We start from the raw sequence: 57,671 nt of genomic DNA, 5'->3' as shown, positions 1-57,671 counted from the left end.
GGTGGCTTGGGAGGAACGAGCAAGACATTATGCCGTAGTCTTTTGGCTCGCCAAGCTATCCCGAACTACCTTGATTTTCTTTTTATTATTTCTCGTTTAAATGCTTATTAAAAATATAAAATCCAATCCGTCCATAGCATCTGCAATGCAATACCCGCTATATTCTGCCAATTAAAGCCACGAAGTGCCACAATAGGGAATGTATAAGCCTAATGAATACCTTCTGTCGCAAAATCAGGAATTATGAAAAAAAGAAACGCAAAAAAAGAAGTTCAGGAAAAAAGGAAAGAAATAAAAAAAACAAAACAAACAGAAAAAAGGCCGTTTATGCAGGTAGATAAAAGCGGAGATGTGATTTCCAATTTTCTGTCGAATTTCCTGAGACAGCTCAAAAATCCGACCAGATCGGGATTGGGAAAACTCTTGGGCAGGCTATTGTTTATAAGAATCAAGGAAAATCAAAAAGAACCTCAAAAACCTTCGAATCTGATTGGCCCGGTTAAAACGGTTTTTCGTCGTGTAAATAATCCTGAGGGTGCTGTTGAGAGTCCCAGCCAAAACAAATCGCTAAGCCAGCACACAAGCCAGTACAACAACACTGCAGTCAAACAATCGCAGGATAAGGAACAGGAAATAAGCAAACCAAGAAAAACCAAGTTAGAGATGTAATGCAAGATTGAAAGCGTCCCGCCTGTCCGAAGTACTATATCCAGTGATACGGTTTGTCCTTACGGTTAAGGTAGCAGTACATATCTTCCTTTTTTAGTTCGGGAAAGAATTTAAGTGCATCTTCAATTGCATAGTTGGGCAGAAAGGAAATCTCTTCACGGACTGCCTTGATTACTTTTTCACGTCCGTAAAAACGGACGATTTCGTCAACTTGATCCTGACCTCCACGCTCCACAATGCGGGCAATAACCATTTTATATGCTCCTTCCCAATCAATGCTGTCGAATCTAAAATCCCAGAAGAATTTAGGATGGAGATTGGGTATGTTTTTAGGCAGTTTTTCCATTGTTTCTTTAATAATGGTTAGTATCAAATATAAGCAATTTCTGCTGAATTACCTGCGAAAACCTCTCTTTTTATTGGGGTTAATTGGTAAATCCTGGCTTTCTGATTTAAATTTATATAAAGGATTTTTTACTGCCAGTTCCAAACGCTTTTGGATGTTTTTCCAATTCTGCTCTTTTTCTTTCAGCATATCTACACCGTCAAATGTGTCAATCTTGTCATAAGTATTCAGGCCTCTGCAAGCCCAGTACGGATCTTTGCCATATTTTCTCTGATAGGCTTGCAGATAAAATTTAAGAGGTTCTTTCTCCAGCATAAAGTACATGTCGACAAAATCCTTGTATCGGGTGCCGTTCTGATGGATTGCATGGAGTTTCATTGCCCCAATATCTTCATTGGAAATCATGCGGACTCCTTCGGTTGTTTCCACAGAATTCAGAATAGGATAATTGTGCGTTACAATATCAACTTTTATATTATCGATGTACGTAAGAACTGTGTTATTGTAGAGTCGGCTTTCCCTTTCATCCACACCGTAAGTAGCATGCAGGTATTTGAGCATCGTCTGCGGATCAAAATTTTTTGTTGTAAAAAGATCTATGTCTACCGATAAGCGGTGTCCTAATCTTAAGGCCAGCGCCGTACCGCCAACCAATATATGGTCTTTCAAATTTTCATCTTTCATAAGTCTTTGGAGAAGTTCCCACATCTCCGAAGTAACAGTTTCTTTACAGAGCATAATTTTATATTTTCAGAAAATTAAGTCTGAAAAAGCCCTGCTCTTTTGAAGTGTCCTCTAATGGCTTTATTTGGCAGAGGATGTCCAATCTAAAAGATTTAAGTGTCTTTGGAATAAATAAGCCAAATGCTTCTAAGCGCTTCCAAGTACATCCACATTATGTCAACAATACTGAATATAAAATATATTAGTTGCAATTAACAACAGCAATTAAAGTCATGGAAAATGAAGAGAAAAAGAACCCGCGTAAAGGAGGAAGGCCACCAAAAATAGATCCCGCTTTGCATCGCTATTCCATCAGTTTTACCGCAGAAGAAAATGCACGTTTCCTGTCTCTTTTTGAAGCATCTGGAATGCGTGTAATGGCGCACTTTATTACAGCGTGTGTTTTTCAAAAGGGAGTCAAAATAGTCAAGATTGATAAAGCGACGATGGATTATTATATGAGACTGACCTCTTTCTACAGCCAGTTTAGGTCGGTCGGGGTAAATTACAATCAGGTTGTCAAGATTCTATATCAAAGATTTTCCGAAAAGAAAGCTTCGGCATATCTGTACAAACTGGAAAAGCAGACCGCAGAATTTGCTGTTTTATGCCAAAAGATCATACAGCTCACCGAGGAATTTGAAGAAAAGCACATTAAAAAAGCTTAGCACAAAAGCGAAAGTTTAGGAAAAACTATGTCGATAATGATGTTTGATATAACTCTTATGTATGATACATGATTTATCTTGTAGCCTATATAAATAATTGATAGGATACATTATTTTGTTTTTATTAATTGCTGGTTAGTGCAAATTGCATCCTAGATGTAGTTGCAAAATTGGAAGTGGAGATTTTAGAATCTCCATTTTATAAAAAATTGTACAGCTTACGGAGGAATTTGAAGAACATAATCTTTTATAGTGTTTAAAGCCAAAAGAAGCCACGTCATTCCAATAAAAGCAAAATTATTAAAACTGCAAAATTGTAATTTAAATTAGTTTTGATGCCGTGAGACACATGGCATCTTAATTGAATTTAACGATGTTTGGCATGGAAAATTTAAAAGATGAACAGTTTGAAAATAATGATATTGTATCAAAAAATCATGAGGATTTAGAAAGAGAAAAAGAACAGAAATTAGTAAATCTAATGATTGAAATTATTGTTTCATTAACATTGAAAGAATTATATGAAGAGAGCGATTAGATATTTAAGATTTAGCCAGTTGGGGCAGAGCAATGGCTCGATTGAAAGACAGGAATTATACACTGACCAGTACCTGCAATATAACAACATACAGCTGGTGGATTCTTTCATTGACAGGGGGAAAAGTGCCAAGACTTTTGACCGTCCTGATTTTATAAAATTGCAGGCATTTATAGCCAAGCATTATAAATCCGTTGATTATCTGCTTGTAGACCAGCTTGACCGCTTTAGCAGAGATGCTGGCGAAGCTATGAACATGGTCAAGCAGTTCCAAAAAAAATATAGTATTCAGATTATCAGTGTGACAGAAGGGATAGTCTTTGATTATGATACCCCGGGAAGCTTTTTCAGGGCAGGCTTACAATTACTGCTTGCCGAAGAAGATAATATAAACAGGAGTATTAAAGTGCGTGGCGGACTCTACACTGCCCGTGCTAAAGAAGGTCGTTTTCTTACCAGAGAAAAACCTTTTGGCTACAGCAAGGTTGGTGAAGGAAAACAGCGACATCTTGAAGTAAACGAGATGGAAGCTAAAATTGTCCGATTAATTTATGATATGTTCCTTCGTAATGTGCCTTTATATAAAATAAAAGAAATGGCGTACCAGTCTGGTTTTGACAGAAAAGGCAATATGGCTATTGACCGCGTGCTGGCAAATCCTGTTTATGCAGGACTGGTAAAGGTTGAGCCGTTCAAGGATCTGCCGGGCGGTCTTTTCCCAGCTATTCACGAGCCAATAGTGGATAAGATAACATGGACAATGGTTCAGTCCAAAATGAAAAAGGAAGATAAAGTAAAGGTAACCGTTGATGATGAGATACCATTAAGGGGCGTTGTAAAATGTCATTGCGGTACACCCCTTACAGGTGCTCCTTCCCGTGGCAAATCTGGAAAATATTTCTACTATTATAAATGCAAGCATTCCAAGCACAATAACATAAGTGCTGTAAAAGCACATGAGCAGTTCTTAAACGCCTGCGAACTAATGAGTGTTTCAGAAAAACTGATTAAGGAGATAAGAGATGGGAGTTATGCTTCCATTGAGCAGGAATTAAAAACAAACAAGAAAAAAGCAGTAGACAAAAAGCATAAACTTGAAGAGATACAGCAGAGATTAAATGCCGTGGAAGAAAAATGGTTCAGGGACGAAATAAATAAAGATACTTACGATAGATGGTATTCTACATACAGCGATCATATCCTGACCCTTACAGCATCGATAGAAAGACTAAACACAAACCAAGGTAAAGCTTTTGAAATTTTAGAAAGTAATCTCGATTTATTGGGAGATATACGATATGTTTACAGCAGAGCAAATACTTTGCAGAAACGTGCCTTTGTGAACATGGTGTTCGATGGCAACTTGTACTATCAAGAGGGTATATATCGAACACCTACAATGATGGATATATTTTCTCATAATGCCAGTAAAATGGAGGAAAAAGGGTATCTTATATACAAAAAAAAGAGGGATAACATTTCTGTTATCCCTCAAAGTGGGCGATGAGGGGTTCGAACCCCCGACCCCCTCGGTGTAAACGAGGTGCTCTGAACCAGCTGAGCTAATCGCCCTATTTTATTAGGCTGCTATCATTTTGTGATTGCGAGTGCAAATATACAGCTAGAATTTGTATTTGCAAGCATATTTAGAAAAAAAATGAAATATTTTTTACTATTATTATTTAGTACTCTATTTTTCAGCTCCTTAAAATGGCGATTAAATTTTACTTTTTCTAAAATTTAGTTAAAAAACAAAATCCCAAACGGTAATCTCGAATAATCTTTTGTAGTGCGATGCTATAATCATACATTTGCATACCTTAATAGTATACTAAAATGCCACGATTCCAGGAAAACGATTTACCGAAAGCTAAATTAAACTCTAATTCACTTCAAAAAGCACTTCAAATTTTTAAATATGGTAAAAGCCACAAGTGGAAATTTTTCCTCGGTTTGGTTTTTCTTTTACTGACCAGTGCCACTGCCCTCGCCTTCCCTAAACTAATGGGAATGTTAGTCGATTGTGTAACCAAAAAAGACCTGAGCAGGGCTAATGAAATTGCTATTGGACTTATGGGAATCCTGACACTACAGGCTATTTTCTCTTTTTTCAGGATTTCGCTTTTTGTAAATTTTACAGAGAACTCCCTGTCAAATATCCGTTTTGCCTTGTATGAGAATCTGGTTAAACTCCCAATGTCTTTTTATGCCCAAAAGCGTGTTGGTGAACTCAACAGCCGCATCAGTGCCGATATTTCGCAGTTACAGGATACTTTTACCACGACCATTGCTGAATTTTTACGTCAGTTAATCTTAATCATTGGTGGTTTTGTTATTTTAGGAAGCATCAGTCCGAAATTAACGTTAATGATGCTGGCTATTGTCCCTATTGTCGCCGTTGCAGCTGTAATTTTCGGAAGATTTATTCGTAAGTACGGAAAGAAAACACAGGATAAAGTAGCCGAAAGCCAGGTTATCGTCGAAGAAACCCTTCAGGGAATCAGCAATGTAAAGGCTTTTGCTAATGAATGGTACGAAATTCAGCGTTATAAAAACAAAATAAAAGAGATTGTAAAAATCGCTATTAAAGGCGGTCAGTACAGAGGTTATTTCGCGTCCTTTATTATTCTTTGTCTTTTTGGCTGCGTAGTGGCTGTCGTTTGGTATGGAATTACTTTAACGATCAAAGGCGAAGTTGAAGGTGTGGGTGATTTGATTTCATTTGTACTTTATACCACATTTATCGGGGCCTCTTTTGGAGGAATCGCCGAAATGTATGCACAAATCCAGAAAGCAGTTGGTGCTACGGAACGTGTGTTCGAATTACTGGAAGAAACCCCGGAAGAAATCAATGCAAAAAGAGCAACTACACCGATCGAAAAAATAAAAGGAAATGTTTCCTTCAAAAATGTAGCCTTCAGCTATCCTTCCCGAAAAGAAGTCGAAGTGCTAAAAGATGTCAATTTTACGGCAGAATTTGGTCAGAAAATTGCGATTGTGGGACCGAGTGGTGCCGGTAAATCGACTATTTCTTCCTTATTGCTTCGTTTCTACGATATCACCTCAGGAGAAATCACCGTTGACGGAAAAAATATCTATGATTATGATTTAGAAAACCTTCGTGGAAACATGAGTATCGTTCCGCAGGATGTAATTTTATTCGGAGGAAGCATCAAGGAAAACATCGCATACGGAAAACCCGAGGCTTCCGATGAAGAAATCATCCAAGCGGCCAAACAAGCCAACGCATTCAACTTTGTAGACGGTTTCCCGGAGAAATTCGAAACTTTGGTAGGAGAACGAGGCGTAAAATTATCAGGCGGCCAGCGGCAGCGTATCGCTATTGCAAGGGCATTGCTTAAAAATCCAAGTATCTTAATCTTAGATGAAGCGACTTCCTCTTTAGACAGTGAAAGCGAAAAATTAGTTCAGGAAGCATTAGAAGTACTGATGGAAGGAAGAACAAGCATCATTATCGCGCACCGTCTGTCTACCATCAGAAATGCCGATAAAATTCTGGTCTTAGACAACGGAAAAATATCAGAAGAAGGAACACACCAGGAATTGATAAACCTTGAAAACGGGATTTACAAAAATTTAAGTAATCTGCAGTTTAGTAACTCGTAAGAATTGAAATTCCAAATTTTTTAAATTCCAAATTCCAATGATAAACTTTAAACAAACCCGACAGGTTTTAAAAACCTGTCGGGTTTAAGAATAAAAAAACTCCATTTGCATAGCAAATGGAGTTTTTTTATAAAATCTAAAAATCTAAAAATCTAAAAATCTAAAAATCTAAAAATCTAAAAATCTAAAAATCTAAAAATCTAAAAATCTAAAAATCTAAACTGAGACTGAAAACTACTTCCCCTTCCTGCGTTTACGCTCCGCCTTAATCATCGATAATTCACGGCTGGTCTGCCCTGCTACAGAAGTGTTTTCTTCAGCACGACGGATTAGGTACGGCATCACATCTTTTACAGGTCCAAACGGAAGGTATTTAGCAACGTTATAACCGTTTTCGGCTAAGTTGTAGCTGATATTATCACTCATTCCGTACAATTGACCGAACCAGATTCTGTTATCATTTTTCGCAATTCCTTTTTGCTGCATCATTTCCATCAATTTATAAGAGCTCAATTCGTTGTGAGTTCCTGCAAAAATGGACATGGTATCTAAATGATCCAGCATATAGTGTACAGCTGAATCGTAATTATCATCTGTTGCTTCTTTAGAAACACAAATTGGGGAAACGTAATTCTTTTCTTCGGCTCTTTTGTTTTCTTTTTCCATGTAAGCACCGCGAACGAGTTTCATTCCAATAAAGAAACCTTCTGTTTTGGCAACCGCATGCAGCCTTTTCAAATAATCCAAACGATCCCAACGGTACATTTGTAATGTATTAAAAACAATTGCTTTCTCTTTATTGTATTTGCGCATCATATCGGTAACCAAATCGTCAGCGGCATCCTGCATCCAGCTTTCTTCACCATCAATCAGTAAAGAAACATCTTTGGCGTGAGCCTCACTGCAAACCTTGTCAAAACGGGCCACTACTCTGTCCCATTCTGCCTGTTCTGCCGGAGACAAAGTTTGTTTTTCGCCTAATTTCTCATACAATTCAAAACGGCCTAAACCGGTTGGTTTAAAAACCGCAAACGGAATCGCCAGACGTTCTTTGGCAAATTCTATTGTTTTTAAAGTCATTTCCAAAGCAGCGTCAAACTGCTCTTCCTCTTCTTTTCCTTCAACTGAATAATCTAAAACAGATGAAACGCCTTTTGTAAACATTTTGTCTACTACAGTAATACAATCGTCTTCGTTGATACCACCACAAAAATGGTCAAAAACGGTTGCACGGATTAATCCTTCTACTGGCAAATGTGCTTTAATAGCAAAATTGGTAACAGCAGTTCCTATCCTCACCAAGGGTTCGCTGTCGATCATTTTAAAAAGAAAATAAGCTCTGTCAAGTTCCGTATCGCTTTTTAACGAAAATGCAACCTGAGTATTGTCGAATATTTTTTCCATTTAGGTTATTTTTTTGTGCAAATATAGACAGAGTTTCAATATTATTTAGTTAAAAATGCCTTATTTTGCGGATTCAATTAACCAAAAAAATATGCAATCCATTCAGGCCAATAATTATCTGGTGCATTTCAACCAAAATGCATACGAAGCTTTAAATACACATTTAAAAGAAAATAAATACTCTAATTTGTTTATTATAGTTGATAATGAAACAAATGAGCATTGTTTACCTAAATTTTTGCCCTTACTTGAAACTGATTTAACCATCGAAATAATCGAATTTGAATCCGGTGAAATCAATAAAAATATCGAAACCTGTATCGAAATCTGGAAGGTTTTAACAGAGCTTGGTGCCGACAGAAAATCGCTTGTTATTAACCTTGGTGGCGGTGTGGTGACTGATTTAGGCGGATTTGTAGCCTCGACTTTCAAACGCGGCGTAGATTTTATCAATATCCCAACTACCCTATTGTCTATGGTCGATGCTTCTGTTGGAGGAAAAACCGGAGTAGACTTAGGGAACCTGAAAAATCAGATTGGGGTCATTAATGTACCTCAGATGGTATTAATTGATACACAATACCTTGAAACCTTATCACAAAGCGAAATGCGTTCAGGACTGGCGGAAATGCTAAAACACGGACTGATTTATGATGCAGCCTACTGGCAACAGTTTTTAGACTTAAAATCAATTGATTATGCTGATTTTGACGAACTTATTTATCGTTCTGTTGAAATTAAAAATGAAATTGTTATTCAGGATCCAACAGAAAAAAACATCCGTAAGGCGCTGAATTTCGGTCATACCTTAGGGCACGCTATCGAAAGTTACTTTTTGGAAAGCGAAACGAAACAGACTTTGTTACACGGTGAGGCCATTGCAATCGGGATGATCCTGGAAAGTTATATTTCACTCCATAAAAACTTAATTACTGCAGCAGAATATGCAGAAATTAAAATCGCAATTCAAAGCATTTATGACAATGTGACTATTGAAGAAAATGACATCGAACCGATCCTCGAATTGCTGATTCACGACAAAAAAAATGAGTACGGATTAATTCAATTTGCATTGATTGAAGGAATCGGAAAAATAAAAATTAATCAATCCGTTGAAAATAAATTAATTCTGGACGCGTTTGAAGATTATAAATCTTAAACTTTTTTTAATCAAAACCATTGCTTTTGGTATATTTTATTTTTTACATTTGCCACGATGAAAACAAACAGTAAACAAAGACATTTTAGTTCTTATAGAAACCGGCTCAATAGTTCCTTGCTAAGGATGTTGAATCGTTTTTATAATAGTAAAAGTCCGTTTTGTTTTGATGTTTTCCAATGCTCAAAAGCAGAACACGAAAAACTGCAGATTATATTTGCCAATATTAGGGTTTGAATTTAAGATTTAGCACCGTTTTCCTAAATTAATAATACAATCTTAAATATTGAAAAATAAATGAATACAAAATATTCGGACTTAATAAATCAGACATACTACTTTCCACAAGAAGAATTTAAATTAAATAAAGACAACCTGCAATTTCACAATATCGATTTGATGAAATTGGTGGAACAGTACGGTACTCCGTTAAAATTTACTTATCTGCCTCAAATTTCTGAAAACATCAACAAGGCAAAGGCCTGGTTCAGAAAATCGATGGAAAAAAACAAATACGAGGCAAAATATTACTATTGTTATTGTACAAAAAGCTCTCATTTTGAGTATATCATGAATGAGGCTTTCAAGAATAACATTCATGTTGAAACTTCCTCTGCATTTGATATTAATATCGTTGAGAATTTATTGGAAAACGGTAAGATCAACAAAAGTACTTATGTAATCTGTAATGGTTTCAAAAGGGACGAATACATCAGCAATATTGCAAGATTAATCAATAACGGACATAAAAATACTATTCCGATTATTGATAACTATGAAGAACTTGATTTGCTTCAGGCAGAAATTAAAGGAAAATTCAAAATCGGGATCCGTATTGCTGCTGAGGAAGAGCCTAAATTTGAGTTTTATACGTCAAGATTAGGTATCGGATACAAAAACATCGTTTCCTTTTACAAAAAACAAATCCAGGAAAATGACAAATTAGAGCTGAAAATGCTTCACTTTTTCATTAATACCGGAATAAACGATACGGCCTATTACTGGAATGAACTGGTAAAATGTATCAAAGTATACATCGCGCTTAAAAAGGAATGCCCTACTCTTGACGGACTGAACATTGGAGGTGGTTTCCCGATTAAAAATTCACTGGCTTTTGAATACGATTACCAGTACATGATTGATGAAATTATCAATCAGATTAAAATTGCCTGTGATGAAGCCGAAGTGGATGTTCCGAATATCTTTACGGAATTTGGATCCTTTACAGTAGGTGAAAGCGGTGGCGCCATCTACCAGATTTTGTATCAGAAACAACAAAATGACAGAGAGAAATGGAATATGATCGATTCTTCTTTCATTACTACTCTTCCGGATACCTGGGCGATAAACAAACGTTTTATCATGCTGGCGGTAAACCGCTGGAATGATACCTATGAGCGGGTTTTGCTGGGCGGACTGACCTGTGATAGTGATGATTATTACAATTCCGAACAGAATATGAACGCCATTTACCTGCCTAAATACAACAAGGAAAAACCGCTGTATATTGGTTTCTTTAATACTGGTGCGTATCAGGAAACTATTGGAGGTTACGGAGGTTTACACCACTGTCTGATTCCCCAGCCTAAGCATATCCTTATCGATCGTGACGAAAACGGAATTTTAGCTACTGAAGTTTTCTCAGAACAGCAGACTTCTGACGATGTATTAAAGATTTTAGGCTATACCAAAAAAGTATAAAAAAAAACTGCTAAATAAAAGTTAATAACCATAAAATTATTAATTTGCAGTGTCATCCAAAAGGTTACACTTTTAATTCAAAAAAAAACAAAAAAACAAAAAAAAATGAAAGGACCAATCAGTCAGTTTATTGAAAAACATTATTTACACTTTAATTCCGCTTCTTTAGTAGATGCTGCAAAAGCATACGAACAACAATTGGCAAATGGAGCTAAAATGATGGTGAGTATGGCTGGCGCTATGAGTACAGCAGAAATTGGTAAAATTTTTGCCGAAATAATCAGACAGGATAAAGTACAGATTATTTCATGTACCGGAGCCAATCTGGAAGAAGACATCATGAATTTAGTAGCTCACTCTCATTACGAAAGAGTTCCTAACTACCGTGACTTAACACCGGAAGATGAATGGGCTTTGCTTGAAAGAGGATTAAACCGTGTTACTGACACTTGTATTCCTGAGCATGAAGCATTTCGTCGTTTACAAAAACACATTTACAAAATCTGGAAAGATGCTGATGACAAGGGAGAACGTTATTTCCCGCATGAATTCATGTATAAAATGTTGTTATCAGGTGTTTTGGAAGAATATTATGAAATAGATTTAAAAGATAGCTGGATGTATGCGGCAGCTGAGAAAAATTTACCTATTATTGTTCCGGGTTGGGAAGATAGTACTATGGGGAATATTTTTGCTTCATACGTGATCAAAGGTGACCTGAAAGCTTCTACGATGAAATCAGGAATTGAATATATGGTATTCCTAGCAGACTGGTATCCAAAAAACAGCACTAACGGAATTGGATTTTTCCAGATTGGTGGTGGTATTGCAGGAGATTTTCCTATTTGCGTGGTACCAATGTTGTATCAGGATATGGAAATGCATGATATTCCGTTTTGGAGTTATTTCTGCCAGATTTCAGATTCAACAACCAGTTACGGTTCTTATTCAGGAGCAGTTCCGAATGAGAAAATCACCTGGGGTAAATTAGATATCAAAACCCCTAAATTTATTATTGAGTCGGATGCGACAATTGTTGCTCCGTTAATTTTTGCATATTTATTAGATTTATAGGATAATTTTATGAAAAGAGTTATAGTAGACTACGCTAAACTTACCAACGAAATTTTAAACCTTTTGGTTGAAAAATTTCCTGATGGTTATGATGATTCGGATGTTATCCGTTTTAGAAATGCTAAAAACGAATTGATCGAAGCTGTTGAAGTTCGTACTGAAGACACTATTTATTTAGTAAAAATTAGTACTAAACTGGCTGATAGAATTGAAAATTACGATGAAGATGATGATATTGACGTAGATGTTGATGTAATCGAGCCAGTGAAAGGTCTTGATCTTGATGATGATATTGACGATGATGATGATGACGATACGCTGGACAAACCGGATGTTGACGATGACGACGACGATAAAGACAAAGATGATATTGCTGACGATGATGACGAAGATGATGATGAAGATTAATTTATCACTTTCTAAATAAACAAAAGGAACTCTTAATCGGGTTCCTTTTTTTATTCGTTCCGATAAATTAATTTAATTATAGGAAAAATACTATATTTGTTCCTGTTAAGAAAATATCAGCCAGATGAATTCAGAAATATTACATGCCAAATTAAAAGAAAATTTTGGGTTTGAAAAATTCAGACCCAATCAGGAGACCATCATCAATACGATACTCTCCGGTCAGGATACTTTGGCAATCATGCCAACCGGAGGAGGAAAATCAATCTGTTTTCAGTTACCGGCTTTGGTTTTGCCGGGAATTACAATTGTTATTTCGCCTTTGATTGCTTTAATGAAAGATCAGGTGGACAGCCTAAAGACCAACGGTATTCAGGCTTGCTACATTAACAGCAGCCAATCTGCGGAAGAACAGCAGTACTTTATAGATAATTTAAAATCCAATACTTTTAAACTGGTTTATATCGCACCGGAAAGTTTATCGTATCTGGATGTTGTTTTTAGCGAACTGACAATCAGTCTGATCGCCATAGATGAGGCGCATTGTATTTCGTCCTGGGGACACGATTTCCGTCCGGCATATACCAATTTGGGGTATTTAAAAAGCCGCTTCCCTTCTACTCCAGTGCTGGCACTTACAGCCACAGCCGATAAAGCAACGCGTACCGATATTACCAAACAATTAAAATTAAGAAACCCGAAAACCTTTGTAGCATCTTTTGACAGGAAAAACCTAAGTCTGGAAGTTCGTCCGGCTTTAGATCGTGTCAAACAGATCATTGATTTTGTAGACGGAAAACCCAACGAATCCGGGATTATCTATTGCCTGAGCAGAAAAACCACTGAGGAGCTGGCTGATAAACTGAAAAAAAACGGAATTGCAGCTAAAGCCTATCATGCCGGATTAGATAATAAAATACGTTCTAAAACACAGGACGAATTCATCAATGATGATTGTCAGGTCGTTTGCGCCACAATTGCTTTCGGAATGGGAATTGACAAATCGAATGTTCGATGGGTGATTCATTACAATTTACCCAAAAATATTGAAGGATACTATCAGGAGATTGGCCGTGCTGGCCGTGACGGATTACCGGCGGAAACAATTTTGTTTGAAAGTTACGCAGATGTCATTCAGCTTCAGAAATTTGCTTCGGAAGGACTTAATGCTGATGTGCAACTGGCAAAGCTGGAAAGAATGAAGCAATATGCCGATGCCTTAAGCTGCAGGCGAAAAATTCTGCTTTCCTACTTTGGTGAACTGGTGAAAGAGAATTGCGGTAACTGCGATATTTGCAAAAATCCGCCAACTTTTTTCGATGGCACGATTCTCGCGCAAAAAGCATTGTCGGCCATTAGCCGTTTACAGGAATCGGAACCTCTCGCTGTAATTGTAGATTTTTTAAGAGGCTCGAAAAACGCGTATATCTACGAAAAAAATTATCAAACGCTAAAAACCTACGGAATTGGCGATGATATCTCCTGGTACGACTGGAATCAGTACCTTATTCAGCTGATCAATCTGGGCTATTGTGAAATTGCCTTTCATCAGCATAATAAAATCCTGCTTACTCCTTTCGCCAGAAAAGTTTTATTTGAAGGTGAAAAAGTAAAATTGAATACCGTCGTTAAAAAAGTAATTGATAAAAACGAAATCAAAGAAACAAAAGCTAAAACGGCTAAAAATTCCCTTTTTGAAATACTGCGAAAACTACGCTATGAAATTGCCAGTGATGAAGATGTTCCTGCTTACGTAATTTTTAGTGATGCTGCTCTAAGACAAATGGAAACTTTAAAACCCATGACCGACGAGGAATTCCTTGCGATTGATGGTGTCGGAAAAGCAAAACTCGAAAAATACGGCTCCGAATTTATAGATGCCATTATTTATTATGAAAAGGTAAAAAAAGCAAATGCGAAACCCAAAAAAGAGAGCAATACCTATAAAGCAACTTTAGAATTATTTCAAAATGGTGCTACTGTTGAAGAAATTGCCGCACAGCGAAATTTAGGCCGTACTACTATTATTTCACATTTGGCCAAATTATATGTTGATGGAAATGATATTGATTTAACTTCTTTTGTGACTGATGAAGAAGTTAAATTACTCCATAAAGCGCAGGTAGAATTAGAATACCCAACAGCCTTAAAACCTTACTATGATTATTTTGAAGAAAAAATGCCGTATGATAAGATTAGGTTTGGACTTGCAGTTGTGGAGCGGAATAAGTAGTTAAAAGATTTTTTTGTCATTTCGACCGAAGGGAGACTCGAGCGATAGCGAACAGACGAAGTAAATCACATGAGTTAAATCCGCACAGGATGTTACGCTCTTGATGCGATTTCTCCCTTCGGTCGAAATGACACACTTATGCAAACAAAAAATCCCGTGAATTCAATTCACGGGATTTTTTTATGATCAGAAAAAAAGAAAAGTTACAAGTATCTTTCTTCAAAAACTTTCTGATGGTGTTTTTGGTGACCAATGATAACAAATCCTAAAGCACCCGCTGACATCTGGTACGTTGAAGCGGTACCCACTCTTTTAAGCTGTTCCTCAGATAAGCTTTTGTAAAATAATAAAGTTGAATGTCTTACGGCAGAAAGTTCGGTTAATAAATCCTGAATACCTCGTCTGTTTGCATCTGTATTTGTTACATAATCATTTTCCTCAAATCCGGGCAATGCTGTTTTGTCATTTCTGGAAAAACGCAAAGCACGGTACCCAAAAATACGCTCGCAATCAATCAGATGCTGAATGATATCTTTAATCGTCCACTTTCCTTCGGCATAGCGGTAATCAAATTTATCCAATGGAATATTTTGTACAAACCTTATAAAATCATGAAGGGAAATTTCTAACTCTTCAATTAAATTAACCTGCCCGGCTTCACGAACATAATTAGCGAAGGGACCGGAATATTCTGTTTCTAATAATTGATCTGAATTCATTTTTTATAATTTATACTATTCTGTAATTACTTTTTAAACCAAATTATGCAGAGTTTCTGCTGGCATTGGTATTTCCGAAAAGTGATCTGGTTACGATTTTTTCATATACTTTGATCAACTCTTCATTCAGTTCATTTTCTTTGTTTAATTCATTAATACGCAACAAAGCATATTGTTGTATCGTTAACAATGGCAGGACAATACGCTCTCTTACCTGAATAGAAGCTATACCATCAGGATAATTTTCCATCAGTGTTTTATGTCCTGCAATTTTCAGTAATAAACGTTTTGTTTCCTGGAATTCATCGTAAATAATCTGCCAGAATTCTCCAAATTCAGGATCTTTTCGCATATAGGCTGTCAGTGGTAAAAATGACTTTGCCAGTGACATCATACTGTTTTCAAGCAACGTTTTAAAAAATAGCGAATTGTGGTACAAATCATGGATTTTATCCCATTGATTCGTTTCCTCAAAATATTTTAAAGCAGTTCCCACTCCAAAAAATCCAGGGACATTTTGTTTCAGCTGACTCCACGATCCAACAAAAGGAATCGCTCTCAGGTCAGCAAAATCCAATGACTCTGATTTACTTCTTTTAGACGGACGGCTTCCGATATTTGTTTTGGAATAATATTTCAGCGTACTCATTTTTTCCAGATACGGAATGAATTTCGGGTGATTTTTGAAACTTAAATATTTATCATATCCCAAACCGGCTAACTGTGTCAAAATCGCAGTCTCATCGGCACTTAATTCATTTTTTTCTTTGCTGAATACCTGGTTCGTCACACCCGCAGTCAGTAAATTTTCAATATTATAGCGGCAGGAATCCAAAGTTCCGAAATTGGAACTGATAGTTTGCCCCTGAACTGTAATCTGAATTTCGTTATTTTCTATTTTTGGCCCCAGAGAAGCGTAAAATTTATGTGTTTTTCCGCCACCACGTGCAGGAGGGCCGCCACGACCATCAAAGAAAATAGCTTTTATACCATATTTTCTTGAAATCTCGGTAAGCGCAATTTTAGCCTGATAAATACTCCAGTTGGCCATTAAATATCCGCCATCTTTAGTCCCGTCAGAGAAACCTAACATGATCGTTTGTTTATTTCCTCTTGCTTTTAGGTGTTTTGAATATTCAGGATTAGTGTACAACTGCTCCATAATATGGTGTGCGCTTTGTAAATCATCAACCGATTCGAAAAGCGGTATAACATCAACCGTCGGATTTTCCCAATTATTCAGTCGAATCATTGCAAAAGTCTCCATAACGTTCAGTGCGCTTTCGTTATTGCTTATAATATAACGGTTTGCACCATATTCCCCATTTGCTTTCTGTATGCTTTTGATTGCCTGAACAGATTCCAGGGTTAATCTTGTAATTTCATCCTCAAAGTCTGCAGGATTTAAGTCGCCTTTTACTTTAGATAAAACAATTAATTTTTCATCTTCAGATAATTCAAAATAATTTGCCGGAAATATTTGAGAACCGGAATTCAGGTAATAATTCACAACATCCTTAAAAACCACATCATGAATTTTGCTGTTTTGACGAATGTCTAAAGTTGCAAAGTGAAAACCAAAAAGATTTATTTTTACTAAAAAGGCTTCCAGTTCATCTAAATAAAGAGACTGGTGTTTTTCAATAATAATATCACGAATAAGGTTCAGCTGTGTTAATAATTCTTCTAAAGTAATGTAAATCTCACCTTTCGAATAAAAAACAGAACGATAAAGTTTTTGTTCAAGTTCAGACACCAATGTATCTACTCCTGAGAATGTTAGCTTACGTTTTAGATTTCTCATTTCAACATAATAACATTTCAAAATGGAGGTACGCAAACGTTCTGCCACTTTCAAAGTTATTTCGGTGGTAACGAAAGGATTTCCATCACGATCTCCTCCCGGCCAGAAACCAAGTTTTATTAATTTATTCTGAATAGCTTTTCCCTGTAGTATATTCTTTTGTAAATAATGAACGATCTCTCCCGAAGTCGCATAAAACACATTCTCCAGATACCAGATCAGCGAAACCGCTTCATCATAAGGATTTGGTTTTTCATTTTGGATAAAAGGAGTTTTTCCCAACTGGGCTAATAGTTCCTTAATTTTTAACAAATCATTTAAACGGATTGCATCAGTCAAATCGTTGATAATTCCTAAAACAGGCCCGGGATAAAATTGGGTCGGGTGCGCTGTTAATACAGTTCGTACATTAAAGTTTTCCAGGAATTCGATCAATTCATCGTCTTTTTCCTTGGCATCTGATTTTTCTTTAATATCACGCAAAGATCCACGGCCTTCCATGTTATTCACTTCCGGAAATGCAGCGTCTTCAATAGCATCAAATAATACAATCTGACGTTCTGTGTACTGAATAAATCGGAACATCAAATCGATTTTTTCCGTTTCGGAAGCGTTGTTTAAATATCGTTCAGAAAAGAAATCAAAAATTTCTTTAGGTGTTTCCTGTTTTTTGAATCCTGTCTCGCATGTTTCTGTAAATAAAGGAAGCAGTGCTCCTGTATTATCTATAGAATCAAAAGGTAATGTTATAAAAACACTGTTGTAAATGTGGTATTTTGAGAGAACATCTTGATTAAAACGCTCAATTTTGGGTAACGTATACATAATCGTGTTATAGTTGGTTGGTTAATTGGTCATAAAAAAACCCCAAGAATAAACTTGAGGTTATATTTTAATATAGCATTCAAGAAAATATTACATATTTTTAAAAATAGTATGCATCAAACGCTTCTTATCGTTTATACTTTCTTCTAGTGAAATCATAGTTTCAGTTCTGTAAACTCCCTCGATATCATCGATCATGAAGATTACCTCTTTTGCATGCTTAGTATCTTTTGCTCTGATTTTGCAAAAAATATTAAATTTTCCTGTAGTAACAGATGCAACTGTTACGAACGGTATTTGATTGATTCGCTCTAATACAAATTTAGTCTGAGATGTATTATTCAAAAATACTCCCACGTAAGCAATAAATGAATACCCTAATTTATCGTAATCTAAGGCTAGTGAAGATCCCATTATTATCCCTGCGTCTTCCATTTTTTTTACTCTAACATGTACTGTTCCAGCAGATATCAATAGCTTTTTTGCAATGTCAGTAAACGGAACTCTCGTATTGTCTATTAACATATCTAAAATCTGGTGATCTACTTCATCTAAACGAAATTTACTCATAATTCTTTAATTAATATTACTAATTGCTATAACAAAGTATAAAAATATATATAAAAAATAACAAATTCACATAAAAATTAACTTTTTATCAATCCGTTAACAAATTTAATATTTTTATTTAAATAAAAATCTGCTTTTTGATTCAAATTCGGAAAACTACCCAAGTCATCTGAATAACTCGCTCCTTTAGCGTCATATTCGTAATGTCCAAAATAATTTTCCAGCTCACCTACTTCAACTATGTAGGCATTGAAGTGAATCTTATTTTCAATCAATTCTTCTCTGTATTGTGCGACAAAATTCGTAATAATTTCGATACCATCATAATTTATTTTGATATTTTTATACATAAAATCATAAAAAACGACTTTATTTTGTGAAATATTCAAATAATCATAAAATCTGTTATCAACTAAATCGTTTTCGGAAAGTATTTTGAAAGACGAAATAAGTGAGAAAAAGATGAACTTTCTGGTAATTTCACGGCTGTAGTCGTTTGTGTAGTGGCCTGCCTCAAATAAAATTGTCGGAACGCCTAAAAACTGAAACGTATCCCCTATACAATTGATATTAAACGAATCATCAAAACGCCCCACCTGTCCGGGAATATATTCCTGCAGCACATCATTTATACCTGCAATTAAGTTAATCGCTTTTAATCGGTTATCGTTTACGTCCCTTTCTTCATTATAAGAAGGAGCTAAAAATGAAACGGTAGCAGGTTTTCCGGTGTCTCCAGCACCAAAAATAGTACGCTGATCGTGAAGGTTAAAACAGTAATGCGGTTTAAATGATTCAAAAACATTCCTTAGTACATTACTTTCCGGCTGGGTAAGATTCTGAGAATCACGGTTCAGGTCTATCTTATTGGCATTTTCACGCGTATAAAGCGCTGCCCCGTCAGGATTTAATATCGGAATACAATAAAAAGTAAAGTTCTTAAGCATTGCATTCCCAAATTCAGATCCGCTGTTTAACACATTGATAAAGTCAAAAAGTGCTTTTGTGGTGGTACTTTCATTTCCATGCATTTGAGACCATAAATAAATACGTGTTGCTCCTGTACCAATCTCGTAACTATATATAGGTTTGTCTAAAACCGATTTCCCTATAAGCTGAACCTGATTATTGGTATTTAATTTGTCTAATAGAGGCTGAATGTGATCTAAAGTCAGGTAACGTCCTTCTATGGATTGTTCTTTGTATTGGTTAAATAATTCTTCTAAATTCATTGTATTTCGATTAGTTTACAAAAGTAAACATCTTTATTTTTACATTTGTAAACAAGTAAAAAGAATCAGAATTTAGATTTGTAAACAGTAAATGAGTCTTTAATCTGTTGTTTTACAGTCGTAGTATTGACAATTGTTAATCGTGTTAATGAAATATAGTATAGTCATGTATATCAATAAGTTAAGATACTCTACTTATAGTAAAAACGTGCCATTATTTAATTTAAAGTGCTAATTTACAAGTGTAAAATAGGTTATACGGTTTCTTTTAATTACATTTGTAAACACACTAATTAATTATAATAATTTACAATGGTAAACATCGATGATTTTGTAAAAAGACTGGAAGTTATCCTCGATTATTATGGATTAAATGCCTCTGCGTTCGCAGATAAGATTGGTGTGCAACGTTCCAGCATGTCTCATCTCCTCTCCGGAAGAAACAAACCGAGTCTTGATTTCGTATTAAAAATTCTGGATGTTTTTCCGGACGTAGACTTATATTGGATCTTAAACGGTAAAGGAAGTTTCCCTAAAAAAGAAGATGAACCGAAAAATGATGCATCGGCAGTTATTGGTGAAAATGAAAAAGTAAGCCCTCCTATTTCATTAAGTGACAATTTTAACTCAGCGGATCTATTTTCACAAATTGATACTGTCGAAGATATAAAGGAAGAAAAAAGAAATCTATTCGAAACAAAAAGTTCAAATGTTGTCTCAAATGAAGATGAAATTGAAAAAATTGTATTTTTCTATAAAAACGGAACATTTAAGATATATATACCGTAATTTGAAAATAACGGATATTTGAAAAAAAAATAAAATAATTTTCATCTAAGGGATTCTTATGGGATTTGATAATACAATAAAAAACGGCCTGAATCCAGATTTGAATTTAGGCCGTTCCAGTTATAAAATAAAGAATAGTTATTTTCTCACTATAAATATCGAAGTTACTCCTGCTTCAGCCCTTACATTTACCGGAGCAAAATCACCCGTCATTGTCGGATTGTTAAAAGTCAACACTTGTCCGCCTGCATTAAGTCTCTCGGCTACATAAATCTTTTTGGTAACAGAATCATAAGCAACATCTACAGGATTCCCCAGTGTTGAATTGGGTCCATAAACTCTAATCTGATTCATTAAAGCAATTGTTCCGCCGGACATTGTAGCACTAAAAACAGTTGAAAAGTTTTTTATTACAATCAATCCCCCGTCTGTTCCTGATGCTGCGCTTGCTACGTCTGTTAAAATCATTACATCATCTGATGCTGAATAAGTTATACCATGCGAACGTGTTAAACCTGCAATTGAAACTCTTTTGGTTGCGGTAATTGCTCCCGAAGCATTACTCATATAATCTTTAAAGTAAACCAAATCCCCTGTTAAATCAGCAACAGCATATAAATCATTTCCATTAATGTGAATGCCCCACAATTTAAAATCTGTGGTAAATGTTTTCAACAAAGAAAAATTTGCAGCAGTTTTTTTATAAACAAAGAACTTATTTAGCATTCCGTTGGAAGCAAGCTGATCCTGAGCCACTACAACTATGTCTCCTGAAACAGCAGTTTCGCGGGCGTTGGTAAATTCACCGGTCAAACTACTCAGGGAAACCGTCAAATTCTCTGTACCTGCTTTCGCAGCACTTTTGATTCCGCTATAGGTTTCTAATTTATTATTTGTTCGTGAAGCTACTATAACAGCATCTGTTGTACTGTCATATGAGATTCCTTCAGCATCCAGTGATGCTATGTTAAAAGATTTTACCATTGGTGCAGTTGCCAATAAATCTGTGTAAGTAATTTTCCCAGAAGTATTACTCGAAGTAACCAATGTTAATTCAGGTACTTGTGTACTATCGTTGTTATCAGAGTCGTTACTATCGCAAGATGCAAAAAGTAAAACCAAAAATGCAGATGTAATAAATAGATTTTTCATAATTATAATTTTAGAAAGTTACTTATACTTACGATAAAATTATAATTATGGTTTTTATCTTGTTAATATTATTATTGTTTTGTTAAAAGTGATAAACTCTTTCAGGAATTTTACCTGCAATGCCGTCGTAATGTTTTTTTAATATTTGTAAATCGGCTTCATAATTTCCGGTTGGAAAAAAAGGTTTTCCGAAGTTCACTTCCTTTTTGCCCCAGTCAAAAGCTACAGGCACTATGGGAACATTCGCTTTAAGTGCTATATAATAAAAACCGCTTTTTATTTCAGCAACTTTTGTACGCGTTCCTTCCGGAGCAACAGCTAAGCGGAAAACTTCCTTGCGCTCAAAAATAGCCGCTATGGAATCTACTTTATTCAATCCTCCCGAACGGTCTAACGGTTCACCTCCCACGCTTCTGAAATAATAGCCGAACGGAAACTTAAATAATTCTTTCTTTCCAACCCAATTCATTTCTAATCCGGAAATTCCTCTCGTGAAAATTCCCAAATAAAAATCATGATTGCTGGTATGAGGCATTACCATCAGGATACATTTTTTTACTTCCGCATTTTCAATCCCCACTATCTTCCAGCCCATTAGCTTAAAAAAGATAAATTTATACAACTGTTTCTTCATTAAAATTTATTTTTTCAGGCAAAATAAAAGATTTAAATGGTATTTTTGGGTAAAACGAGGACAAAATGATTCAAAAAATATTCAGCTATCTGATTCCTATAAAAATATTTAAAAAAAAATCAGCCAGAAGCAAGGTCATTGAAGTAACCTGGGCCAATGGAGAATTAGTACTGGATTCTGAAAACACCAATTATTCTTACGGAAGCCTGCAGCGTATATTAAGGTATGGGCTCAGAACTATCGGCTATAAAAATATTCTGGAAATGGATCATATTCTTTTGCTTGGGGTTGCCGGTGGAAGTGTTATTAAAACCCTGGTCGATGAAATTGAATATAAACGTAAAATAACAGGTGTTGAAATTGATCCGGATATCATTCAGATTGCGAACCAGTATTTTAATCTCGACCAGATCAAACAGCTGGAGATTATTATTGACGATGCGTTTGAATTTGTCTTAAAAACAAAAGAGCAATACAATTTAATTATCATTGATGTTTTTGAAGACATAAAAATGCCTAATTTTCTATTTGAAAAGTTTTTTAGCGAGCGGGTCTGTTCTCTTCTGAAAAACCGGGGTTTCATCCTTTTTAATACCATGATTCTCGATGAAGCACATAATGTAAGAAACAGGAAGTACATTTCAGAAATAAATCCTAAATTGTTTACGTCAAAAATGTTGCCCCGAATAGAAGATCATAACGAATTAATAATCATTGAAAAAGTAGCCTAATTTACCCTTATGAAAACTCTTGTCTCCATTTTAAAAGCCTTGCCTGCTACAAAAGTAATTGACTCCAGTATTAATTTTTCAAAATACATTCCATTAGACTTATCGGTCACTAACAAGGAATTAGTTAAAAACAAACCTGTAAGCGCTGCCGAATTTGAAGTTTTTATTTCAAATTATTTAGAAAGAAATAATGCTGAAATTGCATTTGGCGGGTATATCGAAGGGCGGAATCTTTATCAGAGAAGCAGCATTTTTAAAGACGGATCACGGCCGGAGCGCAACATTCACATTGGATTGGATTTATGGGGAAAAGTAGAAACAAAAATTATAGCACCGCTTGATGGAAGAATCCATAGTTTTAAAAACAATATTGGTTTGGGAGATTATGGCCCTACTATCATTATGGAACATGAAGTGGAAAATGAAAAATTTTATACTTTATACGGACATTTGTCGTTAGAAAGTATAGAAAACCTTACGGTTGGTGACATTTTCAAAAAAGGGGAAAGTTTTGCGACTTTCGGAAATTCAACAGTTAACGGGGATTATGCCCCCCATTTGCATTTTCAGATTATCAATAGTATTGAAAATTACAATGGCGATTATCCGGGAGTCTGCAATATAAATGACCTGAATTTTTATATAGAAAATTGTCCCGACCCTAACTTATTATTAAAAATAACATAAATAGTTATGAAGAAAGCAATATTGATTATATGTTTGTCCTTATTAGTGGGATGTAAATCAAAAACAGTCAGCAGAGATACTGAGGACCTGAAAATTACAAAAATTGAACCGTCCGAAATTAATTCCAATCAGCAGAAAAAAGCGTATGATTTAGGGAGGAGGGTTCTGGAAACCTGTAATACCTCTAAGTTCAAACCGTTTAATGAAACTGAAGTGACACAATCGGTTATGGAAAATACCACCGAGGAGCGCCTGACAAAAACATGCCAGCGGTTCAGACAGTATTACGGAAGTTTTATTGATTTGAAATTAGACGGTGTTTACAAAACCAAACGGGAAACAATTTACCGTTATCATGCCTCTTATACCAAAAAGGTAGCCAACAAAGAGCTTCGTGTTTTTGTGAACGAAGAAAATTTAATTTCAGCCATAAAATCAATGGACTGGGAAGAGAATTTCGAAACTAAATTAAAAGAATAAAAAATATGACTTTAAAATTCCCTCTTTTTGTGTTGTTGTTCATTTCGACTCTGGCAAGTGCTCAGGAAACTATGACAGTAAACGGTTCAAAACCTTTTCCCGCTACACAGGAGTATACTTTTATCTGCGAAAAATATGCATACACCGGAGAAACAAAAGTTCAGGTGGCAAAAACAGAAAAAGGCGGAATTTTAAAATTATCAATTGCGACAGCCAGTGAGAAATCAAGGATTTCAGGTGGTGTTTATGTAGATTTAGCCAATGGCGATGTTATCGCTTGTGTAGATAAAAATGTTAAAGAGTCGGCTGATGGCAAAACAACTTCGTATTATTATTTTACGCCGGCAGAAATGGTTAAATTGAAAAAGACTGATATTAAAGGTATTAGGTTTATTATCGTCGGAGGCTCCAATACATTCGGAAATCAAACCGGATATTTTACGACAGTCAATAAGACAGACTATTTTTCCACAGCATTCGACACTTCCAAAAAATCATATGATACTGCAAAAGAAATTAGCGTTTTGTAAATAATTTTCAATACAATATGTCTTATATTTAGGATCTAATTATTAAAAAATGAATTCAAACGAAAATTTAATTGCTAAGTTCTATACGGCTTTTGGAAATGGGGACTATAAGACCATGAGCGAATGCTATCATCCAAAAATACATTTTATTGATCCTGCGTTTGGTTTGCTAAAGGAAGAACAAGTTTCTCAAATGTGGGAAATGTTGCTTTTAAGAAGCAAAGGGAATATAAAAATTGAATTTTCAAATGTGAAGGCCGATGAATTTTCGGGTTCTGCCAACTGGGTTGCCACCTATAATTTCAGCAGAACAAACAGAAATGTTGTAAACCGTATTTATGCCGAATTTGTTTTTCAGGATGGTTTGATCATTAAACATACCGATCATTTTGATATGTGGAAATGGTCCAAACAAGCTTTTGGCCTTAGCGGCCTCTTATTGGGCTGGACCGGTTTTTTTCAGGGGAAAATTCAGAAACAGGCGTTATTGTCGCTCAAAAAATTTCAGGAATCAAAATAGTTGAAATAAAAATAAACCCGACAGTTTTCAAATCTGTCGGGTTTATTTTTATTTAGAATCTTAAGAGTTAAACCAGCCTGCTACCAATTCGTCTTCAAATGAATTGGCATTTTTATGAATAAACTCGTTTGTGTTTTTATTATACGAATAATCCAAAGCCCACTCTTTATGATTTCCGGCAAGTTCTTTAATACTTTTACAGACAAAAGCAATTTCTTCGTCAGTGGTTGTTGGGTGAATAGACATTCGGATCCATCCCGGTTTTTTGATTAAATCACCAATGGTAATTTCATCGACCAATTTATTTGATGTTTCCTGATCTACATGCAATAAAAAATGCCCGTAAGTTCCGGCACAGCTGCATCCGCCGCGGGTTTGAATTCCAAATTTGTCATTCAGTAATTTTACACCTAAATTAAAATGAAGATCATCTATAAAAAAAGAAACAACCCCCAGACGGTTCTTATGCTGTCCTGCTAAAATTTTAATATTCGCTACAGCGTCCAGTTCATTAAAAACAAAATCAACAATTTCATGTTCACGCTGCAGGATATTTTCAATTCCCATTTCTTCTTTCAGCTCAATGGCCAAAGCCGTTTTTATAACCTGAAGAAATCCTGGAGTACCGCCATCTTCACGATCTTCAATATTATCAACATATTTATGTTCACCCCACGGATTTGTCCAGCTTACGGTTCCTCCTCCCGGACAGTCGGGAATCATATTATGGTATAATTTTTTATTGAAAATCAAAACACCTGAAGTTCCGGGGCCTCCTAAAAATTTATGCGGAGAGAAGAAAATAGCATCTAAGTACGATTCCGGATCTGCCGGATGCATATCAATTTCTACATAAGGTCCTGAGCAGGCAAAATCTACAAAACAAACGCCATTGTGCTGGTGCATCAGTTTGGCCGCTTCATGAAAAGGAGTTTTTAATCCCGTAACGTTCGAGCATGAAGTAATAGAGGCAATTTTTATGGTCCTGTCGCTATATTTTTTCAATAATTGTTCCAGATTATCCAGGCAAAAAAGTCCTTTTTCGCAGGAAGGAATAATTTCAACATCTGCAATCGTTTCCAGCCAGGAGGTTTGATTCGAATGATGCTCCATATGTGAAATAAAAACAATCGGTTTCTTTTCGGCAGGAACAATCGTGCAGTCTTTTAGATTTTCCGGTATTTTTAAACCCAAAATACGCTGAAATTTATTGACTACGCCCGTCATTCCGGTACCGTCGGTAATCAGAACATCGTCCTGACTGGCATTGGTATGACGCTTGATGATATTTCTGGCATGATGATATGCTTTTGTCATGGCAGTACCTGACACAGTAGTTTCAGTATGAGTATTGGCAACAAAAGGGCCAAATTCATTCAGAAGTTTCTCTTCTATCGGTCGATACAGCCTTCCACTGGCAGTCCAGTCGGTATAAATGATCTTTTTTTTGCCGTATGGAGACGTAAATTCCTGCTCTACGCCCACAATATTTTTTCTAAATTCCTGAAAATAGGTTTCTAAAGTGATGGTACTATTTTTGCTATTCATTGGGTGTGCCTGTATTTGATTGCAAATATATTGCTTTTTTATAGAATTGAGAATTTATCAATTATAAACTTCAAACATTAGATTACCTTTTGGTATCTTTAATTAAATAGTCTTTTTTATAAAAAATTATCATAATATTCTACCAGATTAATAGGGTAACAGAACTTAAACGACAACAATATGGTAAATTTATCAGTTGCAACTTTTGGTGGAGGATGTTTTTGGTGTATTGAAGCTGTGGTCCAGCATTTAAAGGGAATAGAGGCCTTAAAATCGGGATTTTCAGGTGGTTTCATCAAAAATCCGCCCTATCGTGAAGTTTGCACCGGAAGAACAGGGCATGCCGAAGTGATTCAGGTATCTTTTAATCCTGACATAATTTCATATCATGACCTGATTTTAATTTTTATGACAAGTCACGATCCCACGACTTTAAACCGTCAGGGAGGTGATAAAGGAACACAATACCGTTCGATTATTTTATATCATGATGACACTCAAAAAGAAATTGCAGAACAGGTATTTGAAGAAGTTACATCTTTATATGAAGATCCTCTTGTAACGGAACTAAAACCTTTTGAAGTCTTTTATAATGCCGAAGAAGACCATCAAAACTATTTTAATAACAATCAGGACACTCCTTACTGTGAAATCGTGATTGATCCTAAAATACAAAAATTAAAAAAAATGTACGCTGATAAATTAGCTTAACAACACAATGAAAAACTTAAAAATAAACAATAGATTTACGGTTGAATTGCCAGCAGACCCGAACGAAACCAATGAAATTCGTCAGGTTTCAAATGCCCTATTCTCTTACGTAAATCCAACAAAACCCGCTGATCCTAAACTCATTCATGCCTCTGAATCTGTAGCGGAGCTGGTGGGGATTTCTAAGGATGAAATTCAGTCGGAATCGTTTCTAAATATCTTTTCCGGTAGAGAAATCCTTCCCGGAACACGTCCGTATGCAATGTGTTATGCCGGTCACCAATTTGGGAATTGGGCAGGACAATTGGGCGACGGACGTGCCATAAACTTAACGGAAGTCGAACATAATAATCAGTTTTTTACCCTTCAGTTAAAAGGCGCCGGAAAAACGCCGTACTCCAGAACTGCTGATGGTCTGGCAGTTTTACGTTCTTCGATCAGGGAATATTTATGTGCCGAAGCCATGTATTATTTAGGTGTGCCAACTACCCGATCGCTTTCTTTAATGCTTTCGGGTGATGAAGTTTTACGTGACATTTTGTATAATGGAAATCCTGCTTACGAGAAAGGTGCAATTGTTTGTCGTGTGGCGCCATCGTTCATTCGTTTTGGAAGTTTTGAAATGATTACTTCCCGAAATGAACTGAAAAACCTGAAACAATTTGTCGAATATACCATCAAACAGTATTTCCCAGAAATTCACGGTGAGCCTACAGAACAATATTTGCAGTTTTTCCAAAAAGTGGCTGATACGACGCGCGACATGATTTTGCACTGGCAAAGAGTCGGTTTTGTCCATGGTGTCATGAATACCGATAATATGTCGATTCACGGAATTACAATTGACTACGGTCCGTACGGCTGGTTGGAAAACTACGATCCAAACTGGACGCCAAATACGACTGACAGTCAAAACAGAAGATATCGATTTGGAAATCAGCCTCAGGTCGCACAATGGAATTTGTATCAGCTGGCCAATGCCCTTTATCCGCTACTTAATGAGGCCAAACCTTTAGAAGACATTCTGGAATCTTTTATCAATACATTTGATTCGGATTATAAAGAAATGTTCCTAAGTAAATTAGGTATATTTACTTCAACTGAAACTGACAGTGGATTAATTACTGATTTGGAAGAAAATTTACAATTATCAGAGACCGACATGACAATTTTTTTCAGGAACCTGAACCGAATCAAAAAAGAGGATACGGCTGAATATGCCCTGGAAAAAATTAAAGATGCTTTTTATATTCCCGAAGAAATTGCCAACAATGTGTTGGACAACTGGATCACATGGTTTTCTTTATACCTAAAAAGATTAGAAACAGAAGAGCTTTCAGATGAAGAGCGTGTTGCTAAAATGAATGCAATAAATCCGAAGTATGTGTTAAGAAATTATATGGCGCAATTAAGTATTGATGCTGCAGATCAGGGTGATTTTTCTTTGGTGAGCGAATTGTACTCGTTGCTTCAAAAACCCTATGACGAACAGCCGGAAATGGAAAAATGGTTTGCCAAAAGACCCGATTGGGCCCGTTCTAAAGTAGGGTGTTCTATGCTTTCCTGTAGTTCTTAATATTTTTATTTTGCCACCAGATTAAAAGATTTAACGGATTAATCTCTAAAATCTTTTAATCTGTGGCTATTTTTTATTAAGCAGTAATATAATCTATTATCATAGTTGCGTGAATTCTGGAATTTTCAATAAACCATTTGTGCGTGTGCATTCCGCCACAAATGACTCCTGCAAGAAATAATCCCGGCACATTAGTTTCCATGGTTTCCGGATGATAGGTTGGTGTTTTCAGTTCATCATCAGACAATTGAATTCCCATATTCTCCAGAAATGACAGATCGGGTCTGTAACCTGTCAGCGCCAGGACAAAGTCATTTTCTATCGTAATTTTTCCTTCCGGAGTTTCAATTTCAACTTCATTATCCTTTATTTCAGTGATATTCGATTCGAAGTACGCTTTAATACTTCCTTCTGCTATCCGGTTTTCAATATCGGGTTTAGCCCAATATTTAACGCGATTGTTGATTTCGTTTTTACGAATCACCATAGTCACATTAGCCCCTTTTCTCCAACATTCCAGAGCAGCATCAACAGAGGAATTATTAGCGCCAACCACCAAAACATTTCTAAAAGCATATTCGTGCGCTTCTTTATAATAGTGGCGGACTTTTCCTAGCTCCTCGCCTTTTACATTCATTTCGATCGGAATATCATAAAAACCGGTTGCAATAATTACGTTTTTCGCTTCGTATGAATTTTTATCGGTCTTTATTTTAAACAAACCGTCTTGCTGTTTTTTCACTTCAGCAACTCTTTCAAATAAATGAATAGCAAAATTAAAATAACGATGTATATTTCTGTAATATTCCAAAGCCTCCTGACGGCCCGGTTTTGGTGCGAGGCAATTAAACGGAATGTCTCCGATCTCCAGCCTTTCGGCAGTTGAAAAAAAAGTCATGTATAAAGGATAATTGAAAATACTGTTTACAATTGCCCCTTTTTCTATAATCAGGTATTTCAGGTTTTTCTTTTGGGCTTCTATTGCACAAGCCAGACCAATAGGACCGCCTCCCACAATTATTAAATCATATTGTGTCATAAACTATTCTTTTGCCCAGTCTTTAAATGGATTTTTGCTTAAATAAGCGTTGTAATATCTCGGATCGTTGGTTACTTCTTCCCCCAGCCAATCTGGTTTTTCGAACTCATCTTCTTCGGATTTTAGTTCTATTTCAGCCATAATTAGGCCTTCATTTTCACCATAAAACTCATCCACTTCAAAAATATGATCTCTTGATTTTATTTCGAAACGTGTTTTTTCAATTTTGCCTTTTTCGCACAATTTGAGTAATTCCTGTGCTTCGTCAATCGGAATTTCATTTTCCCATTCAAAACGGGACATTCCGCCCTGATGTCCGATACCTTTAATCGTAATAAATCCTCTCTGGCCTTTAATTCTGACACGAACTGTCCTTTCAGGGATTGAACTTAAATATCCCTGAGCAATTTTATTTTGAGTAAAAGCCTGTTCTTTAAAATCATCCGATTTCACAAGAAACTTTCTTTCAATTTCAACCATCTTGATGTGTAAATTAATTTTAATGCAAGTTACTCAATTTAATTAAGTCTTAGAATTGACACGCTATAAACTCTTTTGATTTACAGATTTTTAATCTAATAGCATCTTAACTGCAAGACAATACCAAAATAACTGATTATTAATACTTTAGGTATTTATTTTTTAGCTAAATTTGATGTGATCTTAATTTTATACTTATGTCTAAAAAAGTACTTTATCTGTTAGGCATTGCAAAAGTAATACTTTCAGGCAGCTTTTTTTATCCGAAATTGTGCTGCAGTTGTATGAAACCTGTCCCAATTGATTCGGTTGAGAAACCAATTGCGACGGCGTCTGACGGTATCCTAAAATAATTAATCAAAACAGCGATCATGAATATACCTTGTATCTTAATACCTGCGATAGTTGGAGTAATCTGTGGAATTTTAGGTTTTTTACTTGGAAAAATGAACTCAAAAAATGAAGATTCACTTGCTGCTTCTTTACAAGCTGACCTGGATGCCTGCCAGGCCAATACGAAAAATTTAAATGCACGGCTTTCTGCATTAGAAGCCGAATTAGCCGGCAAAATATCCCTTACTTCAATGCAATCACAATCATTGGCCGAACCTGACGCTGCGTTTTTATTATTCGACAGTGCTCTTGCTGAAAATGTTCTGGGTAAAAAAATAAAAGAAAATGACCTTACAATTGTGGAAGGGATCGGCCCTAAGATTGAAGCTTTATTCCATAATGCCGGAATCAATACGTGGTTTGAATTATCAGAAGCTTCAACAGAAAAACTAGAGTACATTTTGGAGGAAGGCGGCGAAAATTATGCTATCCACAATCCAAGTACCTGGGCCAAACAGGCGTTGCTTGCTTATCAAGGAAAATGGCAGGACTTAAATGACTGGCAGGAGAATTTAAGAGCCGGAAAAGAATAAAACCAATAACTAAATAACCTTAAAAACTGGCTTTCGGCCAGTTTTTTTATGCTTTATCCAGAAAATCAGATGACCAGTTTTTAGCGGTATTGTACCATAATTGCCCTTTCGAAACTTCCAGTGGGCAGTCAAAATTATTAATATAAAGTGCGCCAGTTCCGAGTCCCTGAGGCATTTTTGAATGCTGTAGAAAAGTCCACTGAGCGATAGCATTAAGTCCAATATTGCTTTCTAAGGCCGATGTAATCCACCAGCCAATGTTATATTGATCCGCCAAAGTAATCCATTCCTGTGTTCCTCTGAAACCACCAACAAAACTTGGCTTAAGAATAATGTATTGCGGCTTTATTTTCTGCAGTAGTTTTTCCTTTTCTTCCAATGAAAAAACGCCAATCAATTCTTCATCCAAAGCGATAGGAAAAGGGGTTACTTTGCACAATTCTTCCATGGCTTCCGGACTTCCTTTTTTAATTGGCTGCTCGATACTATGCAATTGAAATTTATTGAGTTGCTGCAGTTTATCTAAAGCTTCACTTAGTGGAAAAGCGCCATTGGCATCTACCCTGATTTCTACTTGTTCCGCGGAAAAATGACTTCGGATAAAGTGTAACAATTCCAGTTCTTTTTCGAAATCTATAGCTCCGATTTTGAGTTTGATACAATTAAAGCCATCCGCTAATTTTTCCTCTATTTGCTCTTTCATGAAAGAAGGTTCTCCCATCCAGACCAATCCGTTTATGGCTATTGATCTGGAATTATCTGTAAAATCGGAAGGAAATAACAAATAAGGACTTTCACTTTTAAGTGATAAAAAAGCCATTTCTAATCCGAATTGTATGGAAGGAAATTCGATTAAAGCCTCCCAAAGCGTGGTCTCACCCAAATGAATGTTCTGACAGGCCCAATTTAGTTTTTCCTCGTAATCATCATGATCGTCAGCACTTAATCCTCTTAAAATGCCGCACTCGCCTATTCCCTTTTTACCGTTTTCTTCCAGGACAATAAACCAGGTTTCTTTTTCGGTCATAATTCCCCGTGAAGTGCCTGAAGGGCGTTTAAACTCCAGCATATATTTGTGGTAGGTAGCTTTCATTTTTAAAGTACTGATAGGTGTTGCCAGGATTCTAAAAAAGCTTTAAGACTCTTTCGTAATCTTCGGATTTAATCCCTGCTTTTTGAAATGTTGTGAAGTCTAACTTCGTTTTGTCAGTCCAGCTCAGGCTGTCTGTTACATTCTGGTTTTGGTATTTTTTATAAATAGATTTTGCAGCACTATAATCGTCGCTTAGCAAATAAACATGCGCCAGATTCAATTTCACTAATAATTCCGTATCATCCAGTTTTTCACCTTCCTTAAGTGCTTTTATTGCTTTTGCATACTGCTTCGTCAGGATATAGCAGTAACCAATTGAGCTGTAATCTGTTGCTGTTGCTTTTCCGTCATTAATAATGGTGTTTAATTTAGGAATAGCCTCGTTGTATTTTTCTTTTTTTAGTAAGGCTGCAATTTGCGTTCTTAAATCATTATAAACGTTTTTAGAAATATCCGCATCATTATAGCAGGCATTTCCGAAATCTTTATACACTTTTGTTTTTTCAATTGCCAATAACTTCTGAAATTCAGAATAACGATATTGTTTTATTATTTTATTCAAAATGCAAACACAGAAATCATCTGAGTTAGCCATTTTCTGGGCCATGGTAGAGGTTTTACACAAACTGATAATTTCGTTTTTATTATCCTGATTCCAGCCGCGATTGAGTTTGGTATCAACCCAGGGCACCACTTCTAAAACAATCTTTTGGTTTAAAAGCCAGTTTTTACTTTCGAAACCAAACCAGATCGTAGTCGTATTTTCTTTCAGGCAGGATGATTTATCCAAAGACAATCTTTTGGCATCTTTACTGACTGGTTCCAACTGAGCAAAACAAGCTGTATCTGTCTTTCCGTCACTTACATATTTTTTAGCATTTTCATTGGATGTAAAAATCGAATACGTGCACTGATCGTCTCCTGAAATTTTTGACATCAAAAAAACAGCTCCTGCAGAACCCTGGCCTATCCCGTAGGGATCCGGTATCGCTTTAAGCATCGACACCAGACTATTGGTCATTTCCTGGTTTTTATCCAAAAGCGTAATTCTGTAGACTATTTCAGTAGTTCCAACGGGTAAATCTTCTGTATGAACGGTAATACGGTCACGGGCAGAAACAACAATTTCTCTTGTAGTGGCGCGCTCTTTGTCCCAATAACCCTCTTTTTGGGCATAAGTGCTGTAAAATGAAATTGCACAAAGGAACAGAAGTGTTTTTTTGAAAGTCATATCTTATGAATTTTGTTGAGTAGCATGAATCATATTTTTGATTCGGCTTTCAGCTTTTGAATATCTACAATTCTATCGATTCCCCGATTTCAAGAAGCATTAAGTCTTTTCCTTTATCAAAAAATTTACGAATTGATTCTTCATGATTAATTTCAATATAACCAAAAGTATCAAAATGATATCCCAGGATTTTATCGCATTCTAAGAAATCTGAAGCTATAATCGCATCTTCAACATCCATAGTAAAATTATTTCCGATCGGAAGAATGGCCAAATCTAATTTGGTGCGCATTGGAATCAGTTTCATATCCATAGAAAGTGCTGTATCCCCGGCAATATAAATATTTTTATGCTCCCCTTCAATCACGAAACCACCCGGATTTCCTCCATAACTTCCATTTGGAAAAGAGCTGGAATGAATGGCATTTACGTATTTTACCTTTCCAAAATCAAATTTCCAGCTTCCACCGTGATTCATCGGGTGCGCCTTGAATCCTAATGTGGCATAATAACTTGTAATTTCAGCATTTGAAACAATCACTGCGTCGGTGTTTTTTGCAATAGCTTCAACATCCAAAACGTGATCACCGTGCGCATGGGTCAATAAAATATAATCGGCTTTTAAAGTATTGATATCAATTGCCGAAGCTTGTGGATTGCCTGTAATAAAAGGATCAACAATAATATGTTTTCCTTCAACTTCAATCCCTAATGATGCGTGTCCGTAAAAAGTAATTTTCATTTTTATAAAATTTAAAGTTGAACGAATTCTATCTTCCGCCCAGGAAAAGATTAACAATAATGTCTGAAATTAATGATATCATACAGATCGTCAAAAGCAGCGAAAGCAGGAATGTACTTAAGGCTAATTTTTTTAATTCCGGATCTAAAAGCCTTGGATCCTGATTTTTAGAAACGGTAATTAAATGTTTGGTTAATGGGATATAGGCCAATAAAAACAAGTACTGATCGAAACGATACTGGCTTAAGACAGCAAACACCACTACCAGTATCATTGCAGTTCCAATAAGTGTAAAATGATATATTTTTGCATTTTTACCCCCAATCTGAACTACAATTGTATTTTTACCTGATTTTTTGTCTGATTCTTCATCGCGCATATTGTTCAGGTTTAAAACTCCGACACTTAACAAACCGATTGCTATTGCCGGTAAAATCAGAAGAGGCGCTATTTCTTTGGAGTACAAAAAGTTAACACCCAAGGTACTTACCAATCCGAAGAAAACAAAAACAAATACATCTCCAAAACCTTTGTATCCGTAAGCAGAATTTCCAACGGTGTAACGAATAGCGGAGGCAATTGCAGCAATTCCAAGTAGAAGGAAAAATATTGAGTATCCAAAGTTAGACTCACCAAAGGCAAAATAGATCAGTGTAATTGCGGATAGTAAAGTTAAAAACGATGTAATGATAATCGCTTTTTTCATTTCCTGTGGCGTAATCACACCAGACTGGATAGCGCGTTTCGGTCCAACGCGGTCCTCATTGTCAGTGCCTTTTACTCCATCTCCGTAATCATTGGCAAAATTTGATAAAATTTGTAATCCCAGCGTTGTTAAAAGTGCAAAACCAAAAATTTTCCAGCTGAAAACTTCAGTCGGTGTATTGATGGCTTCGGTTGGGTGGGATAAGGCATAAATGCTTCCCACTATTATTCCGGAAACTGATAAAGGTAATGTGCGCAAACGAGCGGCTTCAATCCAATGTTTCATTCTGTTTTTTTTTTATTTTGTTTTTTTAGTCTCAGGTTTCAGGTTTCAAGTGCTGTGTTTCATAACATGAAACCTGAAACAAATTTAACTTTTTATGGCAACCACTTATTTTCTCCGAAATTTGGTTTTCTTTTTTCCAGGAATGCGTTTCTTCCTTCTTTCGCTTCTTCGGTCATATAGGCCAGACGGGTGGCTTCACCTGCAAACACCTGCTGCCCCACCATACCATCGTCAGTTAAGTTCATGGCGAATTTTAGCATTTTTATAGAAGTTGGTGATTTTTGAAGGATTTCCTGTGCCCATTCGTAAGCGGTATCTTCCAGCTCATCATGCGGAATAACAGCATTGACCATACCCATATCCATCGCTTCCTGAGCAGAATAATTACGTCCTAAAAAGAAAATTTCACGTGCTTTTTTCTGACCTACCATTTTAGCCAGGTACGCAGATCCGTAACCACCGTCAAAACTGGTAACATCGGCATCTGTCTGTTTAAAAATAGCATGTTCCTTACTCGCCAGGGTCATATCGCAAACCACATGTAAACTGTGTCCGCCTCCTACTGCCCAGCCCGGAACTACAGCAATAACAACTTTAGGCATAAAACGAATTAAACGCTGCACTTCAAGAATATTCAAACGATGCTGACCATCTTCTCCTACATACCCCTGATGTCCGCGGGCATTCTGGTCGCCTCCGCTGCAAAAAGAATAAACGCCGTCTTTAGTTGAGGGGCCTTCTGCGGAAAGCAGCACTACTCCAATTGAAGTATCTTCCTGTGCATCGTAAAAAGCCTGGTATAATTCTGAAGTTGTTTTGGGACGAAAAGCATTTCTCACATTTGGTCTGTTGAAAGCAATTCTTGCAACTCCATTACATTTTTTATAGGTGATATCTTCAAATTCTCTGGCAGTTATCCAATCCATTTCTATTTGTTTAGTTTTAATAATTATAGTGTAAAAATAAAGCATTTTTATATTTTTACCTACTCTATTTCCTTTTAGTCTGCACGAAAATTACTCCCAATGTTAACAATTAGTATTTACTTACAAAAAATAACATTATTTAACATTTGTATTCAAAAAAAATAAGTAATTTTACACACTAGAAATCAATGAGATACAATTTATTTTATTGATTTATGATTGATTTTCTTTCACTGATTTATTAACCTAAAAAATGACTTTTTTTGAGAAAATTTAAAAAAATTGTCGCTTATTTTTTGATGGTTTTTATTAGTAAGCCCTTAAATAATGAGCAAATGGTTTATGCGTTTGTAAAAACTTCAAAGAGGATATAGTAACACCTACGGTTAAAAGCTGGAAATGTCTGTAATTAGCAAAAGACTGAAAAACGAAAATGAAAAAAGCTAATCAACTACTTTCTATAAGTTATTCTATACAACCAACGGATCTGCCGTGAAATTGAATTTTTGCTTTTAATATGAATGTAACAACTGTTTAAAGACATACCCATATAAAGGAGTAATTTCTAAAATTTTTAAAGCTGTTACTTTTTTAATGGATTCGAATTATTTTATTTCTGTTTTTTTTTAATTACAATTTTTTTTAAAACTAGAATAAAAAGAGAAAGGCTACTTGTTATGAGTAGCCTTTCTTGTTATGTTTATGGTAAATTCCAAAGTTTTAAATTCCAAATTCCAATGCTGCCTGTTGTTGTAATTTGTAATTTAAATATTGGGATTTAAGGAAAACCTTAATTTTCGTCTTTTACCAGATAAATTCCGTCTTCTTTGATTTCGATGAGCTTTTCTTTGTACAAGGCACCAATTGCTTTTTTGAACGTCTTTTTACTCATTTTCAGTACCGTTTTGATGTCCTCAGGGTGAGAATTATCAGTTAGGCGTAAAAAACCACGATTGGCTCTTAATTCATATAAAATTTTCTCTGCATTTGGTTCAATGCTCTGATATCCCTGTACCTGCAAGGCAACATCGATTTTGTTGTCCGGGCGGATATTTTTTATGTAACCTGTCATTCGGTCGCCTGTTCGTATGGCGTCATCGTATACTTCGTCTTTGTACAGCAATCCTTTGTGTCTCTCGTTGATAATCACATTGATTCCGATTTCGGTAATATGCGAAACGATTAAATCGACTTCCTCGCCTTTTTCGACAGTTAAGGTATCATTATTCAAAAACTGATTGGTTTTGCTTGAAGCTACCAGACGATTTGTTTTTTCGTCCATATAAAGGTAAACGAGATAACGTTTTCCTTTTTCCATAGGGCGTGCCTGTTCTTTAAACGGAACCAGAATGTCTTTTTCCATTCCCCAGTCCATAAAAGCACCGACCTGATTAATGTAATTCACTCTTAACAAAGCAAATTCATTCAGTAATATATAAGGTTCCAGCGTTGTCGCAACCGGACGCTGTTCGTGGTCTAAATAAACAAAAACGATAAGCTCCTCGCCTATCTCAAATTCATGGGGAACGTATTTATTGGGTAATAAAATATCGTGAATTCCTTCGGGATCTTTTTCAGGATTCCCTAAAAACAAACCCACTTTGGTATCACGTAATATGGTAAGCGTATTGTATTTTCCTATTTCAATCATATTATAAGGTTCTAAGTTGGTAAGCAACTAAGTTTCTAAGCGGCAAAGGTACGAAGTTTGAAAATGGTAATCCTAAAAATGTTTCTAATTAAAAAAAGACAGGCACATCTTACCTTAGTGTAGTCATTTTAATTAAATTTGAGAACCTGTAATTAATCCAAAATCAATGAAAAAGACCATTTTCTACTCCATTTTTACCTTTTTGTTTTTTACTCATAGTACTAGTTCGCAAGTTGCCGGGGATCCCGAAATAAAAAAAATGATCGGCGAAATCAAGGCCGAAAACCTGGAAGCTACGATCCATAAATTAGTTTCTTTTGGCACCAGGCATACCCTTAGCGATACCAAAAGCAAGACCAAAGGCATTGGCGCCGCACAACAATGGGTAAAATCTGAGTTTGACAGGTTTGCACTGGAATCTGACGGAAGATTAACGGCTGCAATTGATTATTTTGAAGTGAAAGCAGATGGAAAACGAATTATCAAAGACAGTCAGCTTGGCAATGTTATGGCGACTTTAAAAGGAACCGATCCGGCCGATAACCGTGTTCTCATCATCAGTGGGCACCTGGACTCAAGAGTTTCTGACGTAATGAATGTAAAATCGGAGGCTCCGGGCGCCAATGACGACGGATCCGGTGTTGCGGCTGTCATGGAATTGGCTAAAATAATGAGTAAAAGGTCATTTCCCGTCACCATAATTTTTGTAGCCGTAACGGGCGAAGAGCAGGGGCTTTACGGAGCGCGTCATCTAGCAGAATTAGCCAAAGCATCCAACTGGAATATCGTGGCCATGCTGAATAATGATATGATTGGAAATAGTTTGTCCAGTGGCACTAATGTAAGAGACAATACACAAATCAGGGTTTTTAGCGAAACGATTCCGTTTTTAGAAACTGAAGAAGAAGCTAAGATGCGTAAAGCGACAAGCCGTGATAACGACAGCCCTTCACGATTACTGGCACGCTATATCAAAACAGTTACGGAGCAATATGTTGACCAGTTAAAAGTAAAATTAGTGTACAGAAACGATCGTTTTTTACGTGGCGGAGATCACACACCGTTTAGTCAAAATGGATTTACAGCCGTTCGTTTTTGCGAAATGAATGAAAATTTCAACCACCAGCACCAGGATTTAAGAACCGAAAATGGTATTCAGTATGGTGATCTTGCCGAGTTTATGGATTTTGAATATCTGCGAAAAAACACTTGTGCCAACTTAGCCGTCCTGGCCAATCTAGCCTGGTCGCCAAAAGCGCCTTTAAACTTAGGGATTGAAGTAAAAGAACTTTCTAATTCTTCCACATTAGCGTGGAGCGCGCCGGAAGGTAAAGCACCATACGGTTACCAGATTCTAATGAGAGAGACTTCTTCTTCTCACTGGGAAAAAACTTTTTTTGTAAAAGAAACTAAAGCCGAAATACCGTACTCTAAAGACAATTATTTCTTTGCGGTGCAGGCTGTGGATGCCTTGGGGCATGCCAGTTTACCGGTTTTTCCCGTACCAATTAAATAAACGAATGGGGATTCAAAATAAAAAGCATCATTATTGATGCTTTTTATTTAAGATTAAACTAACTCCTTAAAATATTGTTTTAAAATAACATCGTTTTCAAAAGTAGGCGTAAATACTTCCAGAATGCACGGAGCGTCATTTGCTTCATAAAGCGATTCTATGTTTTTGACTAAAGAATCCTCGTCAGTAGCCGTGAAGTAATTCAACTTATACATTTTAGCCAGGTGTTCTGCTGTTAAATGATGTGAAGTTTCAAAATACGTATTGAAAACCGGTTTTTCTTCGTGTCCAGGCAAAATCCTGAAAATTCCGCCACCTCCATTATTAATTAGGATAATTTTGAAATTCTGAGGAATATAAGAATTCCATAAAGCGTTGCTGTCGTATAAAAAACTAATATCACCGGTGATAAAGACGTTTTGTTTTCCGCTTCCGACTGCAGCGCCGATAGCTGTTGATGTACTTCCGTCAATTCCGCTCGTTCCTCTGTTGCAAAAAACTTCAATCGATGGATCTATATGAATCAATTGCGCATAACGGATGGCTGAACTGTTGCTAATCTGCAGCTGACTGTTTTTGGGCAAAGCTTCAATTACTTTTTCGAAAACCTTAAAGTCAGAAAACGGAATTTTATCGAGATATTCTTTTCTTCTTATTTTTCGTAAATCGTAGCTATTTTTAGTATTCACAAAATAATCGCTTTCTGTAATACCAGCCTTCGAAAATAAATCTTTAAAAAAGTCATTCGGCTGCATTACAAAATGACTGGACAGCGCATTAAAAGTATCATAAGCCCTCAAAGTGTCAATATGCCAATGGTATTTTGGTTTGTATTTTCGTAAAAATGCCTTGATTCGTTTGGAAACAATCATTCCACCGAAAGTTACTAAAATTTCAGGTTGAAAATCCTTAAAATCAGCTTCTTCAAAAGGGGTAATTAAAGTATCGATACTATTGATAAAAGCAGGATGATGCAGGTTTGAAGTCGTCTCAGTCAACACCACTACAGACGGGTCTTTTGCCAGCACTTCTGTGATTTCATCATCAATTGCATTGGCGTCATTTACACCCACCATAATTAATTTTCGTTTGGCCGAATTCCAGAGGGAAACAATTTCTTCGCTGTTTTCTATAGTTTTTATTTCCAGCGCAGGTTCTGCATTTGTAATTTTTGAATGTACAGAAAGTGTTTCTACTATTTCATATAAAGGCTCTTCAAAAGGTGCATTAATATGTACAGGGCCTTTTTTAAGGATAGCGGTTTCAATTGCCTTATTGATTTTCAGGTCATTTTCAACTGAAGCTTCTTCGGTTAAATTGGCATTGAAAACGGAATGATTTTCATAAACATTCTGCTGACGAATCGTTTGTCCGTCTCCAATATCGATTTTGTTTTGCGGACGGTCTGCAGAAATAATAACTAACGGAATCTGACTGTAAAATGCTTCTGCAACAGCCGGATAATAATTTAACAACGCTGATCCGGAAGTACAAACCACTGCTGTTGGCTGCTGGGTCTGCTGGGCAATTCCCAGCGCAAAAAAAGCAGCACAGCGCTCGTCGGCAATGCTGTAACATTTAAAATTATCATTTTGGGCAAACCCAATTGTTAAGGGTGCGTTTCTGGATCCGGGAGAAATTATGATAGTAGTGATTCCTTTTGCTAAACAAATTTCGATAATGCTCTGAGCAAGCGGTATTTTGGGGTAAATCATTCTTATGACGTATTTTTATTCCAGAAAATCGAAAAATTTTCTAATACTACAAAGTTACAAACTTCAATATTGATTTAACTTATAAATGGTGAGATATTAAGTCAAATTTTAGAAAAAGGAGATATATTTGTAAAAGCTTTTTTTTGAATAAAATAAACTTCTAATGCGTTTCCTCTACCTGTTTTTATTTTTCATTTCGATACAAACCGTACACTCACAAAATCAGTTTGTTCCTGATGATACGCCTTATATAACCGCTTTAGAAACGGCCAGAGTCACCAGCAAACCCCTTTTTGTAATGCTCTATGCCGATTGGTGTCCGCATTGCAATCAGATGAAAAAGGAAGTTTTTAGTAATCCTGCAGTACTGGATTTCCTTAAAAAAAACTATGTCTGCCTCTGGAAAAATATTGAAAAGGAAGAAGGTAAAACACTCAAAGATAAATTCAATACCAAATCGCTCCCTACTTTTTTATTTTTAGATGCTAATGAAACATTGCTGTATGCGCTAAAAGGTGAAATGAAAACAGCAGCGTTTCTGACAGAGGCGAATTATGCTTTGAATCCAAAAATGCAGCTGCCTTATCTGGAAAAAGAATTTCTGGCTGATCCGGCTAATTCGACAAAATTCTATGCTTACCTCAATACTTTAAAAAAAGGAAGGGACAGAACCGATTTATCGCCGGCTACGCATCTTTACCTGAATACCCAGTCGGATGAGCAATTAATCAGTGAAACCAACTGGCGTTCGATTGCAAATGGTGTAACGGATATTAATTCGAGGGAATTTCAATATGTTTTAAAACATCAGAAAGAATTTGCTGCCGTAGCTTCGCAAAATCGTGTAGACCGCAAAGTGGAAAGTATCGTAAGTGAATTGCTTCGTCCTTTGGCAGATAACTTAGATACCGTTAACTATTATAAACAAAGGGAAATTGCGAAATCGATCCGATTGCAGAAAACGGATTCCATGGTTTTTAAATTTGATCTGACATTAGCCGAAAGAACCGAAAAATGGCAATTTTACAAAAAAGTAACGCTTGAAGACACTCAGAAACTGGTTTGGAATGAAGCCAGCTTCCTAAAAGACATTGGACAAACCTATCTGAAGCATATAGCCGACACGGATGCTTTGAAAAAATCTATTTTCTGGGCAAAACATTCCCTGGAATTAAACGATTCGTATGATGGTAATTTACTTACAGCCCGGCTTTATACTAAAATAAAAGATAAAAAATCAGCGCTGAAATATGCCGAAAAGGCAAAGGTAATCTGCACCGAAATGACCTGGAATACCAAGGATGTTGACGTCTTATTAGCAGAATTACTTTCTAAATAACATTAAAAAAATCAAAAAACAATCATGGACATCACGCTCAGACCAGCCACCACAAACGATTTGGAAAAAATTCTTGCTATCGTAAATCATTCTATTCTGCACACCACCGCAAATTATAGTTATGATATTCAGACCCTTGAAGTCCAGACAAAATGGTTTGAAGATAAAAAAGCTAAAAACTTACCCGTTGTTGTAGCTGACTTAAACGGTGAAGTTGTTGGTTTTGGGAGCTACGGACAATTTAGGGAGAAAATTGGGTATCAATATACCGTTGAACATTCTGTTTATGTAGTGGATCATGTGATTGGAAAAGGAATTGGCTCTCAATTACTCACCGAACTTATTCGTCTGGCAAAAGAACAGGGTTATCATGTCATGATTGGCGCCATCGACGCTGAGAATGCCGGAAGCATTGCTTTTCACGAAAGATTTGGTTTTGTCGCCACAGGAACGATTCGCGAAGTGGGATACAAATTCGATCACTGGCTTGATTTGGTTTTTATGCAGTTGATTTTGAAGTAGATTGCGCACGAATTTTACCGCAAAGGACGCAGGGATTTACGCAAGGAACGCAAAACAAAGTAATGTGGACCATTGTGTCGTTCCCAGAAATGCCGGACTGTGCTACAAAACTGTATGGAGAGTATAGCAACAAAAAATCCACAAACCTGTATCGCTACAAATTGTGGATTTTTTGATTAAAACAGCTTTGTTTTATTAGCTTTTTATCCAGTTGATTACTTCAGGATCTGTAGGTAGCGTTCTTGGTTTAATCACTTTTACCAATTCTCCTTTTTCGTTGATTAGGTATTTTTGAAAATTCCATTCCACTTCAGAATCCTGTAAACCATTTTTGGATTTTTGAGTTAAGAATTTATATACTTCACACATGTCATCCCCTTTTACGGAAACTTTATCCATCATAGGAAAAGTCACTCCGTAATTTTGCTGGCAAAAAGCACCGATTTCTTCATTTGTACCCGGTTCCTGTGAAGCAAAATTATTGGCAGGAAAACCAACTATTACAAAACCTTTGTCTTTGTATTCTTTGTAAATGGCTTCAAGATCTTTGTATTGAGGTGTTAATCCACATTTTGAAGCTGTGTTTACAATCATTACTTTTTTTCCTTTTAAAGAAGCAAAATCAAAAGGATTTCCTGATAAATCTTCTACTTTAAACTGGTAAATAGTTTCTTTTGTCATAACCTTTTCCGTTTTAGGAGTTTTTATTTTATTGGTTTGTGCTTGATTTTGGCAGCTAAATAAAAACAACATGCCATAAGCCAGAAATAATATTTTTTTCATCGTCTTAATTTTTTATAAAATTAGTCAAAAACCGTTTTGCAGCTGTTTTTTAGTGGTCTTATTTTGTATTAAATATTAGTTAAATAAAAAAACGAAGCCTAACGTTAATCAGACGTTAGGCTTCTCCCCATACAAACAAATCAAACCATGAAATTTGAATCTTTTAAGCAATATTTGCTTTTAATCCTCAGGGAGCTCCGAATGTGAAATTTAATTTTCCTGCTAATTCCGGACTCGTGTTTATACTATTTATTCAGCAGCACAACAATGTATTCTAATTCTACTGACTGATTTCTTAAAATTCATTTTTATTCTTCTCCTAGTTGAATTCCCCGGTTTTGATCGAAAAATCTACATTTTACTTGGTGCCAATAATTTCCGGTATCGGTGTTTACAATAGCAAAAAATCTAATTCGTTGGCATCAGCATCATTTTGAACAACTTCAACATCTATCACCATTTCGATTGGAAGTCCGGGAGCATCAACTATTTAATCGTCTTGTGATCTATATTAAATGAAATGTAAATCAGATGAAAGAACTGAAACTGGTCTGTCGTGTATCCTTACTTCCCTTAAATGCCTTTTATTGAAAGTTGCCAGTGCCAAAACACTTGTCAGGCCTACAATCAATATTTTTAAATTATTTATTTTATACATGACCTTACTTATTTTCCTGCGATTTACTTTACGATTTTTACGTTAAAAAATGGATGTGTAACTAATTTATCGGCGGACAGTATACCGTAAAAATTTAATTTTGCCGGAATATTTGTTTCGTTTGCTATTTAGCTTAAACATTTCATTTTATGTTATAATAGCACTTACGTAATAGGTTTGCTTTTGGTTTTAAAAAAGTCAAAAAAAAGTTACTTTTTTTAAAATCCCCTTATTTTCCTAAGTTTAAGACTGTTAAAAAAAATATCGTTTTACCGGAAAAATAAATTATCTTTATCTGAGGTAAGAAAAAAAATGTTTTAAAAAAATTGTTTAAGCTTAAAAATCCCATTCTATGAGTCAAGAAGAATTATTAGTTTTAATTTACAAGAAAGACGAAAGAGCTTTTACCCACTTGTATGATATGTATTCGAAAAGTTTGTTTTCGGTTATTAACGTTTTAATAAAAAACCGCGAAGAAGCCGAAGATGTTTTGCAGGAAGTTTTTGTCAAAATCTGGAAAAACATAGATTCTTATAACGAAAGTAAAGGCCGATTTTACACCTGGATCCTTAATATAGCAAGGAATACATCGATAGACAAGCTGAGATCCAAAAACTTTAATAACAGCCAAAAAAACCTTTCTTCAGATAATTTCGTAAATCTGTTAGATGACAGTAATAAGTTAACCAATAAAATTGATACCATCGGTATTCAGGAATTTGTAAAAAAGCTGAAACCTAAATGTATTGAGATCATCGATTTATTATTTTTCAAAGGATATACCCAGCAGGAAGCTTCAGAAGAACTGGCAATGCCATTGGGGACTATCAAAACACAAAACAGAAACTGTATTAACGATCTACGTAATTATTTAAAAATATAATGGAAGCACAAGAATATATAGAATCAGGAATTCTGGAACTTTACGTTTACGGCCTTTTAACCGAAAAAGAAAATCTGGAAGTAGCAGAAATGGCTAAGAACAATCCCGAAGTGGAACAGGAAATCCTTTCGATAGAAAGAGCAATTGTCGCTTTATCGTCAAGCTTCTCTCCTTTTCATTCGGTGGCCAATTTCGAAAAAATCAAAGCGCGCCTTGAGCTTAAACATGGCAAAGTAGTCGACCTGAAACCTGCCTCAAACTGGTCACAGTATGTGGGCTGGGCAGCGGCAGTAGTACTTCTATTAGGTCTGGGGTACCAAACTTTGGAATTAACAAAAACAAAAGATGCGATTACAACTGTTGGTAACGAGAAAACTAAAATTGAAAGAGATTTTGCTTATCTGGACCAGCAAAACAAACAAACCGAGAAGAACCTTACTATTGTAAGAGATATTAAAAATACAGGAGTAACACTTGGCGGTCAGGCAGTTTCTCCAACATCATTTGCAAAAGTATACTGGAATAAAGACACCAAAACCACTTATATTGATGCCGCAGGTTTACCAAAACCCCCAAAAGGAATGGTGTATCAGGTATGGGCGCTGAAATTGAGTCCGGTGCTTACACCAACCAGTATTGGTTTACTGAGTAATTTTGAAGGAAATAACCAAAAAATATTTGCTGTGAATCAAACAGATTCAGCGGAAGCTTTTGGTATTACACTGGAACCGGCCGGAGGAAGTTTAACACCAACAATGGAACAATTATATACTTTAGGAAAAGTATAAAACATACATCTCGTTACTATTTAAAACGCATATTAATTTATTTTGATATGCGTTTTTTTATTATTTTTAAATCAAAAACCACCCATGAACGGAACTTTACTTTTAAGGATTGCTATGGCTCTTATTCTCCTGACCCATTCCGTATTCGGAATGTTTAATAACGGAATAAACGATTTTGGTAATTTATACCTGAACCAGATTGGCTTTGCTCCTTTTGGAGTTCCTCTGGCCTGGTCGGTCAAATTATCACATGTTGCGGCGGCTGTTCTTTTACTTCTGAACAGGTATGTAAAACTGGCAGGATTTGTAACCATTTTTGTTCTGATCATGGGAATCATTCTGGTACACTTTCAGGAAGGCTGGTTTGTAGTCGGTGGCGGAAGAAATGGCATGGAATATAACTTCTTACTAATTATCGTTCTTGTTGCCATTATGTATCCAAATGGCTTTAAAAAAGACAAAATTCAGGAATAGCATCTCTACATTCTATTTTTAATGTAAAACAGCCTAAACAATGGAAATAACCTGTAAAAATTGCAAACAGATTTATAAAGGACATTATTGTAATAATTGTGGGCAGCCTGCTGCAACCTACCAAATAAACTGGCATTATTTATGGCATGAAATCAGGCATAGTTTATTGCATTTTGATGAAGGTATTCCTTACTCTATAAAACAATTATTTACAAGACCCGGGCATTCTATCCGCGAATTTATCGAAGGAAAACGCGTCAGGCATTTTAAACCTTTATCTTTAGTTGTTGTAATGGCAACACTTTACGGCCTGTTATACCATTACTTTCAAATTAATTTATATGATGATCCGTCTTATAAAAGTATAGATGTTGCAAAATTTAATGAGTGGAGTTCTAAACATTATTCATGGATCATAATTGTGACCATTCCGTTTTTTACTTTGGGCACCTATATTAGTTTTAAAAAACAAGGTTATAATTTTGTAGAATATTTTGTACTGAATACTTACAGAGCATCCCAAAAGTTATTTGCGCATATTATTATATTTCCTCTTGTAATTTATTACAACGAAAAACCTGAACTGCATAAAATTCTGGTTGCCGTATATATCATTGATCTTCTTTTAACTCTTTGGACGAACATTCAGTTCTTTAATAAAATCTCTAAAACCAAAGCTTTTTTGCTCTCCATTTTAAGCCAGCTTATTTTCTGGACCAGTTTTCTTTTAACGGTAGGTTTTATAGTTTCCCTTTTTGGTCTATAAACCAGACTACGTAATTTCGTCCGATTGTACGTAAAACTTATAAAAAAAAATGTCCGGCTTTGCAGCCGATCATTTTTTATGAATTAATAATTGGTATATTATTTTTTGCTTTTATAGTGTTTCCGATAACCTGGATATGTTATGGCGCCAATTACTGAAATTGTTCCCAAGGAATACCAGATCCAGTTTAGAGAATGAGCTTCCCCCGTTGCGTAGGAATGCAGACCCACTAAGTGGAAATTTACTCCGTAATAAGTAAACAGAATTGAAATAAACGCAAACATACTCATCAGGTTAAAGAACCACTTTCCGCGTAAAGCAGGCACAAATCTGGCGTGAATTACGAATCCGTAAATCATAATCGAAATTAGTGCCCAGGTTTCTTTCGGATCCCATCCCCAGTAACGCCCCCAGCTTTCGTTGGCCCATTGTCCTCCAAGGAAGTTTCCTATTGTTAACATAATTAAACCAATGGTAATTGACATTTCGTTGATATAAGTGATTTCTTTGATATTTAGGCTCATTTTGGCTTTGTTTTTCTCATTGGTAAAGAAAATCAAAAGTAAAGCTACAAAACCTAAAATCATTCCTAATGCCAATGGACCATAGCTTCCTACAATTACTGCTACGTGAATCATTAACCAGTAAGAGTTAAGAACCGGCTGCAGATTTGCTATTTCCGGATCGATCCAGTTCATGTATGCTGCCATAACAATCATGGCTGTTACAAAGGCTGATGAAGCAACGGTTAACTTTGATTTTCTGTCAAAAGCCAGTCCGAAGAACATGGTTGCCCACGCCACATAAATAATGGATTCATAAGCGTTACTCCAGGGCGCATGCCCCGAAATGTACCAACGGGAAATTAATCCTAAAGTATGCAATGCAAATAAAAGGCCGATGATAATATGAAAACCGTTTAGCGTGATACGAAGCCATTTTTTTTCAAAAAAGATATTTATAATCGTAAATAACAACATTAAAACAGAGGCTGTTAAATACCAATAAGGAAGTTTCTTGAAAACATCATACTTGTTATAGGCAATTTCGGCATCAATTTTTTGTTCACTTGGGCGAACTTTGCTTCCGAATTTCTTTTGGAAGCCATTGATACTTTCCACTAAATTGTCAGCGGTACTAAAATCTTTGGAAATGGAAGCATTATTCAGAGCACTAAAATATAATGGCAGAATTTGTTTCACATAAGTAGAGTCCATTCCTTTCAGTCCGGCACTTTCGCGCTCTAAATACGAAATCCATTTATTATTCGGATCATTCGGAATTGGGAATATTTTCAGGATACTTCCGCTTAATGCCGATTCCATTAAATTTACCCTTTTATCGGTTTCAATAAAATCTTTCTCAAACTGATTCGGATTAGCCGCTTTGTATGCTGCGTCTAAATACGGTGCCAGTTTGTAATTTCCATTGGCATCAAAGAAGTTTACAAAAGGAGCGCGTTTAACGTCCTTTTCTACTCCGATAATTTTACGGATACTGTCATTCCCTGATCTTAGGTGGATAATTGGAACCTGAATCCAAACCTGTGCATATTGCGTCATAGACAAAAATACCTGATCAGAATTCATGTCGTTGTACGTATCGCTCTGACTCACTTTTCGAAGCAATTCTGATGAAAAAGTATTGATAGGTTTCATCCTTCCTCCGGCATCCTGAATAATCAAACGGCCGAATTTGGCTGCATGTGATTCCGGAGCTTTGTAAATACTCAATAAAGAATCTAATTGTTTCTGACTTGGTGGTGCTGTGACATGATTGGCATGATCGTTCGGATCTTCTGAATGTGAATGCGTATGACCCGGCGTATGAACGTGAGGAGCAGGCGCTTCCTGTGCAAAACCATTTAAGCTTAAAAGCAAAGCTAAAATTGTAATGAATTTCTCTTTTTTCTTTTTTACAGTTTCAAGTTTGCGCTTTAAATCGGCAAAGCGGGAATGTTTGGTAAACATAATAGACATCAGACCGAAAAACAGCATGAAATAGCCTAAATAAGTAATAGACGTTCCCCAGAAATCATGATTAACAGATAATACAGTTCCTTTTTCATCCGGATCGAATGAAGACTGGAAGAACCGGTATCCTTTATGGTCTAAAACGTGGTTCATATAAATATCAGCATCAAAAGTTTCTGTAGAATCCTGAACGGTTACTTTACTTTCAAAAGCCGAATAACTTTTTTCTGTCCCCGGATATTTTGTAGCAATAAAATCGTTTAGCTTAACTTTAAAAGGCAGGATATAAGCTTTGCTTCCGTAGAATAAAGAATACTCAATATTGCCAATTTTAACTGTTTTTGGTTCTCCGACACTTCCTTTAGAGCCTAAAAGCGTAATTTCTTTTTCCTGTCCTTCTGATTTTACTTTTACGATTAAGGCATCGTGATGCGATTTTGCCTTAAAATCGTTATTCGATTCATATGCTATACTTCCTTTCATCGCAGGATCGGGAAATACAATTCTGATGTCGCCAATACTGTATAAAGAACGCATCATCAGCGGCTGTACATTGTCTTTGGTAACTTTTCCCTGAAATTTATCTGCCATTCGCATAAAATTACCTTCGAACGGTGTTTGAATGGTATATTTTTCTCCGGTCGTATTGATATTAATCGCTCCGTCCGTAGGTTTATTCAAAGCAAACAAAACATTATGAATATTCTGAACTTCCCCTTCTTTCAGGAAATGTTCTTCACGTCCTCCCGCTCCTGCTTCGACTAATTTTAAGTATAAAGTTCCTTTCGGATCTGGCTTCACCACTTCTTTGGCTCCCATAATGTAGTTCTCGTACGTTACTTCAAACGGAGTTTCATCAAACTTTCCTGAAATTGAGAAATCATTATTAGTAACGGGAGATAATAAAAGGCTTTCTTCGAAAACTCTTCGTTTCATTTCTCCTTTATATTCCCCATCAGCAAAGACTGTCAGAAATGTTTTGTCTGAATAAATCTGGTTTTCGGCAGCACCTTCACGAATCGGCATCATACCTTCATAGCTGATATATCGTGTAATAAATGCTCCCAAAAGGATAAAAATAAAAGCAATGTGCAATAAAAAAGTCGCCCATTTTTCTTTTTTCAGGAGTTGGTAACGTTTGATGTTTCCAATGAAATTAATCATAAAAAAGACCATTATCGCTTCAAACCACCAGGTATTATAAATTAAAATTCGGGCCGTATCAGTATTGTACTTACTTTCGATAAAAGTACCAACACCCATTGCTAAAGCAAATGTTAAAAAAAGAACGGCCATTAATCGTGTAGAAAACAAAAAAGAGAATATTTTTTTATCCATTTCTGAGGAATTACATTGTGTTAAAAGTGGGACAAAAGTACTTAAAAATGTTGAGTTCCTATATTTGTGATTTGTTAATTAAAACCAAAAAAATCCCCTTCAATAAATGAAATTCTTAAAACGTGCTGTGTAATTTTACCATGCTTTTAAGCCATCGTTATTTTTAAGCCAGAGATTGTACAGCTTAACTTTTTCATTAATTCATAAAGAAGGCCCTCTTCCTTAAATCAAAAAAGAAACGGTTTAATCCGTGCCATGTGTGGCTAAACTTCTTTTGCACTTAATTTTCTTTAAAAAAATAATGCTAATTTTGCGCTATGATTCGAATAACAATAATTGGTTCCGGAAATGTAGCGCAGCATCTGATTAAAGCTTTTGCTAAAAGCGAACTTGTAGAAATTGTTCAGGTACATTCCAGAAAGAAGGAGAAATTAGCCACACTACTTGAATTTGATAAAATTACCGATTCTTTTGAGGATTTAAAAGAAGCTGATTTATATATTATCGCCGTTTCTGACAATTCGATCTCAGACGTGTCGCAGCAATTGCCTTTTCAAAACCGAATCGTGGTCCACACCTCCGGCGCGGCTTCACTTGAGGTTTTAGATTCAAAAAACAGAAAAGGTGTTTTTTACCCGCTTCAGACATTTTCCAAAGACAAGGATGTAGATTTTTCGGCAGTTCCGATGTGTCTGGAGGCTGAAAATACTTTTGATTTCCGGGTTTTGGAAACAGCTGCAAAAGGTATATCAAATGTGGTATTTGCCATTAACTCCGATCAGAGAAAAGCATTGCATGTTTCGGCAGTTTTTGTGAACAATTTTACCAATCATCTGTACCAGATCGGACAGGAAATTTGTGAAGAACACCAGGTTCCGTTTGAGATTCTGAGACCATTGATTCAGGAAACCGCCGAAAAAATAAACACCTTAAACCCTGCTGATGCTCAGACTGGCCCTGCAAAACGCAACGATTCCCTGACGATCGCAGCACATCTGGACTATTTAAACACTGAAAATCAAAAAAATATTTATAAAATACTAACCCAATCTATACAAAATAATGGCAAAAAGTTATAAAGAAATAATGAATGACATCACGACGTTTGTTTTTGATGTTGATGGCGTGCTTACAGACAGTTCGGTTTTTGTAACCAATGAAGGAGAAATTCTTCGTACGATGAATATTCGTGATGGTTATGCGATGAAAGCGGCGGTAGAAAGCGGCTATAATGTTTGCATTATTTCTGGCGGAAGCAACGAAGGTGTTCGTGTTCGTCTTCGCAATCTGGGAATTACCGACATTCATTTGGGAACTCCGGATAAAGTAAAAACCTTTAAAGAATACACTGATACTTATAAAATTAATCCTGAAAATGTGCTCTACATGGGGGATGATATTCCGGATTTTCATGTCATGAAGTTAGTGGGATTACCCACCTGTCCGCAAGATGCAAGCCCTGAAATCAAAAATATCTGCCGTTATATTTCACATGTTAAAGGAGGAAAAGGAGCTGCACGTGATGTGATCGAGCAGGTAATGAAAGTACAGGGAAAATGGATGGAGCACTTTAGCGGAAAACACGATTAGGTTTTTAGTCTCAGTCGCAGTCACAGTCTAAATAGCAGTTTTCAGACCAATAAATAACTTTTGTTCCTTTGCCTCTCTGCACCTTCATGAAAAATTCAGAACCTTAGTAACTTACCACTCAGAACCTTAAAAAAACTCAGAATCTTAAAAAATGAAATTCCTCAAACTCATTCGATATCAAAACTTACTGATGCTTGCTTTTATGCAGCTCTTATTTCGTTATGCTTTTTTAAAACAGCAGGATATTCCGTTGGCTTTAGCGGACTGGCAATACGGTCTTCTGGTTCTGAGCACTGTTTTAATAGCGGCAGCGGGTTATGTAATTAATAATGTTATGGACGTTGCCACAGATACAATAAACAAACCCAATGATGTCGTGATCGGAAAAGGAATTTCTGAAACTGCAGCTTATAATATTTATATCGGGTTAAATATTACCGGTGTCGCTATTGGCTGTTATTTATCGAATGTCATAATGAGGCCGGGTTTTGTCGTTCTCTTTATTCTTATTGCGTCTGTGCTTTATTTTTATTCCACATCACTAAAGCAAATCATGGTTTTAGGGAATTTTGTGGTAGCCGCCCTATTATCATTTAGTGTCATTATCATTGGTGTTTTTGATCTTTTTCCCGCAACTAATGGGGAGAATCAGGCTCAGATGGCCAGTATGTTTTCCATTTTGATCGATTATGCCTTATTTGCTTTTATGATTAATTTTATTCGCGAAATAGTTAAAGATATTGAGGATGTAAATGGCGATTACAATCAGGGAATGAATACCTTACCCATTGCCATTGGGATCAGCAGAACCACAAAAATTGTTTTGGCGCTGGCAATTATTCCATTTATTCTTTGCCTTTTTTATACCAACAAATACTTTTTAGCAAACAATCTTTTTATCGTTACTTTTTATGCTTTTGCCTTTGTTTTGGCACCGCTTTTATATTTTATAGTAAAAATATTCAGTGCGAAATCTCAAAAGGATTTTCATCATTTAAGTACTGTTTTAAAACTAATATTACTTTTCGGAATTTTATCAATCCTGGTTATTGCCCTAAATATTAAATACAATGCTTAAAGAAAAACTAAAAAAATATACTATAATCCTGGCTTCAGGATCACCCCGCAGACAACAGTTTTTTAAAGACCTGGATTTGGATTTTGAAATCAGGCTTAAAGACATTGAAGAAATATATCCATCCGACTTACAAGCCGTGGAGATAACAGATTACCTGGCTGCCCTAAAGGCAAACGCTTTTGAAGGAGAATTAAATCCTAATGAGATTTTAGTGACCAGTGATACCATCGTGTGGCATCAGAATCGCGCTTTGGGGAAACCTAAAAGTGCCGCAGAAGCTTTTGAAATGATAAAATCGATGTCCAATACTACACATGAGGTTTTTACATCGGTTTGTTTTAAAACCAGCACTGCTTCTACTGTCATCAATGATGTTACCAAAGTTACTTTTGGCGATTTATCAGACGAAGCAATTTTATATTACATCGAAAATTACAAACCCTACGATAAGGCAGGGGCTTATGGCATACAGGAATGGTTTGGTTTTATGGCTGTTACCAAAGTAGAAGGTTCTTATACAAATGTTATGGGGCTTCCAACGGCTAAAGTTTACCAATATTTGAGTACTTTAGTGTAAAAAAAATCACATATGTTTTCTTTTAAAGAATATAGTCAGGAAATAGTAGCTACGGGAATTCTCATTATTGCATTAGTCGCTCTAAGGATGATTATTGCCAAGTTGATTCGCCGTTATGCCAGTTCCAGCCAATTGCTGGAACACCGGACAAACTTAGTAATTAAATACATTCATTTGTTAATGAATACACTGGTTGTCATTAGCCTGATTGTGATTTGGGGAGTAGACACCAAAGATATTTTTATCACTGTTTCTTCCATTGCAACCGTTATTGGTGTGGCCATGTTTGCGCAATGGTCCATTCTGAGCAATATTACTTCGGGAATGATTTTATTTTTTTCATTTCCGTTTAGAATCGGTGATACTATCAAAATACACGATAAGGATTTTCCAATTGAAGCCGAGATTGAAGATATTAGCGCTTTCCACGTCAATTTAAGAACCAAAGAAGGCGAAAAGATCATTTTTCCGAATAATCTTTTACTGCAGAAAGGCATCTCGATTATGCCGGTTCACTACGAGGAGAAAGAGTTTTTTGATTAATTTTTTAATGGGAATTTTATAAACTAAATCAGAAAAGCTAAAACAATATTATTTAAATAAAATATAATATTTGTTTAACAAACTCTCTGAACTTTATTTAAATTCCCAAAAAATGACTCGACCATTACAATTGCCTTTATATGCAAAACTTTCTCTGATATTAGTAAGTTTAATTTGTTTTGCATTTATCTTCTGCATCGGAAAAGATATTATTACTCCGGTATTAATGGCATTTTTGTTCTCTGTTTTATTACTTCCTGTATTTACCTTTTTAAACACGAAATTAAAATTCCCCAGATATCTGGCTGCGATTCTTTGTGTGATTCTTTTTGCTTCCTTTATTGTGGGTATCCTGCTTTTCATTTCCTATGAAGTCACGGATATGGCAAATGATTTTGCTACCATAAAAAAGAATGCAAATACCTTTCTTGTTGATATTCACAAATTCATAAAAGACAATTTTAATATTAGCATCGGAGAACAAAAAAAATATATTGATACTGTCACCAAGGATTCTGTCAAAAACGGAAATGCGACTATCGGCTCTGCCATTATATCTATAAGTGATCTTCTTTTAGATTGCACTATTATCCCAATATATACTTTTTTATTCTTATTGTATAAAGATCATTTTATTCTTTTCCTGGTCAAATTAATCAGTAAGGAAAATCATGCTGCCCTGAAAAACATTTTATCACAAATAAAGGTTTCGATCAATAATTATATCGTAAGTTTAATTTTAGAAATGATCGTAGTTTCAGTCCTAACCAGTCTGGGACTCTGGATTATCGGTGTCAAATATTTTATACTTCTGGGACTTATCACCGGAATACTGAACCTGATACCTTATATTGGTATTACTGCTGCAGGAATTATAACCATATTAGCCTCGCTTACCGGCTCTGCAGAAACATCTGTGATTATTAGTATTTTAATTGTAAACCTGATTGTTCAGTTAATTGACAATAATATTCTTGTGCCGTTAATTATTAATTCCAAAGTAGAAATAAACGCCTTTGTATCCATTATGGGAATTATAATCGGTGGTTCGGCGGCCGGAATATCGGGTATGTTCCTGGCAATACCGTTGTTGGCAATTTTAAAAATTATTTTTGACAGAATAGAATCACTGGAGCCCTGGGGTTATTTAATGGGCAATCATATGCCCAAAAGGTTTATCTGGAGAATTAGAAAAGTAAATCCTCAAAATTAAATGACACTCTTGTAAGATATAAGCAATATTTATCTTACATTCATACAAAATCTGTAAAAGTCAAAATACATCTGAATGTTTCTAAAATTAAAAATAGTAATTGCTGTTTTACTTTGCCTGTGCCTGCAAAGCGTCTGCGCACAAGTAGATAAACCTAAAAAGGAGCCCGTTAAAGACAGTGCAGCAGTTTATAAAAAAATTCAGAATTATTCTAAAAAGCGCAAGTTTACCAAAACCCTGCATAAATGGCTTTTCAGAACCAATAAACCGCGAAAAAGAGAAGCTGAAATTATAGAAAAAGACACTACCAATTACGATGGTAAGATCATACGCAAAATAAACGTAGTGACTTTGGATCCTTTCGGGCACTCGGTAGTAGATTCTACAGCTATGCCACGAAACTGGGGAGAAAGAACCGGTAATAAACTCCATTTAAAAACCAAAAAAATAGCTATTTATAATCTGCTGTTATTTAAAAGAAATACACCTTATGACGCTTATAAAGTGCTGGAAAGTGAGCGTATTATCCGATCGCAGCGATATGTGACTGCGGTAAAAATTACCAGAAAACTAGTAAGCAAAGAATCGGATTCCATTGATGTTACCATTCGTGTTTTAGATTCATGGAGTACTATTCCCCGATTGTCTTTTTCAAGCAACAGGATTGCCGTAGGGATGAAAGAAAAAGATTTTTTCGGTTCAGGACAGCAATTGGATTATCGTTTTACCAATCGTTTTAAGGACGGTGCAAACGGCAGCGATGTTACCTACACTGTTCCGAATATTGTCAATACGTTCATCAGTACGACCTTAAAATACAACATGGATCTCGACAATAATTATAGTAAAAGTGTTGATTTCGAACGGGCCTTTTATTCTCCCTTAACCAAATGGGCTGGAGGAATATTACTCGGACAGAGTTTCAGACGGGATAGTTTGCAGGGACCGGATTTAAATTATTATTTTCAGCCTTTTAAGTATGATTATCATGACCTCTGGGCCGGAAAAGCCGCAAAGGTTTTTGAAGATGAAGCTAACGGAATAACGAATCTGATTGTATCCGGGCGATTTTTGAATATTGACTACAAAGAAAGTCCGTCCAGGGATTTTGATCCCACAGATTATTATTCGGATGAAAAATTAATTTTAAGTGGTGTCGGAGTTAATACGCGAAGGTTCGTCAAAGACAGCTATATCTTTAGAAACGGACAGACAGAAGATGTCCCCATAGGCAGAATTTACGGGATCACATTTGGGTATCAATATAAAAACACGTTCTGGAGGCCCTATGTCGGGGCGCAGTTTTCTTTTGGTAATTATTACCGATTGGGATTTCTGAGCATGAATTTTGAAGCCGGAACTTTCATTCATCAGTCCAAAACATATCAGACGACCTTGTTGTTTGAATCTAATTATTTTACAAAACTCTATAGCATCGGAAACTGGAAAATAAGACAATTTATTAATCCTAAATTTGTATTGGGTATCAATCGTGTCGATGTTATTGGCGATCAGCTTAATATTAATGACCGCGAAGGATTGGCGGGGTTTAACACTGCTTTGTACGGGACAAGCAAAGTACTTTTGTCCTTACAAACACAGACCTACGCCCCTCACGCCCTTTGGGGATTTCGTATGAATCCGTTTTTTAATTATACTGCGGCCATACTTGGAAGTCAAAATCATGCCATGTTTAAAAATAAACCGTACCATAAATTCACTATAGGTTTAGTGATCAGTAATGATTATCTGGTTTTCAGTTCTTTTCAACTGTCGCT

General features: G+C 35.9%; 54 protein-coding genes and 1 tRNA gene (1 of these 55 only partly in view). 33 read left to right on the top strand and 22 right to left on the bottom strand.

Annotation, left to right across the window (positions count from 1 at the left end; translation table 11 throughout):
- Positions 1-243: 243 nt before the first annotated feature.
- Complete coding sequence (locus D0817_RS22625; protein ID WP_127340622.1) at positions 244-669, top strand: hypothetical protein; 426 nt, start codon at positions 244-246, stop codon at positions 667-669.
- A gap of 34 nt (positions 670-703) precedes the next feature.
- Here the strand turns inward: D0817_RS22625 and D0817_RS22620 are convergent, their stop codons facing one another.
- Both D0817_RS22620 and D0817_RS22615 read right to left on the bottom strand, forming a co-directional pair.
- Complete coding sequence (locus D0817_RS22620) at positions 704-1,042, bottom strand: DUF6922 domain-containing protein (RefSeq protein ID WP_238160929.1); 339 nt, start codon at positions 1,040-1,042, stop codon at positions 704-706.
- A gap of 21 nt (positions 1,043-1,063) precedes the next feature.
- Entirely contained in the window at positions 1,064-1,753 is a 690-nt protein-coding gene (locus D0817_RS22615; RefSeq protein ID WP_127340621.1) for a nucleotidyl transferase AbiEii/AbiGii toxin family protein, read from the bottom strand.
- Positions 1,754-1,971: 218 nt separating this feature from the next.
- On the opposite strand from D0817_RS22615, the gene mobA reads away from it, so the two are divergent.
- From mobA to D0817_RS22605, 3 genes are all read left to right on the top strand, one after another.
- Positions 1,972-2,406, top strand: a complete 435-nt coding sequence (mobA, locus tag D0817_RS22610; protein WP_127340620.1) for a conjugal transfer protein MobA — start codon at positions 1,972-1,974, stop codon at positions 2,404-2,406.
- Positions 2,407-2,788: 382 nt separating this feature from the next.
- Positions 2,789-2,944 (top strand): hypothetical protein, encoded by a 156-nt coding sequence (locus D0817_RS26035; protein ID WP_167470967.1) that lies wholly within the window; start codon positions 2,789-2,791, stop codon positions 2,942-2,944.
- Complete coding sequence (locus D0817_RS22605) at positions 2,928-4,451, top strand: recombinase family protein (protein ID WP_127340619.1); 1,524 nt, start codon at positions 2,928-2,930, stop codon at positions 4,449-4,451. Before D0817_RS26035 ends, D0817_RS22605 begins: the two co-directional genes overlap by 17 nt.
- On the opposite strand, the gene D0817_RS22600 is transcribed toward D0817_RS22605, so the two are convergent.
- A tRNA-Val gene (locus D0817_RS22600) sits at positions 4,442-4,516 on the bottom strand. The genes D0817_RS22605 and D0817_RS22600 overlap by 10 nt on opposite strands.
- Before the next feature lie 264 nt (positions 4,517-4,780).
- On the opposite strand from D0817_RS22600, the gene D0817_RS22595 reads away from it, so the two are divergent.
- Complete coding sequence (locus D0817_RS22595) at positions 4,781-6,571, top strand: ABC transporter ATP-binding protein (RefSeq protein WP_127340618.1); 1,791 nt, start codon at positions 4,781-4,783, stop codon at positions 6,569-6,571.
- A gap of 234 nt (positions 6,572-6,805) precedes the next feature.
- Here the strand turns inward: D0817_RS22595 and D0817_RS22590 are convergent, their stop codons facing one another.
- Complete coding sequence (locus D0817_RS22590; protein ID WP_127340617.1) at positions 6,806-7,975, bottom strand: proline dehydrogenase family protein; 1,170 nt, start codon at positions 7,973-7,975, stop codon at positions 6,806-6,808.
- 91 nt (positions 7,976-8,066) lie between these two features.
- Here D0817_RS22590 and aroB point away from each other — a divergent pair, with 91 nt between their 5' ends.
- The 5 genes from aroB to recQ all read left to right on the top strand — a co-directional run bounded on the left by aroB (position 8,067) and on the right by recQ (position 14,550).
- Positions 8,067-9,134 (top strand): 3-dehydroquinate synthase, encoded by a 1,068-nt coding sequence (gene aroB, locus D0817_RS22585; protein ID WP_127340616.1) that lies wholly within the window; start codon positions 8,067-8,069, stop codon positions 9,132-9,134.
- Positions 9,135-9,431: 297 nt separating this feature from the next.
- Positions 9,432-10,835 carry a type III PLP-dependent enzyme domain-containing protein gene (locus tag D0817_RS22580; protein WP_127340615.1) on the top strand — a complete coding sequence of 468 codons (1,404 nt, stop codon included), beginning with the start codon at positions 9,432-9,434 and terminating at the stop codon, positions 10,833-10,835.
- Positions 10,836-10,940: 105 nt separating this feature from the next.
- Complete coding sequence (locus tag D0817_RS22575; protein ID WP_127340614.1) at positions 10,941-11,909, top strand: deoxyhypusine synthase family protein; 969 nt, start codon at positions 10,941-10,943, stop codon at positions 11,907-11,909.
- A 9-nt stretch (positions 11,910-11,918) separates the two neighbouring features.
- Complete coding sequence (locus D0817_RS22570; RefSeq protein ID WP_127340613.1) at positions 11,919-12,317, top strand: DNA primase; 399 nt, start codon at positions 11,919-11,921, stop codon at positions 12,315-12,317.
- 124 nt (positions 12,318-12,441) lie between these two features.
- Complete coding sequence (gene recQ, locus D0817_RS22565; RefSeq protein ID WP_127340612.1) at positions 12,442-14,550, top strand: DNA helicase RecQ; 2,109 nt, start codon at positions 12,442-12,444, stop codon at positions 14,548-14,550.
- Positions 14,551-14,753: 203 nt separating this feature from the next.
- Here the strand turns inward: recQ and D0817_RS22560 are convergent, their stop codons facing one another.
- The 4 genes from D0817_RS22560 to D0817_RS22545 form a co-directional block, all read right to left on the bottom strand.
- Positions 14,754-15,269, bottom strand: a complete 516-nt coding sequence (locus D0817_RS22560) for a DinB family protein (protein WP_127340611.1) — start codon at positions 15,267-15,269, stop codon at positions 14,754-14,756.
- Positions 15,270-15,312: 43 nt separating this feature from the next.
- Positions 15,313-17,898, bottom strand: a complete 2,586-nt coding sequence (locus tag D0817_RS22555; RefSeq protein ID WP_127340610.1) for a phosphoenolpyruvate carboxylase — start codon at positions 17,896-17,898, stop codon at positions 15,313-15,315.
- A gap of 90 nt (positions 17,899-17,988) precedes the next feature.
- The gene (locus tag D0817_RS22550; protein ID WP_007805990.1) at positions 17,989-18,468 is read right to left on the bottom strand and encodes an Lrp/AsnC family transcriptional regulator; all 480 of its coding nucleotides are present in this window, start codon (positions 18,466-18,468) and stop codon (positions 17,989-17,991) included.
- A gap of 77 nt (positions 18,469-18,545) precedes the next feature.
- Positions 18,546-19,700 carry a M14 family metallopeptidase gene (locus D0817_RS22545; RefSeq protein ID WP_127340609.1) on the bottom strand — a complete coding sequence of 385 codons (1,155 nt, stop codon included), beginning with the start codon at positions 19,698-19,700 and terminating at the stop codon, positions 18,546-18,548.
- Positions 19,701-20,012: 312 nt separating this feature from the next.
- Here D0817_RS22545 and D0817_RS22540 point away from each other — a divergent pair, with 312 nt between their 5' ends.
- The gene (locus D0817_RS22540) at positions 20,013-20,489 is read left to right on the top strand and encodes a helix-turn-helix transcriptional regulator (protein ID WP_127340608.1); all 477 of its coding nucleotides are present in this window, start codon (positions 20,013-20,015) and stop codon (positions 20,487-20,489) included.
- A 138-nt stretch (positions 20,490-20,627) separates the two neighbouring features.
- Here the strand turns inward: D0817_RS22540 and D0817_RS22535 are convergent, their stop codons facing one another.
- Together D0817_RS22535 and D0817_RS22530 are read right to left on the bottom strand one after the other, a co-directional pair.
- Positions 20,628-21,641, bottom strand: a complete 1,014-nt coding sequence (locus D0817_RS22535) for a hypothetical protein (RefSeq protein WP_127340607.1) — start codon at positions 21,639-21,641, stop codon at positions 20,628-20,630.
- 82 nt (positions 21,642-21,723) lie between these two features.
- Positions 21,724-22,275: a 1-acyl-sn-glycerol-3-phosphate acyltransferase gene (locus D0817_RS22530; protein ID WP_127340606.1), complete on the bottom strand. Its 552-nt coding sequence runs from the start codon at positions 22,273-22,275 to the stop codon at positions 21,724-21,726.
- Between the two features lie 65 nt (positions 22,276-22,340).
- Here D0817_RS22530 and D0817_RS22525 point away from each other — a divergent pair, with 65 nt between their 5' ends.
- From D0817_RS22525 to D0817_RS22505, 5 genes are read left to right on the top strand one after another with little or no spacing between them, the layout of a single operon-like run.
- Positions 22,341-23,006, top strand: a complete 666-nt coding sequence (locus D0817_RS22525; RefSeq protein WP_127340605.1) for a spermidine synthase — start codon at positions 22,341-22,343, stop codon at positions 23,004-23,006.
- Positions 23,007-23,015: 9 nt separating this feature from the next.
- Entirely contained in the window at positions 23,016-23,693 is a 678-nt protein-coding gene (locus D0817_RS22520; protein ID WP_127340604.1) for a peptidoglycan DD-metalloendopeptidase family protein, read from the top strand.
- A gap of 6 nt (positions 23,694-23,699) precedes the next feature.
- Positions 23,700-24,173, top strand: coding sequence for a hypothetical protein (locus D0817_RS22515; RefSeq protein WP_127340603.1), 474 nt, complete (start codon positions 23,700-23,702; stop codon positions 24,171-24,173).
- 5 nt (positions 24,174-24,178) lie between these two features.
- Positions 24,179-24,703 (top strand): hypothetical protein, encoded by a 525-nt coding sequence (locus D0817_RS22510; protein ID WP_127340602.1) that lies wholly within the window; start codon positions 24,179-24,181, stop codon positions 24,701-24,703.
- Between the two features lie 49 nt (positions 24,704-24,752).
- Positions 24,753-25,223, top strand: coding sequence for a nuclear transport factor 2 family protein (locus tag D0817_RS22505; protein ID WP_127340601.1), 471 nt, complete (start codon positions 24,753-24,755; stop codon positions 25,221-25,223).
- 60 nt (positions 25,224-25,283) lie between these two features.
- Here D0817_RS22505 and D0817_RS22500 read toward each other — a convergent pair whose 3' ends face one another.
- A complete protein-coding gene (locus D0817_RS22500) occupies positions 25,284-26,771 on the bottom strand; it encodes an aminotransferase class V-fold PLP-dependent enzyme (protein WP_127340600.1) in 1,488 nt (495 codons plus the stop codon).
- Positions 26,772-26,951: 180 nt separating this feature from the next.
- Here D0817_RS22500 and msrA point away from each other — a divergent pair, with 180 nt between their 5' ends.
- Complete coding sequence (gene msrA / locus D0817_RS22495; protein WP_127340599.1) at positions 26,952-27,482, top strand: peptide-methionine (S)-S-oxide reductase MsrA; 531 nt, start codon at positions 26,952-26,954, stop codon at positions 27,480-27,482.
- A 7-nt stretch (positions 27,483-27,489) separates the two neighbouring features.
- Positions 27,490-29,058 (top strand): protein adenylyltransferase SelO, encoded by a 1,569-nt coding sequence (locus D0817_RS22490; protein ID WP_127340598.1) that lies wholly within the window; start codon positions 27,490-27,492, stop codon positions 29,056-29,058.
- Positions 29,059-29,134: 76 nt separating this feature from the next.
- Here the strand turns inward: D0817_RS22490 and D0817_RS22485 are convergent, their stop codons facing one another.
- Together D0817_RS22485 and D0817_RS22480 are read right to left on the bottom strand one after the other, a co-directional pair.
- Positions 29,135-30,097 carry a YpdA family putative bacillithiol disulfide reductase gene (locus D0817_RS22485; protein ID WP_127340597.1) on the bottom strand — a complete coding sequence of 321 codons (963 nt, stop codon included), beginning with the start codon at positions 30,095-30,097 and terminating at the stop codon, positions 29,135-29,137.
- Positions 30,098-30,100: 3 nt separating this feature from the next.
- Complete coding sequence (locus D0817_RS22480) at positions 30,101-30,577, bottom strand: CYTH domain-containing protein (protein ID WP_127340596.1); 477 nt, start codon at positions 30,575-30,577, stop codon at positions 30,101-30,103.
- Between the two features lie 371 nt (positions 30,578-30,948).
- On the opposite strand from D0817_RS22480, the gene D0817_RS22475 reads away from it, so the two are divergent.
- Entirely contained in the window at positions 30,949-31,503 is a 555-nt protein-coding gene (locus tag D0817_RS22475) for a hypothetical protein (protein WP_127340595.1), read from the top strand.
- A 46-nt stretch (positions 31,504-31,549) separates the two neighbouring features.
- On the opposite strand, the gene D0817_RS22470 is transcribed toward D0817_RS22475, so the two are convergent.
- The 6 genes from D0817_RS22470 to D0817_RS22445 form a co-directional block, all read right to left on the bottom strand.
- Entirely contained in the window at positions 31,550-32,596 is a 1,047-nt protein-coding gene (locus D0817_RS22470) for an o-succinylbenzoate synthase (protein ID WP_127340594.1), read from the bottom strand.
- A gap of 31 nt (positions 32,597-32,627) precedes the next feature.
- Positions 32,628-33,827: a tetratricopeptide repeat protein gene (locus D0817_RS22465; RefSeq protein ID WP_127340593.1), complete on the bottom strand. Its 1,200-nt coding sequence runs from the start codon at positions 33,825-33,827 to the stop codon at positions 32,628-32,630.
- A gap of 64 nt (positions 33,828-33,891) precedes the next feature.
- Positions 33,892-34,569 (bottom strand): metal-dependent hydrolase, encoded by a 678-nt coding sequence (locus tag D0817_RS22460; RefSeq protein ID WP_127340592.1) that lies wholly within the window; start codon positions 34,567-34,569, stop codon positions 33,892-33,894.
- Between the two features lie 28 nt (positions 34,570-34,597).
- Positions 34,598-35,560: a 1,4-dihydroxy-2-naphthoate octaprenyltransferase gene (gene menA, locus D0817_RS22455; RefSeq protein WP_127340591.1), complete on the bottom strand. Its 963-nt coding sequence runs from the start codon at positions 35,558-35,560 to the stop codon at positions 34,598-34,600.
- A gap of 92 nt (positions 35,561-35,652) precedes the next feature.
- Positions 35,653-36,486: a 1,4-dihydroxy-2-naphthoyl-CoA synthase gene (locus D0817_RS22450; RefSeq protein WP_035681238.1), complete on the bottom strand. Its 834-nt coding sequence runs from the start codon at positions 36,484-36,486 to the stop codon at positions 35,653-35,655.
- Between the two features lie 790 nt (positions 36,487-37,276).
- Positions 37,277-38,137, bottom strand: a complete 861-nt coding sequence (locus tag D0817_RS22445) for a CvfB family protein (RefSeq protein WP_127340590.1) — start codon at positions 38,135-38,137, stop codon at positions 37,277-37,279.
- 166 nt (positions 38,138-38,303) lie between these two features.
- Between D0817_RS22445 and D0817_RS22440 the strand changes: the two genes are divergently transcribed.
- Entirely contained in the window at positions 38,304-39,653 is a 1,350-nt protein-coding gene (locus tag D0817_RS22440; protein WP_127340589.1) for a M28 family metallopeptidase, read from the top strand.
- Positions 39,654-39,706: 53 nt separating this feature from the next.
- Here the strand turns inward: D0817_RS22440 and menD are convergent, their stop codons facing one another.
- Entirely contained in the window at positions 39,707-41,368 is a 1,662-nt protein-coding gene (gene menD / locus D0817_RS22435; RefSeq protein ID WP_127340588.1) for a 2-succinyl-5-enolpyruvyl-6-hydroxy-3-cyclohexene-1-carboxylic-acid synthase, read from the bottom strand.
- A 163-nt stretch (positions 41,369-41,531) separates the two neighbouring features.
- On the opposite strand from menD, the gene D0817_RS22430 reads away from it, so the two are divergent.
- Positions 41,532-42,707: a thioredoxin family protein gene (locus tag D0817_RS22430; RefSeq protein WP_127340587.1), complete on the top strand. Its 1,176-nt coding sequence runs from the start codon at positions 41,532-41,534 to the stop codon at positions 42,705-42,707.
- A 24-nt stretch (positions 42,708-42,731) separates the two neighbouring features.
- A complete protein-coding gene (locus tag D0817_RS22425) occupies positions 42,732-43,229 on the top strand; it encodes a GNAT family N-acetyltransferase (RefSeq protein ID WP_127340586.1) in 498 nt (165 codons plus the stop codon).
- A 195-nt stretch (positions 43,230-43,424) separates the two neighbouring features.
- Here the strand turns inward: D0817_RS22425 and D0817_RS22420 are convergent, their stop codons facing one another.
- Positions 43,425-44,012: a glutathione peroxidase gene (locus tag D0817_RS22420; RefSeq protein WP_127340585.1), complete on the bottom strand. Its 588-nt coding sequence runs from the start codon at positions 44,010-44,012 to the stop codon at positions 43,425-43,427.
- Positions 44,013-45,022: 1,010 nt separating this feature from the next.
- Here D0817_RS22420 and D0817_RS22415 point away from each other — a divergent pair.
- The 4 genes from D0817_RS22415 to D0817_RS22400 all read left to right on the top strand — a co-directional run bounded on the left by D0817_RS22415 (position 45,023) and on the right by D0817_RS22400 (position 47,581).
- On the top strand, positions 45,023-45,553 hold the full coding sequence (locus D0817_RS22415) for an RNA polymerase sigma factor (protein ID WP_127340584.1): 531 nt from the start codon (positions 45,023-45,025) through the stop codon (positions 45,551-45,553).
- Positions 45,553-46,341: an anti-sigma factor gene (locus D0817_RS22410; protein ID WP_127340583.1), complete on the top strand. Its 789-nt coding sequence runs from the start codon at positions 45,553-45,555 to the stop codon at positions 46,339-46,341. The genes D0817_RS22415 and D0817_RS22410 overlap by 1 nt, the downstream gene beginning before the upstream one ends.
- 84 nt (positions 46,342-46,425) lie before the next feature.
- Complete coding sequence (locus tag D0817_RS22405; protein ID WP_127340582.1) at positions 46,426-46,815, top strand: DoxX family protein; 390 nt, start codon at positions 46,426-46,428, stop codon at positions 46,813-46,815.
- 40 nt (positions 46,816-46,855) lie between these two features.
- Positions 46,856-47,581, top strand: a complete 726-nt coding sequence (locus D0817_RS22400; protein WP_127340581.1) for a DUF3667 domain-containing protein — start codon at positions 46,856-46,858, stop codon at positions 47,579-47,581.
- A 98-nt stretch (positions 47,582-47,679) separates the two neighbouring features.
- Here the strand turns inward: D0817_RS22400 and D0817_RS22395 are convergent, their stop codons facing one another.
- Positions 47,680-50,892 (bottom strand): cytochrome c biogenesis protein CcsA, encoded by a 3,213-nt coding sequence (locus D0817_RS22395; protein WP_127340580.1) that lies wholly within the window; start codon positions 50,890-50,892, stop codon positions 47,680-47,682.
- A 317-nt stretch (positions 50,893-51,209) separates the two neighbouring features.
- Here D0817_RS22395 and D0817_RS22390 point away from each other — a divergent pair, with 317 nt between their 5' ends.
- The 7 genes from D0817_RS22390 to D0817_RS22360 all read left to right on the top strand — a co-directional run.
- Positions 51,210-51,971 (top strand): Rossmann-like and DUF2520 domain-containing protein, encoded by a 762-nt coding sequence (locus tag D0817_RS22390; RefSeq protein WP_127340579.1) that lies wholly within the window; start codon positions 51,210-51,212, stop codon positions 51,969-51,971.
- On the top strand, positions 51,955-52,482 hold the full coding sequence (locus D0817_RS22385; RefSeq protein WP_127340578.1) for a KdsC family phosphatase: 528 nt from the start codon (positions 51,955-51,957) through the stop codon (positions 52,480-52,482). The genes D0817_RS22390 and D0817_RS22385 overlap by 17 nt, the downstream gene beginning before the upstream one ends.
- Positions 52,483-52,633: 151 nt before the next feature.
- Positions 52,634-53,560 (top strand): geranylgeranylglycerol-phosphate geranylgeranyltransferase, encoded by a 927-nt coding sequence (locus D0817_RS22380; protein ID WP_127340577.1) that lies wholly within the window; start codon positions 52,634-52,636, stop codon positions 53,558-53,560.
- The gene (locus D0817_RS22375; RefSeq protein ID WP_127340576.1) at positions 53,553-54,137 is read left to right on the top strand and encodes a Maf-like protein; all 585 of its coding nucleotides are present in this window, start codon (positions 53,553-53,555) and stop codon (positions 54,135-54,137) included. The genes D0817_RS22380 and D0817_RS22375 overlap by 8 nt, the downstream gene beginning before the upstream one ends.
- A 12-nt stretch (positions 54,138-54,149) precedes the next feature.
- A complete protein-coding gene (locus D0817_RS22370) occupies positions 54,150-54,680 on the top strand; it encodes a mechanosensitive ion channel domain-containing protein (RefSeq protein WP_127340575.1) in 531 nt (176 codons plus the stop codon).
- 112 nt (positions 54,681-54,792) lie between these two features.
- Complete coding sequence (locus D0817_RS22365; protein ID WP_127340574.1) at positions 54,793-55,893, top strand: AI-2E family transporter; 1,101 nt, start codon at positions 54,793-54,795, stop codon at positions 55,891-55,893.
- Positions 55,894-55,968: 75 nt separating this feature from the next.
- Positions 55,969-57,671 carry the 5' portion of a BamA/TamA family outer membrane protein gene (locus D0817_RS22360; protein WP_127340573.1) on the top strand. It continues 124 nt past the right edge of the window, so only the first 1,703 of its 1,827 coding nucleotides appear in the window; it begins with the start codon at positions 55,969-55,971; the stop codon falls past the right edge of the window.

The sequence above is a fragment of the Flavobacterium cupreum genome (genome assembly GCF_003996965.1).
Classification (GTDB): Bacteria; Bacteroidota; Bacteroidia; order Flavobacteriales; family Flavobacteriaceae; genus Flavobacterium; species Flavobacterium cupreum.
This window is presented reverse-complemented; position numbering and strand designations above follow the sequence as displayed.

What these genes read in the sequence shown, in the direction of transcription:
- D0817_RS22625 (WP_127340622.1), top strand. Translation starts at nt 244, where the DNA reads ATGAAAAAAAGAAACGCAAAAAAAGAAGTTCAGGAAAAAAGGAAAGAA.
- D0817_RS22615 (WP_127340621.1), bottom strand. Translation starts at nt 1,753, where the DNA reads ATGCTCTGTAAAGAAACTGTTACTTCGGAGATGTGGGAACTTCTCCAA.
- mobA (WP_127340620.1), top strand. Translation starts at nt 1,972, where the DNA reads ATGGAAAATGAAGAGAAAAAGAACCCGCGTAAAGGAGGAAGGCCACCA.
- D0817_RS26035 (WP_167470967.1), top strand. Translation starts at nt 2,789, where the DNA reads ATGGAAAATTTAAAAGATGAACAGTTTGAAAATAATGATATTGTATCA.
- D0817_RS22605 (WP_127340619.1), top strand. Translation starts at nt 2,928, where the DNA reads ATGAAGAGAGCGATTAGATATTTAAGATTTAGCCAGTTGGGGCAGAGC.
- D0817_RS22595 (WP_127340618.1), top strand. Translation starts at nt 4,781, where the DNA reads ATGCCACGATTCCAGGAAAACGATTTACCGAAAGCTAAATTAAACTCT.
- D0817_RS22590 (WP_127340617.1), bottom strand. Translation starts at nt 7,975, where the DNA reads ATGGAAAAAATATTCGACAATACTCAGGTTGCATTTTCGTTAAAAAGC.
- aroB (WP_127340616.1), top strand. Translation starts at nt 8,067, where the DNA reads ATGCAATCCATTCAGGCCAATAATTATCTGGTGCATTTCAACCAAAAT.
- D0817_RS22580 (WP_127340615.1), top strand. Translation starts at nt 9,432, where the DNA reads ATGAATACAAAATATTCGGACTTAATAAATCAGACATACTACTTTCCA.
- D0817_RS22575 (WP_127340614.1), top strand. Translation starts at nt 10,941, where the DNA reads ATGAAAGGACCAATCAGTCAGTTTATTGAAAAACATTATTTACACTTT.
- D0817_RS22570 (WP_127340613.1), top strand. Translation starts at nt 11,919, where the DNA reads ATGAAAAGAGTTATAGTAGACTACGCTAAACTTACCAACGAAATTTTA.
- recQ (WP_127340612.1), top strand. Translation starts at nt 12,442, where the DNA reads ATGAATTCAGAAATATTACATGCCAAATTAAAAGAAAATTTTGGGTTT.
- D0817_RS22560 (WP_127340611.1), bottom strand. Translation starts at nt 15,269, where the DNA reads ATGAATTCAGATCAATTATTAGAAACAGAATATTCCGGTCCCTTCGCT.
- D0817_RS22555 (WP_127340610.1), bottom strand. Translation starts at nt 17,898, where the DNA reads ATGTATACGTTACCCAAAATTGAGCGTTTTAATCAAGATGTTCTCTCA.
- D0817_RS22550 (WP_007805990.1), bottom strand. Translation starts at nt 18,468, where the DNA reads ATGAGTAAATTTCGTTTAGATGAAGTAGATCACCAGATTTTAGATATG.
- D0817_RS22545 (WP_127340609.1), bottom strand. Translation starts at nt 19,700, where the DNA reads ATGAATTTAGAAGAATTATTTAACCAATACAAAGAACAATCCATAGAA.
- D0817_RS22540 (WP_127340608.1), top strand. Translation starts at nt 20,013, where the DNA reads ATGGTAAACATCGATGATTTTGTAAAAAGACTGGAAGTTATCCTCGAT.
- D0817_RS22535 (WP_127340607.1), bottom strand. Translation starts at nt 21,641, where the DNA reads ATGAAAAATCTATTTATTACATCTGCATTTTTGGTTTTACTTTTTGCA.
- D0817_RS22530 (WP_127340606.1), bottom strand. Translation starts at nt 22,275, where the DNA reads ATGAAGAAACAGTTGTATAAATTTATCTTTTTTAAGCTAATGGGCTGG.
- D0817_RS22525 (WP_127340605.1), top strand. Translation starts at nt 22,341, where the DNA reads ATGATTCAAAAAATATTCAGCTATCTGATTCCTATAAAAATATTTAAA.
- D0817_RS22520 (WP_127340604.1), top strand. Translation starts at nt 23,016, where the DNA reads ATGAAAACTCTTGTCTCCATTTTAAAAGCCTTGCCTGCTACAAAAGTA.
- D0817_RS22515 (WP_127340603.1), top strand. Translation starts at nt 23,700, where the DNA reads ATGAAGAAAGCAATATTGATTATATGTTTGTCCTTATTAGTGGGATGT.
- D0817_RS22510 (WP_127340602.1), top strand. Translation starts at nt 24,179, where the DNA reads ATGACTTTAAAATTCCCTCTTTTTGTGTTGTTGTTCATTTCGACTCTG.
- D0817_RS22505 (WP_127340601.1), top strand. Translation starts at nt 24,753, where the DNA reads ATGAATTCAAACGAAAATTTAATTGCTAAGTTCTATACGGCTTTTGGA.
- D0817_RS22500 (WP_127340600.1), bottom strand. Translation starts at nt 26,771, where the DNA reads ATGAATAGCAAAAATAGTACCATCACTTTAGAAACCTATTTTCAGGAA.
- msrA (WP_127340599.1), top strand. Translation starts at nt 26,952, where the DNA reads ATGGTAAATTTATCAGTTGCAACTTTTGGTGGAGGATGTTTTTGGTGT.
- D0817_RS22490 (WP_127340598.1), top strand. Translation starts at nt 27,490, where the DNA reads ATGAAAAACTTAAAAATAAACAATAGATTTACGGTTGAATTGCCAGCA.
- D0817_RS22485 (WP_127340597.1), bottom strand. Translation starts at nt 30,097, where the DNA reads ATGACACAATATGATTTAATAATTGTGGGAGGCGGTCCTATTGGTCTG.
- D0817_RS22480 (WP_127340596.1), bottom strand. Translation starts at nt 30,577, where the DNA reads ATGGTTGAAATTGAAAGAAAGTTTCTTGTGAAATCGGATGATTTTAAA.
- D0817_RS22475 (WP_127340595.1), top strand. Translation starts at nt 30,949, where the DNA reads ATGAATATACCTTGTATCTTAATACCTGCGATAGTTGGAGTAATCTGT.
- D0817_RS22470 (WP_127340594.1), bottom strand. Translation starts at nt 32,596, where the DNA reads ATGAAAGCTACCTACCACAAATATATGCTGGAGTTTAAACGCCCTTCA.
- D0817_RS22465 (WP_127340593.1), bottom strand. Translation starts at nt 33,827, where the DNA reads ATGACTTTCAAAAAAACACTTCTGTTCCTTTGTGCAATTTCATTTTAC.
- D0817_RS22460 (WP_127340592.1), bottom strand. Translation starts at nt 34,569, where the DNA reads ATGAAAATTACTTTTTACGGACACGCATCATTAGGGATTGAAGTTGAA.
- menA (WP_127340591.1), bottom strand. Translation starts at nt 35,560, where the DNA reads ATGAAACATTGGATTGAAGCCGCTCGTTTGCGCACATTACCTTTATCA.
- D0817_RS22450 (WP_035681238.1), bottom strand. Translation starts at nt 36,486, where the DNA reads ATGGATTGGATAACTGCCAGAGAATTTGAAGATATCACCTATAAAAAA.
- D0817_RS22445 (WP_127340590.1), bottom strand. Translation starts at nt 38,137, where the DNA reads ATGATTGAAATAGGAAAATACAATACGCTTACCATATTACGTGATACC.
- D0817_RS22440 (WP_127340589.1), top strand. Translation starts at nt 38,304, where the DNA reads ATGAAAAAGACCATTTTCTACTCCATTTTTACCTTTTTGTTTTTTACT.
- menD (WP_127340588.1), bottom strand. Translation starts at nt 41,368, where the DNA reads ATGATTTACCCCAAAATACCGCTTGCTCAGAGCATTATCGAAATTTGT.
- D0817_RS22430 (WP_127340587.1), top strand. Translation starts at nt 41,532, where the DNA reads ATGCGTTTCCTCTACCTGTTTTTATTTTTCATTTCGATACAAACCGTA.
- D0817_RS22425 (WP_127340586.1), top strand. Translation starts at nt 42,732, where the DNA reads ATGGACATCACGCTCAGACCAGCCACCACAAACGATTTGGAAAAAATT.
- D0817_RS22420 (WP_127340585.1), bottom strand. Translation starts at nt 44,012, where the DNA reads ATGAAAAAAATATTATTTCTGGCTTATGGCATGTTGTTTTTATTTAGC.
- D0817_RS22415 (WP_127340584.1), top strand. Translation starts at nt 45,023, where the DNA reads ATGAGTCAAGAAGAATTATTAGTTTTAATTTACAAGAAAGACGAAAGA.
- D0817_RS22410 (WP_127340583.1), top strand. Translation starts at nt 45,553, where the DNA reads ATGGAAGCACAAGAATATATAGAATCAGGAATTCTGGAACTTTACGTT.
- D0817_RS22405 (WP_127340582.1), top strand. Translation starts at nt 46,426, where the DNA reads ATGAACGGAACTTTACTTTTAAGGATTGCTATGGCTCTTATTCTCCTG.
- D0817_RS22400 (WP_127340581.1), top strand. Translation starts at nt 46,856, where the DNA reads ATGGAAATAACCTGTAAAAATTGCAAACAGATTTATAAAGGACATTAT.
- D0817_RS22395 (WP_127340580.1), bottom strand. Translation starts at nt 50,892, where the DNA reads ATGGATAAAAAAATATTCTCTTTTTTGTTTTCTACACGATTAATGGCC.
- D0817_RS22390 (WP_127340579.1), top strand. Translation starts at nt 51,210, where the DNA reads ATGATTCGAATAACAATAATTGGTTCCGGAAATGTAGCGCAGCATCTG.
- D0817_RS22385 (WP_127340578.1), top strand. Translation starts at nt 51,955, where the DNA reads ATGGCAAAAAGTTATAAAGAAATAATGAATGACATCACGACGTTTGTT.
- D0817_RS22380 (WP_127340577.1), top strand. Translation starts at nt 52,634, where the DNA reads ATGAAATTCCTCAAACTCATTCGATATCAAAACTTACTGATGCTTGCT.
- D0817_RS22375 (WP_127340576.1), top strand. Translation starts at nt 53,553, where the DNA reads ATGCTTAAAGAAAAACTAAAAAAATATACTATAATCCTGGCTTCAGGA.
- D0817_RS22370 (WP_127340575.1), top strand. Translation starts at nt 54,150, where the DNA reads ATGTTTTCTTTTAAAGAATATAGTCAGGAAATAGTAGCTACGGGAATT.
- D0817_RS22365 (WP_127340574.1), top strand. Translation starts at nt 54,793, where the DNA reads ATGACTCGACCATTACAATTGCCTTTATATGCAAAACTTTCTCTGATA.